This window comes from Allobosea sp. 05T439, from assembly GCF_056396005.1.
This window is the reverse complement of the sequence record NZ_JBFTKP010000037.1, coordinates 1-57,671: the sequence shown is the minus strand read 5'-3', so window position 1 is coordinate 57,671 and position 57,671 is coordinate 1. Positions and strand designations below refer to the sequence as shown.

Genomic DNA, 57,671 nt, shown 5'->3' with positions numbered 1-57,671 from the left:
ACATCGCCACGCGCTCGGGGTGTCGTCGGGGACGGCGGCTCTGACGATTGCGCTGTCGGCGCTTGGGGTCGGCCCGGGCGACGAGGTCTTCGTGCCCGGCTATCTCTGGGTGAGCTGCCTCTCGGCCGTGGTGCGGGTCGGCGCCATTCCCCGCCTGGTCGATATCGACGAGACCTTCTGCATCGATCCCGAAGATCTCCGGCGCAAGATCGGGCCCCAGAGCCGCGCGGTGCTGTGCGTGCATATGAGCGGAGCGCCAGGCCGCATCACCGAGATCGCGGAGATCTGTCGCGCCCATGGCCTGGGGCTGGTCGAGGATTGCGCCCAGGCGGCCGGCGCGCATGTCGGCGGGCTGGCGGTCGGGCGCTTCGGCGATATCGGCATCTTCAGCTTCCAACTGAACAAGAACATGACCTCTGGCGATGGCGGGATGATCGTCGCCGAAGATGATGCGCTGTTCCGGCGTATCGCGGCACTGCACGACCTCGGCTATCCCCGAAACGAGAAGGGCCGGCTCGACGCCTCCGACGAGGCCTGCCAGCTCTGGGGCATGGGCGCGCGCATGTCGGAGCTCGCGGGCGCGATGGCGCTGGCGCAGATGCGCAAATTGTCGCGCATCACCGGCGCGATGCGGGGCTCGAAATGGCGCATTCGCCAGCAGCTTGCGGATCTGCGCGGCATCAGCTTCCGCCATATCCCGGACCCGGCCGGAGATACCGGTCCGTTCCTGCTGATGCTGCTGCCCGATGCCGACCTGGCGCGACGCTTCGTCGATGCGCTGCGCGCCGAGGGAATCGCCGGGCCGCCCGGCAGCCTCGCCTGCATCACCATGCAGGAATGGGGCATGCATTGGTATTTCAACATTCCAAGTCTGGTCCAGCGTCGGTCCAACAGCCGGGACGGCTTCCCCTGGACACACCCCGCCAATGCCTTCGCCGAAGCCTATGATTACCGCGTTGGGGCGTTGCCGCGATGCGACGATTTCCATGCGCGCGGCGCCTTGCTCGCCATCGGCTCGACGCTGACCGAAGCCGACGAAAGCGACATCGTCACTGCATTCCGCAAGGTGGCGAACGGCCTGCTGCCCTGATGCGCGCCATTCCAGATCAACCAAGGCCGAGATGATGATCTATTTCATAGCCGCCATCGCAGGCATTGCCGGATTCCTGTTCGGCTTCGACGAGGGTGTCATCGCCGGCGCGCTGCATCTTCTGCGCGGCGAATTCGCGATCAGCCCGTTCGACGAGGGGCTGATGACCGCTGCCGTCCCGCTCGGCGCGCTGGGCGGGGCGCTGCTGGCCGGGCGCACCACCGAAACCTATGGCCGTCGTGCCCTGCTGCTGGTCGCCGCGGTGCTGTTTGCTGCGGGGGCGCTGTTCTCAGCCGCGGCTGGCGCGGTCTGGATGCTGACGGCGTMGCGTCTGCTGCTCGGGCTGGCCGTCGGCATCGCAGCGATGGTGGCGCCGCTCTACATTTCCGAGAGTGCGCCCGCCGAAAAGCGCGGCATGCTCGTCTCGATCTATCAGCTGGCGATCACGCTCGGCATTCTCGGTGCCTATGTCGTCGACTTCGCGTTCGCGGAGTCCTGGCGGCTGATGTTCCTGATGGGGGTCCTGCCGGCGCTCGCTCTGCTGATCGGCATGTATCGCATGGGCGACACGCCGCGCTGGCTCGCCCTTAAGGGCCGCACCGAAGAGGCGCGTCTGGCGATCGCGCGGATTCGCGACCTTGCGCCTCAGGATCCCGCGGTCGATGCCGAACTGGCGAGCATCCGGCAGGCGGTGCAGCAGCGGACGAGGCCCGGCACCTGGGCGGACTTGCTCAGCCCGTCGGTTCGCCCAGCGCTGGTGGTCGGCATGGGGTTGTTCTTCCTGCAGCAGCTCAGCGGCATCAATGCCGTGATCTATTATGCGCCGACGGTCTTCAAGGAATCGGGTTTCAACTCGACCTCGACCCAGATCTTGGCGACGGTCGGGATCGGCATCGTCAATGTCGCGATGACCTTCGTCGGAATGTATCTGATCGACCGGATCGGACGGCGTCGGCTGCTTTTCATCGGCTTTGCCGGAACGGCCCTCAGCCTCGGCATGATCGCCATCGCAGCGGCGACCGACGCGGAGGCGCTGGATATCCTCGCGACGATTGGCCTCGTGCTCTATGTCGCGGCCTTCGCAGCCAGCATCGGTCCCTTGCCCTGGGTGATGATGTCCGAGATCTTCCCGCTCAAGGTCCGAAGTCTCGGCATGAGTGTGGCTTCGCTCGCCAACTGGGCCTTCAACTTCCTGGTCGTGTTCTCCTTCCCCATGCTCGTCAGCAGCTTCGGTCTTGGCGGGGTTTTCGCGGTCTATGCGCTGGTCTGCGCGGCCGGGCTGGTCTTCACCTATCTGCTGGTCCCGGAGACCAATGGTGTCTCGCTCGAAGAGATCGAACGGCATCTGGAATCGGGGCGGCCGTTCCGGACGCTTGATGCGGGCCCGGTTCGGGTCGTGACGGCATGAGCCTCATGCCGCCGGTTCTCGACAGACAGCCGCAGGAGCACGTCGATGCAGCCGGAGGGGCTGCCTCCCAAGATGCGGAGCGGTTGATGGCCGCACTGATCGGGCTCAGTCCGTATCGCGCGGTCCTGCTTCCGCTTCTGACCGACATCACGCGGATTGCACGAGCCAACCGGCAGATCGGGGCGGCGCTCGTAGCGGTCGAGCAGCGCGCCGATTTCGCGCATACAGGGCGGTTGCGCCGCGCCGATCTCGGTCCTGACCGGACCGCGCTCTTCGGCTTCCTCGAATATATCCGCTTCGCCTCGCCGGATTTCTTGCGCTCAGTCGGGGAATGGCCCGTGGGAGGCCTGCGTGACCGAGGCTGAATTCTGCGATGTCGTGGTCGTCGGCACCGGGGCCGGCGGCGGCATTCTCGCCCACAAGCTCGCCAAATCCGGCTTGCGCACCATCTCGCTCGAGCATGGCGCAATGCTGCCGGAGGATCATTTCAAGACGACACTGCCGCCCGGCGTGACCAGGGATTTCGGCATCGATCCGAGTACGACCTGGCCCAGCGATCCGCATGACAGCCTCTTCGTCCACCCGCTCTTTGCCGATGGTACTGTTGGCTCGACGGCACGGCCGAAGGAGGGGTTCCGGCATTTCCAGGTCCTCGCCGTCAACGGACTGCAGAATCTCTGGAACGGCGTCAGCGTCCGGTTTTCGGCGGATGACTTCAAATCCTGGCCGTTCTCCTATGCCGATCTGGCCCCGCATTACGGCGCCGTCGAGCGCCTGATCGCCGTCTGCGGCACGAAGGAGGGCCTGCCGGACCTGCCGGACGGCGACTATCTGCCACCGAAGCCGTTGCGCCCGGCCGACCGGCTGGTCGTCAACGCGGTCAAGTCGCTGAACGACGCGCATTCCCATGCCATCCCGAACCGCAAGGCGATCAACACCCGGGCTGGAACCCCGACATCCTGCATCTCGACGGGGATGTGTACCTCGGGCTGCCCGGTCGGCGCGGTCTATAAATTCTCGACGCGGCTGCTGCCGCAGATCGTTGACCTGCCGAACTACGAGCTGCGGACCCAGGCAAAGGTGGTTCGCCTGCTCCGCGATGGCAGCAGCCGGCGGATCGATGGGGTCGAGTATCTCGACCTGGCGACCGGCGAGCGGCGGCTTCTGCGTGCCGGCGTCGTCGTGCTGGCCGCGGGAGCGCTCGAGACGCCGCGCATCCTGTTCAATTCGGCCGATGACGCCGATCCCGCCGGCCTCGGCAACCGGCATGGGCGCGTCGGGGCAGGGCTGCAGGACAATCCCAAGGTCGTGCTTTCCACCTCCCTGCTGAAGCTCTGGGGCAAGCGCCGCGATTACGACCTCGGCTATGGCGATCTGCTGATCCTGCTGTCGCAAGGCAAGCTTGCGAGTGGCGCGCCCTTCCCCTTCATCGGCCATGCCATCCACAGCGCGCCTGACGTGCCGCATTATCTGACCGCGATGCGCGGCTTTCCGCCCTTCCTGAAGGAACGGCTCGCGCGGATGATGTTCCACAGCTACGTCACGCTGGGCCTGTTCTGCCAGGGCGAGGCGACGCCTGGAAACCGGGTGCGTCCGGGCCGGAGCGTCGATGCCTATGGCGTCCCGCAGGTCGAGGTCGATTTCACCATTCCTGCAGCGAGCCATCAGATGATGGACGCGATGACGGTCTGGGGCAGGCGCGTGCTGCGGCGGGCCTCCGCCACGATGATCTACGCCAGCCGCGACAACAGCGGCACCGGCATCCATTATGCCGGCACCACGGCCATTGCGCAGGATCCGCGACGCGGCGTTGTCGATGCCGACCTGAAGAGCCATGACATCGACAACCTCTATATCTGCGATGGCGGGGTCATTCCTGAGCTCCCCGACAAACACTTGACGCTGACGATCATGGCGCTGGCCGACAGACTGGCTGGCCATCTGGTCAAGGTCGCGAAGCAGCAGCAGGTCACGGCGTGACGCCCGAGGTCGTGGCGAGAGAAATCGGGGACAGGAGCTGCTGCTCCTCCGATCAGAATGAGGCTGCGCGGTGAGTAGGAGGGATGCGCTTGCGCTCTGCTCATCTTGTGCGCAGCCTCAAACGGAATGTCGCCCGGGTTGATTCATGCTCCGCACGATCGCGCTATTTGTCTTGCTGGCCCTGGTGCCAGGACTTGCGTTCGCGTCCCAGTGTCCCGCTGAACGCCCGATGCCGCTCGTGCCGGCCGACGCTGCCCTTTGCGCCGCGCTCGACCGGGATATCCGAAGGCCCGGCGCCTTTCCTCTCGATGTCTACCAGGAAAAGCTCGGCCGCTATCTCGGCGCCTTCTGCCACCGCAACCTTGCCGCGGGCTGGCGCGTCGACAAGATGGTTCGCGATACCGGGCCGTTCACCGCGACGCTGCGCAACGACAAGACCAGCGGCAATTACCATGGCACCCATGCACCGGTGGTCATCTGGTACTCGCCGGAAATGTTCGGCTGGCTGAAGGCCAACCGGACGCAGGCCCATGAGGGGACAGCGGAGCCCCCCGTGCCTGACGGGGCGATGATGATMAAGGAGATGTTCCCGGCGCCTGCCGCATTGTGCCGCGATGTCGATCCGCTGCGGCTGCTGCCGACGAGCGGTGCGGCCGTGATGGTGCGCGACGCGAAGGCCTCGCATGACGGCTGGTTCTGGGGCTGGTTCGGATGGAGCGACTGGAAGCCCGATTGGCCGGCGGGGCCCGGCAACGGCTACCCGAACATGGGTTTCGGTCAGTACTGCGTGAACTGCCATGCCAGCGCCAAGGCCAATTCGACCTTCGCGGACCTGAAGAACATCAAGGGAGAGCCCGGGCGCCCGCTGGTCTTCCTGAGCCAGAACGCCTTCACCGACCGTTCCGCCCAAGCTCATGACKACCTGTCCGCGATGCTCAACCACCTGCGCATCGTGCAGGAATCCGACGACATCACGCTGCTCGGCGCTCCGGCCCGCGAAAGCCCTGCGCCCGAGTTCACCACTTTCTACGGCATCCCGTTTCCGCATCCGACCGCAGACAAGGTGATGCGGATGCCATCCCAGACCTATGACGTGGTCTGGGCCAGTGCGAACCGGCGCGAGGCCCAGCAGCAGTTCCTGACCTCGGACCAGTGCCTCGGCTGCCACGATGCCGGGTCGACCGGGTTGCATTTCGACATGACGCTGCCGGGGCCGGACGGCCGCTTCCTCAATCTTTCGCCCTATGGCACCTGGAGTTCGTCGCCCATGGGCCTGGCCGGACGCGACCCGGTCTTCTTCGCCCAGCTCGCAAGCGAGACGGAGACCTTCCATCCCGAAGCCGCCGAGCTCGTGCAGGACACCTGCCTCGGCTGCCACGGCGTGATGGGGCAGCGGCAGTTCAAGATCGACGAGAGAGCAAGGGGCAAGGGCTGCTCGCCGTTCCCGCGTGCCGCCGTCGCTGCCGTGCCCTGGCCCGCCGGCCATTCCGGCCTGGAGGCCCGGCACGGTGCGCTCGCCCGCGACGGCGTATCCTGCACAACTTGTCACGCCATGGCGCTGAGCGAGGCCGAACGGAGCCGGGTCAAGGCGCAGCCGCAGAACAGTTGCGTCGAGGAGCGCCAGGAACGGCTCAACCCGGAGAATACCGGCTTCGCCAGGACCTTCACCGGCAGCTTCCTGATGGGCGCGATGACCGAGATGAAGGGGCCATTCGAGGGCCCCAAGGCGAAGCCGATGGAGAATGCACTCGGCATGACGCCGCTGCAAAACCCCGCCATCAAGAGCTCGGAGGTTTGTGGCAGCTGCCACACGGTTCACCTGCCGGTGCTCGACAAGGGCAAGGTCATCGGACACACCTACGAGCAGACGACCTATGCGGAATGGGCGTTCAGCGATTTCCGTACCGGCCAGTCGCCCGACGGAGCGCTGCCATTCGGCGCCGGCAAGAGCCCCGAAACCTGCCAGGGCTGTCACATGCCCAGCCGCGATGCGGACGGACACCCGTATCGCAGCAAGATTGCCAGCATCCAGGAATATTCAAACTTCCCTCAGGCGGAGCACACCTTGCCGCCCGAGGAGATCGACCTGCCCGTGCGCTCCGGCTTCGCCAGCCATGTGCTGGTCGGTTTGAACTCGTTCCTGATCAAGATGGCGCAGCAGTTCCCGGAGCTGATGGGAATCCGGACGCAAGATCCGATGCTGACGAAGAAAGGGGTCGATCCGCTGCTCTTCACCGAGAAGGCGATCGACCACCAGGCTGCGGAACGCACCGCCGCGATCGCCGTCGAAAGCGTCAGGATGACTGAATCGGCGCTGGAGGCGTCGGTACGTGTCACCAACAAAACTGGGCACAAATTCCCGAGCGGCGTCGGCTTCCGGCGCGCATTCATCGCGTTCAAGGTGCTCGACACCGGCGGCAAGGCGATCTGGGCTTCGGGGCGCACTGACGCACTCGGCGTCATCACCGACGGGATGGGCGCGCCCGTCGCCGGCGAAGTCTGGTGGAATGCGGATTGCTCGGCCAGACTCGATCCGCTCGCGCATCAGCCGCATCGGGAGGTGATCACCCGGCAGGATCAGGTCCAGATCTATCAGGAGCTGGTTTCGAGCCCCCCGCTGTCCGGGCCGGCCCAGTGTGGCATCGGCTCCCAGCCCGCGGGGCAGTTGACCACGAGCTTCCTGTCGATCTGCTCGAATGTGAAGGACAATCGCCTGCTGCCGAGGGGCTATCTCGGGCGCGATGACCGGGTGAAGCTCGCGGCCTCCCTCGGCGCCGGCTCGGAACTGGCTGACGAGGCCGGACCTGTGCAGGTCGGTGACGATCCCGACTATCGGGAGGGTGGCGGCGACGCGACGCTCTATCGCATCGCCCTGTCGGAGATCGACGGTAAGCCAGCTGCCATCGAGGCGACGCTCTTCTACCAGGCGATGCCGCCGTTCTACCTTCAGGACCGTTTCTGCACCTCGAAGAGCGAGGATACCAAGCGGCTGCATTTCATGGCCGGGCGTCTCAACCTCGCGGGGTCCCGATCCGAGGGCTGGAAGCTGCGCACGGTGACGACAGGGGCCGTTACCATTGCGGGCGGTGCTCAGCGGCAAGATTGAATGAAGCGGATCGGCTGCGGCGTGCGCCAGCGGGGTCTCTCGCCGCGGAGTTGGTTACCCCACTATCGGTCAGGGCGAGAATGGCATCGCTGACCTTGCTCTCCGCAAACCCGGACGTCGGGTTCTGTGGGGCACGCGGCACGAAGCCGCGCGTCTTCGCACTTCAAGACCAAGGCTTCCGGCGCGGCGGGTTCGGCTGTCGATGGGATTGGCCGTTCGGCCTGCCCTGGAACCACGGCCCTGGTTGGGCATAGTCGCCGCCTCACGCTGGATCGGTCCAACGCGAGGCGGCGTAAGCTCAATGCCGCTCCCCGGATGATGGAGCGGTCGTCAGGTCTTACCAGCCACGCTGCTGCTTGATCATCTGCTTTTGCGCCTCCTTCTGGTGACGCCAGTAGTCCTTCTGCGCTTCCTGCTGCATTTGATAGTAATCGCGGATGCGCTCCTTCCGGGACGTCGTGTCCCGGTAACGCTGCCAGTCGTAGTGATTGTCGTGAACGTAATTGTCCTGATCGCCCAGGAAATCGATGATCCCGCGAAACATGTCGCCGGCTGGCAAGATATGCCGCTGCTCGCTCATGGTCTGAGAGGGAGCAGTGACCGGGGCCGCGTAAGCCGCAGCGGCAGCCATGCTCAGGGCAAGGACCAACGAAGTCCGGGCCAGCTTGTGGGAGAGGGTGCTCATGGGCTCGTCCTTGGAATGGCGCGGAAGGGTTCAGGCCTATTGGCCAGGCTGGCGTGTGAAGACATGCGGCAGTTCCGGAGACAGCCAGCGGAGTTCGGCGATGCTGCCGGAACCGTCGCGCTCGAACCGGATCTGGGTGAAGGGAACATCGCCGGCGATGGCCACGATCGGCTCATAGCCAGCTGTCGCCATGAGGCGCGCCGAAAACAGGTTCGGATCATCCTTGCTGGATACGAGCAGAGCGACCGCGTCGGTCTTTTCGAGAGTCATCTGCAGTTTTCCGTCGACGGCGGCGACCGTCGCCGTGCCGAGAACCGGAGAGACATAGCTCCCGACAAGTACGCCGGCAGAGGGAGCAAGCGGCCCTGGGATGAAGGCGGCCGCCTGTTTGCGCTGCAGCTCACGGTTTGTCCGCATGGCGGCGGCGGCGAGTGCGATGTTGTCGACCTCGGGATTGCCGAGAACCCGGTCGTAAAACCATTGCGCGAGCGCATCCGCCATGGCCGCATTGCCGAGATTGGTCAGGATCACGATGCCGGTCCTGCCATCTGGCAGGAAGCCGGCATGGGCGCCGAAGCCCGGGGTTCCGCCATTATGCCAGATCACGCGCCCGTTTGGCGTGGCGTTGACGACCCAGCCGACGGCATAGCTGACGCGCTCGCTCATCGCGACGCGCGGTGTCCAGGTGACATCGAGGTTCTCCTCGGAGACCAGGGCCTTCTCTCCGAAATGCCCGCGCCCGAGCTGCAGGCGCAGCCATTGGGCCATATCCTTGACATTGGAGTTGAAGGCGCCAGCGGGGCCGTACGCATAGGGGAAGGCAGCGTGGAACGGGATTGCGACCGGGCGCTCGGCAAATCTGTGGCCGGTGGCATGGTCGGCGGTTTGCGTGATGGCTTCCAGGGTGGCCGTCGTCGATGACATGCCAAGGGGATCAAGCAGCGTCCGCTTCACCGACTCGTACCAGCTTGGCGAGCCGTTCACCTTCGCCAGCACCTCGCCGGCGACCATGTGCGGGATGTTGAGATAGCCGAACTGCGAGCGGAAGATGCCCGTCTGCGGCGCGACGCGCAGAGACTGGATCAGCGTCTGCTTGTCAAAGCCGAGAAGGGTCAGGTCGTCATTGACGTAAGGGGTGAGGCCGGAGCGCTGCGCGGCGAGGTCGAGGATGCGGAAATCGCGCGAGATCCATGGATCGGCCAACTGGAAGGTGGGTATATGATCGATGACGGGATCGGCCCATTTCAGCCGGCCGGCATCCACCGCCTGGGCGAGCGACGTCGCGAGGAACGCCTTGGTCGTCGAGCCGATCTGGAAAATGGTGTCGGGCGTGACGCGGTCGGCCTTGTCGATCGTCTTGACGCCGAAGCCCTTGCTGTAGATGAGCCGGTCGTCGAAGACGATGCCGATGGCCATGCCAGGAACCGAGAACTCCTTCATCCCGGCAGCAGCCTGTTTCTCGAGGCCGGGCAGGAGCGCCTGAAGCCTTTCGCCTGTGATTTCCGCCTTGGAAGGATGAACGGCAGCGAGCGTGAAGAGCGCCGCAGCGACAAGACTACCGCAGTGTTTCATGGTTATCCACTTTCGGACAAAGTGCATTGACACGTCATTTGGTGCCAATATTTGGCATAAATGCCATGGAGGCTGGGAAGCAGGGATTTGGTGGTTTGAATCTAATGCCATGATGCTGATTTTTGTAAGAATTCAGAAGATGGTATTCGATCGATGATCCGCTCAAGTGATGTCAAATCTTTAAGTTTCGCTTCACAAAGGCCGGAGGACGAAGGCGCATTCAGGAAATCAACGATGCCGGAACCTAGTGCGACCGTTGCGGCATCGCCGCGATAGCCGAGCGCGGCCAATTCACTCTCGACCAGTGCCCCGTCCGCATCGAGATAGCCCGTGCGCGCGACCAGATCCTGGGCCTGGCCGCCATGCGCCCTCAGAAGCAGGATGCGGCAGGCGGCGGCCCGAGCGTCGGGATCATGCACTGCCGCGCCGCTGAGAATGCCGCCGATGAGATTGGCCGGCAGGGTGGGCAGGTTCAGCGCCAGAAGGAACAGCCGCTGCGTGTAGGAGCAGGCGAGGGCACTCTGTGCGGTACGGCCATCGCTCAGCAATTGCCCGCTCATGCGGACCTGACGGTTGAACAGGTTCTCGCTGTAGCTGATCTGCAGGCGCTGCATGGCATCGGCGTGGATTGCCACTGTCCCGATGATCAACCGGCCCGCCTCGACGCGAGACCAGGCCGGTGAGATCGCGAGATAGACGCCCTCCAGCCAATGCTCGCCGGGGCGCAGCCCACTTCGCCCGGCTACCGACGATTCGACTACGGTCAGGGCGGGGGGCGAGCCCGACCGTAGGCCTGCCTCGCTCCGCAGCGCCGAGAGCGCGGTTTCCGGCACGGCGAACTGGGTGCTGATCGCGTCCTGAAACTCATCGAAGGAGGACGAGGCGAGGAACGGAGCGGTCAGCATGCCGCCGAGCACCCGCGCCCAATCCTCATAAACGCTGGATGCGCGGGGCACGGCCTTGCCGCTGAGCCATTTATAGGCGTTCTGGGGCACGAACAGCGTCGTCCGATTGCTGGCCGCAAAGCGCGCGCAAAGTTCCTTGTGGGTCGAGCAGCCAAGCGCCAGTGACGTCAGCCTCAGCTTCAGGGCGAGGTGACGCGAGGCTGAGACAACCGGTGGCTGGCTATCCATGTCCGCCGGCCGTGTCGCGCTGCCATCCAGTCTGAATTGCTTCACCGCGCTCCCCAACGGTTGCTCTGGACGAGAGGCCGAAACTGGCGACCAAGCTCCAAGAAGGCGACGCCTGTGCGCTGCCCGTCAGGAGGCCGGCCGCCGCGGTCCTTGGAAACGGTGGATCTATGATTGAAGCTAAGTTGAAATCGCGGGCGAGCACCATGACCGTGCATCTCAACTTGATGACCGTCCGTCCAAGGCCGCCGACAGCCCTCGCTCCGCCCGAACTTGCCGTCTACAACGATCGGAGCGGACTGATCGGTCGGGGGCGAGCCAATCTGGCTTGGAGGATGACGGTCATCCCGCCGGCAACGGCGATGCGGTCTTCAGGAAATCCACTCCCCTTGTGGCTTCGGCCCACGCTTTCAGCGCAGTCGGAACCTAGAGAAATGGAACAGGGTGTTCGGGAGCCAGTTTGGCGGCGATGAGAGCGACCGTCGCATCGGCAAGATTGGGAGCGCGTCCACTCCAATCCTCGACAGAGGCGCGGGTGAAGGTGACCGCCACGGCAATGGTTATACGCCCGATTCTCGAGCACTCCTGCGGTAAGGTTCCGACGGCAGAGGCGTAGCCACCGAAAAGAGGGGTTTGAAACACCCAGTCGCCGCGCAGCATGGCGCCGAGCCCATAGTTGAAGCGCTTTGTCAGACTATGGCAGGTTGGGCAGCCTTCGAGCGGCACACCGAAGCCGATCAGGCGTGGCTCTATCATCTGCTTCAGCGATTGCGCGGAGAGAAAGCCAGCGCTTCCGACGATCGTGTCGAAGCTGCGGGCCATGTCGTCAATCGTCGTGACCTGGATCGCACCGGCAGGCAACGTCCATGACGGATTCCAGTAGGTCGCGTCCTCCCACACGCCGCGCTCTGCCGTGAAGGCGTGGATGGCGGGTTCTGGGATCGTCGCGTTGTCGAATCCGAAGGTGCCGCCAAGTTTGAGTGGTGTCAGGATGTACTCGTCCATCAGGCGATGCATCGGCTTGCCCGTGGCCGCCTCGAGAACCTGCCCGAGAATGACGTACCCGCTATGGGAATAGTCCCAGTTTTCTCCGGGGGCAAAGCGCCTCGCCTGGGACAGGCTTACCGCGATGAGATCCTGCGGCTTCCACGTCCTGAAGGGATCCTCGATGAATGGCTTCACGAATTTTTCGTCATTGGCGACATGATCGGGATACCCCGCCGTCATGTTCGCCAGCATACGGATGGTCGCCTTGCCTGAGGCGGGCAGATCAGGGAGCCAGCGCGAGATGGGCATGTCGAGATCGACGATGCCTTCCTCCGCGAGTCTCAAGGCAAGCGCTGCAATATATGTGAGGGCCACGGCCCCGTTGCGGAAACGCCCATCTATCTTCGCCGGCACGCCGGTCATCGCTTCGCCAAGCGCGAGGCTCGTCACGTCCTTGCCGTCGATGCGCACCTGCAAGAGAAGCGAATTCAGGTGGTGCTTTTCGAACTGCGCAGAAGCGATTGAGCGGATCTCTTCCAGGCTCCTTAGGTCGAGTTCCTGCGCCTGCGCGATTGGCCATGATGCGCCGACGCAGCCCATGAATATGACAGCGAGCCTAGCCGCAAAGAACATTTGGCGCCCCAAAAKCTGAGGGTTGCGAAGGCAATGGTCGCGAGAAGGACGTCGCCAGGATCATCGCCGAACGGATATCGCGGAGCTGACGATGGCGAGCTTTGGGGCATGCCGCAGTCGCTACGGGCGTGGGACAAGGGGAAACTTCGATTGAAACTAAGGGGATATCGTTGCCAGGCACCATGACCGTACATCCCAACTTGATGACCGCGCGTCCGGGATCGCCGCCTGTTCCTGCGCCCGAGCGGCCTTACCCCTGCAGCGATCGGAACCGGACTGATCGGGTGGAGGTGCCGAGAGTTGGGATGGGCTCTGAATGCACGAAGCCGACCTGATCTGCCTCTTGAAACGTCCTCGGTGCACCGGCCAAATCGGCCGGCCTGCGTGCATGCTGGAGTAAGGGCTCTCCAAGGTCGATTTCGACACGTTCGGCGAGGCTGCCTGGAATGCAGCCAGTGAGGCGAAGCCGAAGTTCTGCTTCGGAAGGCCCTCGTTTGCGTCGCAAGCCGTCGCTGCCTAACCTCCGTGGCCGAGCGTTTGCCGTGTGGGCTCGCTGATCCAGTCAGGGATGCCGAATGCCGCGCCGGAGAGCCCGTTCAATGTCACCTCAGTGCGTCCTCCTCCTGATGATCGGCCTTGTTGCCTCATCAGGCTCAGCGCTTGCGGAGAGCGGCGATGTCTCAGGCGTGGTCAACGTCGACGGCAGCCGCAAGATGTACCTCGGATGTCGTGGCATGGGGGCTCCTGCCGTCGTCATCGTGGCAGGCGCGAGAGCCTCCGCCGCTGATTGGACCCAGTCCGAGCCAGGCAAGGTGAACGTCTTTTCCGCAGTGGCGGGGTTCACGCGGGTCTGCGCCTACGACCGGCCGGGAACTCCGGTCGGCGAAGCGCCGAGCCGCACCGACCCGGTCTCGCAGCCGGTCACCGCGCGGGCAGCAGTCGCCGATCTGCATGCGCTGGTGACCGCTGCCGGCATCGCGACGCCTTTCGTGGTCGTCGGGCATTCCTATGGCGGCCTCGTTAGCCGGCTCTATGCGATGACCTATCCCGACGAGGTGAATGGGATGGTGCTCGTCGATGCCTTGTCAGAGGGGCTTCGGGCAGCGCAGGCCCCTCGTGAATGGGCGATCCAACGCGTGCTGCTCGATGGCGACCTGACTGAAGCCCTCAAAGTCTATCCGGCGATCGAGCGAGTCGATGCGAATCTCAGCTTCGATCAACTGCTCGCTGCCGAGCCGCTCCGACCGATGCCTTTGACCGTGCTGAGCGCGGATCACCCCTGGGGACCGCTCGTCCCGGGGCTTATCGCCGATGGCCGGCTGCCTGCCGACATTCCTTCCGATTTCGGCTACGTCACCGACAGGGCGCAGAGGGAGGCGCAGGCAAAGCTCGCTGCACTCGTGCCGGGCGCCAGGCATGTCACGAACACCGACAGCGGCCACGAGATCCACAAGGAACGGCCGCAGCTCGTGATCGACGCCATCCGCGACGTTGTCGACGCCGCGCGTGACGGCAAGGCCAGCCGGGCGCCGTAACGCCAGCATGCGCCGCCGCGTTTCATGGGAACTTCGCTGAAGGCCTACACGCGAGAGACTGCACGTCGCGAACCCGACGAGAGTGTGCCAAGGATCGGCCGGTAAGGTCGACAGAGGGGAAGCTCAATCTGGATAGCAGCACGAGAGGTCGTGATAGGGTTCGGTTCTCGTTGAAAAAATAATGCAATTCGGCTAGGGCTGCGGCGCACGGAGTCGTCTTGATGAATGAGCGTTCGCTTCCCCGCCAGACATCGCGGAAGCCCAGCAATCTCCATACCGCTCTCGCGAAGCGAATTCTGGCCTGCGCCGCCGAGAAGCAGTGGTCGGCCGGCTTCCACCTGCGGGAGGCCGAGATTGCCCGAGCTTTCGAGGTTTCACGTACTCCGGTGCGGGCCGCGCTCGGCCTGCTGGCGGAGCAGGGCGCAGTCGAAGCGCGCGCGAACCAGGGCTTTTTTCTTGCGCGGGACGGCAAGGATCTCGAGGCCGCAGAGCGCTCCCTGCCGAGCGCGCGCGACGAGGACATCATTCATGCCATCCTGCGGGATCGCGAGGCTGGCCGCCTGCCCGAGAACCTCATCGAAACCGACCTCCTGCAGACCTATCAGATCGGCCGGAGCGCGCTCGGCAAGGTTCTGCTGCGGCTTGCGGAGGATGGGCTGATCAAGCGGCGCCGCGGTCACGGCTGGAGCTTCGTACCGTCGCTCGCTTCGCCTGAGGCGCGGGAGGAAAGCTATCGCTTCCGCATGATGATCGAATGCATGGGGCTGTGCGAGCCGAGCTTTCGGGTCAACAAGCCGGCCTTTGCCCGAAGCCGGGCAGCGCATGATGCTTTCATCGCCGATCTCGACCATACGCCGTCCGCAGAGCGCTTCTTCGAGATCAATGCCGGCTTTCACGGCATGCTCGCCGCCTGCTCCGGCAATCGCTTCGTCGTCCAGGCGATGGAGGCGCAGAACTCCCTGCGGCGCCTGACCGAGTACGCCGATTACGGCGGCCTCGATCGGGAGGCGTTGCTGCGATCCTGCCGGGAACACCTGGCGATCTTGGATGCGCTCGAGCAGGGCGACACGAACTGGGCGGCGACCCTGATGCGCCAGCATCTGACGCGCGCGCCGCGCTGAGCCGGTCTTTCCTTCCCCGCGGCTGAGCCGAAGGCGTCACGCCTTTGCATTCGTGAGATTCGGTTGGCCCGAGCGCGGCCATCATGCTTGCTTGACATTGTATTATTTTTGCAAAAAGATCAAAACAACATCCAGCGTTCCCGAGGTTCAATCTTGCTCGCTTCTGCCGCCACCCGCCCGAATGACCTCGATGCCCATTGGATGCCGTTCACGGCCAATCGGCGTTTCAAGAGTGATCCGCGCCTCTTCGTCGGAGCCGAGGGCAATTATTACCTGACGGCTGACGGGCGCCGGATCCTCGACGGCATGGCGGGACTCTGGTGCGTGAATGCCGGACATGGCCATCCGCGGATCAAGGAGGCGATCAAGGCCCAGGTCGACAGGCTCGACTACGTCTCCTGTTTCCAGATGGGGCATCCCGACGCCTTCACGCTGGCGAGTCGCATCGCCAACATGATGCCGAAGGGGCTCGACCATGTCTTCTTCTCCAATTCGGGCTCGGAAGCGGTCGACACCGCGCTCAAGATCGCGCTGGCCTATCACCGCCAGCGCGGCGAGGCAGGGCGTACCCGCCTGATCGGCCGGGCGCGCGGCTATCACGGCATGGGCTTCGGCGGGCTCTCGGTCGCCGGCATCAGCCGGCATCGCCGCGATTTCGGGCCCCTCCTGCCGGGTGTCGCCCATCTCCCGCACACGCTGGACCTGGCCAGGAATGCCTTCTCGCGAGGCGAGCCCGATCACGGCGCTGATCTCGCCGAGGATCTCGAGCGGCTCGTGCAGATCCATGATGCGTCAACGATCGCGGCTGTCATCGTCGAACCGGTTGCGGGCTCGACCGGCGTGCTGCCGCCGCCCAAGGGCTATCTCAGGCGCCTGCGCGAGATCTGCGACAAGCACGGCATCCTGCTGATCTTCGACGAAGTGATCTCGGGCTTCGGGCGGCTCGGCGCCTCCTGCGCCGCCGAAGCCTTCGGCGTCATTCCCGACATGATCACCTGCGCCAAGGGGCTGACCAATGGCGCCGTGCCGATGGGGGCGACCATTGTCGGGCCGCATATTTACGAGGCCTTCATGACCGGGCCGGAAGGCAGCATCGAGCTCTTCCACGGCTATACATATTCGGGGCACCCGCTCGCCTGCGCCGCGGGCCTGGCCACCCTGCAGGTCTATGAAGAGGAAGGGCTGTTCGAACGCGCGCGGCGGATCGCGCGCCACTGGGAGGATGCGGCGCATGCCCTGAAGGGCGCGCCGCACGTCATCGATATCCGCACTATCGGTCTCGTGGCCGCGATCGAGTTTGAACCGCGGCCTGGCGGAGCGGGGCAGCGCAGTTCGGAATGCGCCGAGGCTTGTTTCCAGGACGGTGTCCTCGTCCGCGCCGGCGCCGACCTGCTGGTGCTGTCGCCGCCGCTGACGATCGAACCCGACGAGATCGACCGCCTCTTCGCCAGCATCCGCAAGGCGCTCGCAACCATCGCCTGATCCGGCCCATCCCCGTTTGAAGAGGTTGCGCGACGTGAGCGCCTATCCCGAGATTACCCTGCATATCGGCGGCGCGGCTCGCGCGGGCTCCGGCGCCCAGATCGAGATCCATGATCCTGCGTCCGGCGACATCCTGGCCACGGCGCGCCTGGCATCGGCAGCCGATCTCGACGACGCGCTGAAGGCTGCCGAGGCGGGCTTTTCTGCCTGGCGCGCGGTCTCGGTCTTCGAACGCTGCCGTATCCTGCGTCGCGTCGGCGAATTGCTGCGGGCGCGTCAGGACGCCATTGGCGAGGTGATGACGCGTGAGCAGGGCAAGCCTCTCGCCGAGGCGCGCGGCGAGGTGGCCGCATCTGCCGAGGTCTTCGACTGGTATGCGGAGGAAGGGCGACGCGCCTATGGTCGGGTCGTTCCAAGCCGCACGGCCGGCGCCCGGATGATCGTGGTGCGGGAGCCGATCGGCCCCGTTGCCGCCTTCGCGCCCTGGAATTTTCCGGCGCTGACGCCGGCGCGCAAGATCGCCGGTGCGCTGGGTGCCGGCTGTTCGATCATCATCAAGCCGTCGGAAGAAACCCCGGCGACCTGCCTTGCCCTGGTCGAGGCCTGCGTCGAGGCGGGCGTGCCGGCGGGCGCGATCAACCTCGTCCTGGGAGATCCGCCAACGGTCTCGCGGCATCTCGTCGGCTCAGCAGTGATCCGAAAGGTCTCGTTCACCGGTTCCACGGCGGGTGGGCGTGCGGTTGCAGCCCTGGCCGCCCAGGGGCCCAAGCGCGCGACACTGGAACTCGGCGGCCACGCCCCCGTCCTGGTGTTCGATGATGTCGATGTCGAGGCGGTGGCTGCGCTCGGCGCCCAGCGAAAATTCCGCAATGCCGGCCAGGTCTGCGTCGCGCCGACACGGTTCTATGTCCACGAGGCGGTGCATGATCGCTTCGTCACCGCCTTCGCCTTGGCCGCCCAGCGGATCAAGGTCGGCAATGGCCTCGACCAGGGCATCGGCATGGGGCCGCTTGCCAATGCCAGGCGGTTGGAAGCGGTGCATGGATTGATCGAGGATGCCCAGCGCCATGGCGCCAGGCTTATCTGCGGCGGTGAGCGCATCGGCAATCGTGGCTTCTTCTACGCGCCGACCGTTCTCGCCGATGTGCCGGAGGCTGCGGCGATCATGAGCGAGGAGCCCTTCGGACCGGTGGCTCCGATCGCCCGCTTCCGCGATCTGGACGAGGTCATCAGTCGTGCCAACGGCCTGCCGGTCGGGCTCGCCGCCTACGCATTCACAGGCTCCTGCTCACGGGCCCTGGCGCTCGGCGAACGGATCGAGGCCGGGATGGTCGGCATCAACCGCTTCGAGATCGCTGCGGCGGAAACCCCATTCGGCGGGGTCAAGGACAGCGGCGACGGCCGCGAGGGCGGCACCGAGGGGCTCGACGCCTATCTTGTCACCAAGACGATCAGCCAAGCCTGAGACGACCGGAGAAAGACGACCTATGACGCGCAACGGACATGGCGAGAAGCTCTCCTATTACCAGCTCGGACGGACGGCGATCTTTGCCTGCCAGGCCGACCAGCGCTTCTCCTATTGCTGCTATATTCCCGAGGGCTATGAGGAGAACGGCACGAAGCGCTATCCGCTGGCCGTTCTGATCCATGGCAGCACCCGCACGGTCGACAGCCTGCGCGACCAGTTCATCGATTTCGCCGAAGCCAACCAATGCGTCGTMCTGGTGCCGCTCTTTCCCTGCGGGATCGGGGAGCCGGGTGACACGCATAACTACAAGCGCATCCTCTATCGCGGCATCCGTTACGACCTCCTGGTCCTGGCGATGATCGAGGAGATCGGCGAACTCTATCGCCTCGACGCCGAGAAGGTGCTGATGCACGGCTTCTCCGGCGGCGGGCAGTTCGTGCACCGCTTCTTCTATCTGCACCCGGAGCGACTGCTGGGGGTTTCGATCGGCGCTCCCGGCGTCGTGACGCTGCCGAACCCGGACAAGCCGTGGTGGCTCGGGACAGGCGATCTGAAGAGCATCTTCGGACGTGAACTTGATCTGTCCGAGATGCGGAAGGTCGCGGTCCAGATGGTCATCGGCGGCGATGACATCGAGACCTGGGACGTCACCGTCGCTCCCAGTTCCTCGAACTGGATGGAGGGCATCAACGAGACCGGCGTGACGCGGGTCGATCGCCTGCGCTCGCTGGAGCGCGCCTTCCTGAGCCTCGATATCCCGGTGCGCTTCGATGTCGTGCCCGGCGTCGAGCATATCGGACATCTCGTGCACCCCCCGGTGAAGGAGTTCTTCGCCAGCGCGCTTGCCCAACGGCAAAACCTCTAGCGGGGGCAGGGCGCGGCGATCTGCCAGCCATTTGGGCGGTGACACCGGAAAACCGGGCGCCGCTCGTGAACGAAAGGGAGAGATCATGAAGGTTGCATGGCTTGCGGCCCTGGCCGCGCTCGCCTGCCCGATGCAGGCGCTCGCTCAGGTCCCGAAGCAGGGTGGCGAGCTGCGCATCGCGCTCTCCACCGATATCACGAGCAGCGAGCCGGGTGTTCGGCGCAGCGGCGACAGCGACACCATCCTCCATCATGTGCTCGAGGCTCTGGTCGCCTATCGCGAAGACCTGACCATCGCGCCGTTGCTGGCCGAGTCCTACACGGTCGGCGATGGCGGCCGCAGCTACAGCTTCACCCTGCGCGACGGCATCACCTTCCATAACGGTGCGCCGATGTCCTCGGCGGACGTGAAATGGAGCTGGGACCGAATGCTGGACCCGGCGACGAAATGGCAGTGCCGGGGTTGGTATGACGGTTCGCAGGACGCCAAGATCGAGGCGATCGAGACGCCCGATGCCCGCACGGTGGTCTTCAGGCTCGCCGCGCCGTCGGCGCTCTTCCTGCACTATGTCGCCAATGTCCAATGCCTGACCGGCATCCTGCACAAGGATTCGGTCGGGCCGAACGGCGAGTGGCGTCAGCCGGTCGGCACGGGCCCCTTCACCTTCGCCGAGTGGCGCAAGAACTCGTTCATCCTCCTCAAGAAATTTGCCGGCTACCGACCGCGTTCCGAGCCGATGAGCGGCTATGCCGGCGCGCGCCTCGCCCATGTCGATCAGGTGCGCTGGATGGTGGTGCCCGACGATGCCACGCGCAGGACGGCCTTGCGGGCAGGCCAGATCGACTGGATCGTCACCGATGTTTCGGATGTGGTCGAGCTGAGGGCGGCCAAGGGCGTCAGGGTCTCGACCGCACAGGGGCTGAGCTGGAACGTGCTGCTCGTCCAGACACGCGATCCGCTCTTCGCCGATATTCGCGTCAGACGCGCGCTAGCCCATGCTATCGATCTCAAGACGCTGGTGGAAACCAGGACGGACGGGCTCGGCAAGCCCAATCCCTCGGCCATCCCGGACTCGAGTTCGGCCCACACGGCCGTCCACGGCAAGGGTTATGCCTACGACCCCGATCTCGCCCGCAGGCTGCTGAAGGAGGCCGGATATGACGGGCGGCCGATCAAGCTGCAGACGTCGCAGAAGCTCGCCCATCTCTACGATACCGCCATCATTCTCCAGTCGATGCTCAAGCAGGCGGGCTTCAATGTCGATCTCGAGGTGCTGGAATGGGCAACCCAGCTCGACCGCTACAGCAAGGGCAATTTCCAGCTTCAGTCCTTCCGCTTCACGGCACGGCTCGAACCTTCGCTGAACTACAAGACGATCGTCGGCTCCAAGGATGTCGATCCTGACAACCAGTGGGAGGACCCGCATGCGATCGCGCTGCTGTCCTCGTCGACGGCGGAGCTCGATCCCGGCCGACGCCAGGCGATCTTCGACGAACTGCACCTGCGCATGATCGACCAGGCACCGATCGTCAGCCTCTACAACACCCCCCTCGTCGAAGCCTCGAGCGACCGCGTCGACGGCATCGGCGTCACCGGCTTCGGCAAGATGCGCGCCTGGGGCGTGTGGATCACCCGTTAGCAGGAGCAAGCCAATGACGACCTCGCCCTTTCCCTTCGTCTCCATCTCCGGTGCCCCGCGCGAGCGCGGCCGGCAATATGGCGAGGCCGCCAGGGAGCGCGTGCGCCGGAGCGTCGGGCTCTATGGCGACCAGCTCGCGGAGTTCGGCTACTCGGCCGCGGCCCAGTCCGAACTGATCACGGCGTTCGCGGGCGAGATCGAGGCCTTCGGAGCCCATTACATCGAGGAGATGCGCGGGATAGCCGAAGGGGCTGGCGTCACGCTCGAAGACATCGTGATAGTCAATGCCAGGACCGAGGTCATCGCCAAGGCCCGCATCGAACGGAGCAGGCCGCAGCGGGAACAAGACGAAGCCGATGATGGCTGCACCGGTCTCGTGGTCATGCCGGAGCGCAGCCTGTCGGGGCGGCTGATCCACGCCCAGAACTGGGACTGGCGCGCCGAATGCGCGGAGACGGCGATCGTGCTGCGGGTGCGCCCCGATAACGGCCCGGATTTCCTGACCTTCGTCGAGGCCGGGGGGCTTGCCCGTTCCGGCATGAATGCGGCTGGGCTCGCCATCACCGCCAATTATCTCGACAGCKACCGCGACTATCGCCAGCAGGGGGTGCCGCTTGCCTTGATCCGCCGCAAGGTGCTCGAGCAATCCCATCTCGCTTTCGCGATCAGGGCCGTCGCGACGACGCAGAAGACCTGCTCGAACAACATGATCCTGTCGAGCGCAGAGGGGTTTGCGGTCAATTACGAATGCGCCCCGGACGAGGCTTTCGCGATCTATCCGAGCGACGGGCTGATCGTGCACGCCAATCACTGGGTCAGTCCCATTGCGCTCGGCAAGCTCAGGGATACCGGTCTCATCAACGTGCCGGACAGCGTCTATCGCGACTGGCGTGTGCGCCGATTGCTGGATCAGAGCGGTGGCACCCTGTCCGCCGCCGAGGTTAAGGCTGCGCTCTTCGACGATTTCGCCACGCCCTACAGCGTCTGCCGGCCACCGCGGCCCGGCCTGCGCGACGCTCACCTCTCGGCGACCGTCGCGATGGTGGTGATGGAGCCGGCGAGCGGCGTGATGGAGGTGGCTGCTCTTCCCGCCCTCGATCGCCGCTTCACCCAATACAGCCTCGCCGACGAGCCGAAGATGCTCGCGGCCTGACATTTCTATCCACGGGAGGAATGAATGAGAATGCGTTTCACGGCACTCGCATTGATGATGGGTGCTGCCTGTTTTCAGGCGTCGACGGCTGAGGCCGACACTCTGCGCGTGCGTCTCAATGCCGATATCCGGAGCGTCAATCCCGGGGTGAACCGGGACGACACGACGGATGGCGTGGTGCTTCACATGGTCGAGGGCCTCGTCGGCTACTCCGCCAACGGCACCCCGAAGCCGCTGCTCGCAGACAGCATCGAGGTGTCTCCGGATGGGCTGACCTATACGCTCAGGCTGCGCAAGGGCGTGAAGTTCCACGATGGCACGACGCTGACATCCGCGGATGTCGTCTGGAACTGGCAGCGCTACATGGACCCGAAGACGGGCTGGCTCTGCACGGGAGAGTACAACGGATCGGACATACTCAAGGTCGAGATCGCCGCTCCCGATGCGGACACCGTCGTCTTCACCCTGAACCGGCCGAGTTCTGTCTTTCTCGCGGGCATCGCGCGGAACCAGTGCGGGCAGACTGCGATCGTCGCCCGCTCGTCCTTCAACCCTGACGGCTCGTTCAAGGCGCCGGTCGGGACCGGGCCATTCAAGTTCGGGGAATGGAAGCGCGGTGAATATGTCCGCCTTGACAGGTTCGACGGCTATACCGATCGCGGCGGCGAGCCGGATGGTTATGTCGGGGGCAAGCGCGCGCTCGTCGATACCGTCAATTTCATGGTGATCCCCGACAACGCCACGGCCAAGGCCGCGCTGCTGCGTGGCAATATCGACATCCTGCCTTCGCTGGCGGCAGCCGATATTCCAGAGCTGAAGGCGCGGCCGGAGATCAAGGTCTCGTCCTCGCCGACCATGATGCTCAACACGATCCTGCTGCAGACCCGCGATCCGCTGCTGGCCAACGTCAAGATGCGTCAGGCCATCGCCGCCGCGATCGACACGCGCGAACTCGTCAAGGCCGTATCGGAGGGGCTGGGGCAACCAAACGCTTCGGTCGTCCCGACGGAATCGCGCTTCTACTCGAAGGAGCAGGCCCGCCTCCATAGCTATGACCCGGCCAAGGCTGCCCGCCTGCTGAAGGAGGCGGGTTATGCCGGCCAGCCGATCGTGCTGATGGCGAACAAGAACGAGCGCGACACTTATGAGAGCGCTGTCATCGCCCAGGCGATGCTGCAATCGGCCGGAATCAACGCGACGCTCGAGGTGCTGGAATGGGCGACGCAGCTCGATCGTTACAGCAAGGGCAACTACCAGATGCAGTCCTTCTCCTATTCGGCCCGCTATGACCCCGCCCTGGCCTATGGCGCGGTGATGGGCTCGAAAGACAAGCGGCCGAACCGGATCTGGGACGATCCGCAGGCGGAGGAACTCCTGCGCGATATCCTGGCGTCGACCAAGGATGGCGAACGTCAGGCCCTGTTCGACAAGCTCCATGCTCTCTTCATCGAGCAGGCGCCGTTTCTGATGCTCTATAACGGTGTCGAAGTCGCCGCGGCGCGCTCGAGCGTCCAGGGCTATGCCGCGACCATCATGCCGAAGCCGAGACTCTGGGCCGTCAGCCTCAAGAAGTGACCGATGGGCGCGCAGGCAAACCGCCCTCCAGCGGGCCGCCTGCGCTGTCGTCCGCCAGGTGTCCCCAACAAGCGAGACATGATGAAAGTCGCGTTGATCCAGATGAATGCCGGCCAGGACAAGGCCGCCAATATCGCCATCGCACAGCGCCTGATCGAACAGGCCTGCCGAGAAGAGAAACCCGATCTCGTCATGCTGCCGGAGTGCTTCACGCTCTATGGCGGCGATGCCGACGCCCAGCGCGCCGCGGCCGAGCCGTGCCCGGGCGGCGAAGCCTATGCCATGCTGCGAGAGGCTGCCGCCCGCCACGCGTCTACATCCATGGCGGCTCGTTGAACGAGCGTGACGGAGACCGCATCTTCAACACCAGTCTCGTCTTCGACCGCATGGGGCGCGAGGTCGCCCGCTATCGCAAGATCCACCTCTTCGCGATCACCGCGCCGGATGGCACGGTCTATGACGAAGGCAAGATCTACGGCGCGGGATCCGAGCTGGTGACCTTCGATCTCGACGGCGTCACTGTCGGCTGCACGATCTGCTATGATCTGCGTTTCCCCGAATTGTTTCGCGCGCTTGTCGACGCTGGCGCCCGCATGATCGCGGTGCCGGCAGCCTTTACCCTGCACACCGGCAAGGAGCATTGGGAGCCGCTGCTGCGGGCCCGTGCCATCGAGAGCCAGTGCTTCATTCTCGCGCCCGGGCAGGAGGGGCCCTTCGAGGAAGATGGGCAGATACTCTACAATTACGGGCACTCGCTCATCGCCGAACCATGGGGCGCGGTCATCGCCAAGCGCGCCCTGGGCGAAGGCATCGTTGCAGCTCGGCTGGATCTTGCCGCGATCGATCTCGCCCGCACGCGCATCCCGCTGGCGCGCCACCGCCGTCTGCCCTTTGCCTCTGTCAGGTGAGCATCCGATGACGCGGAAACAGCCCAAGATCGGCTGCTGGCTTGCAGCGCCCGACGTGGTCTTCGTCGAAATCGCGGCGGACCTGGCATTCGATACGCTCGTTCTCGATGTCGAGCACGGGACGCTGTCGCTTGGGGATCTCGACAAGCTCATTCCACTTGCTCGCGCCCTGAAGCTCGAAGTTCTGGTCAAGGTTGCCGGGCCGCAGGCCGAGCCGATCCAGCAGGCGCTCGATTTCGGCGCGAATGGCGTCGTGATCCCGCATGTCGGTTCGGTGGCGCATGCAACGGCAATCTGCCGTTCGGCGAAATACCCGATGCTGGGAACCCGGAGTTATGCCGGAGCCCGCAGCGTCCGCTATGGCGCGCCGTCCGCCAGCTATTTCGAGGACGATAACCGCGAAACCGCCTGTTACCCGATGGTCGAGACGGCCGAGGCGCTTGCCGATGTCGAAGCCATTCTCGCCCTGCCGACCGTGGATGGCGTTTTCGTTGGCCCCTCGGACCTTTCGCTGACGCGGGGGAGAGGTCGCTATCGCTTCAGTGATGCCGACAGGGGCGATATCGGCCGGATCGCTTCAGCCTGCGCTGCAGCGGAAAAGCCCTGGATCATGCCGGCATGGTCCGCAGCAGAACGAGCCTTCGCCGGGGAACACGGCGCGTCACTCCTGGTGGTCGCGGAGCAGCAGGCAGCGATGGCCAGCGGGCTCCAGATGGCGCGCACTGCCGTGTAACGATGCGCGGCCTCGTGCGCCTGACCACTGGGCGGTTCCGGGCTTGCAGAGATGTCGGCCTCCCCCGCGCTGACGGGGCAATGACCTCCTCCGCCAGACGGACCTCTCGGCTTCTCATGTGAAGAAAGCGGGCAACGCCGCGTCGTTGCGGCGCTGCATGAGGTCGCCGCCATCGGCCTACCTGTCCGATGAGCCGACGCACGGTTTGGCTCCAATTTTTGATGGAAGCTCCGCGAATGGGKGGCGGACGGCGCAGACAATTCGTCCGAATTTGTAGCAATATCAATTGATTGCGAGATGGCACAGCGCTTGCGCTACCGGCATTCACCGAGAGCTACAAATGAGCGCCGAGCATGCTGTGGCAGGCCATCGTCGATTTCGACGGAACGATAACGTGTGAAGACACGACCGACCAGATCCTGGCCCGTTTCGCGGAACCGGGCTGGGAGGCTATCGAGGACGACTGGGTTTCCGGCCGGATCGGCTCCCGCGAATGCATGGCCAGGCAGGTCGAATTGCTGCGCGTGCTGCCGGCCGTGCTCGACGGCTTCACCGAGACGATTGCGATCGATAGCGGCTTCAGCGCCTTCGTCGCACTCTGCCGGCGGCACGATATCCCGGTTACGGTCGTCTCCGACGGCCTTGACCGCACGATCCGCGCGGTGCTGGGCCGGATCGGGCTCGGCGCACTGCCCGTCATCGCCAATCACCTCGCTGCGGTCGGCGGCGAGCGCTGGCAGTTGACGTCGCCGCATGCCGCACTATCCGGCGATTGCGCGAGCGGCACCTGCAAATGCCGAGTGGCCGACGGCTTCGGACGACCGCTGACCCTGCTCGTCGGTGACGGCCGCTCGGATTTCTGTCTCGCCGGCCAGGCGGATCTCGTCTTCGCCAAGAAAAGCCTCATCGGGCATTGCCACGACAACGCTCTGCCTCATCACCCCTTCTCCGATTTTTCCGAGGCCGTCGGCCTGCTGGAAGAACTGCTGGCCAGCCCGGTGACGAGCGGAGCCCAGAACCAACTCAAGGATATGATCGATGGATGACGGATACGCCTTGCTTGAGCCGGCTTCCCCGGTACTGGCTGGTCTGCAATCCCGGCCGACGAGCCTCCATGCCGAGGAGGAGGCGCGCCTGCTCGCCCTCGAAGCGGAATACTGCTCCCATGGCGACACGGTCCATTACACGCAGTTCCCGAAGATCTTCTCGGGCTGCGACGGCTCCTACATGTTCGATGCCGAGGGCAATCGCTTCCTCGATCTGCAGATGTGGTATTCGGCGGTCAATTTCGGCTACGCCAATCCGCGCCTGAACGCGGCGCTGAAGCGCCAGATCGACACTCTGCCGCAAGTTGCGAGCCAGTATCTCCACCGCGAGAAGATCGAACTCGCCGCGATGATCGCCCGTGATGCGCAGGCGAAATTCGGCAGCAAGGGCCGGGTGCATTTCAATGTCGGCGGCGCACAGGCGGTCGAGGATTCACTGAAGCTCGTGCGCAATGCGAGCAACGGCAAGAGCCTGATGTTCGCCTTCGAGGGCGGCTATCACGGCCGCACGCTCGGTGCCTCCGCCATCACCTCGTCCTACCGTTACCGCCGGCGCTTCGGCCATTTCGGCGAGCGGGCCCAGTTCGTGCCGTTTCCCTACCATTTCCGCGCGCCCAAGGGCATGAGCAAGGAAGAATACGGCGTGCATTGCGTGAAGCAGTTCGCGCGCCTGTTCGAGAGCGAGTATAACGGCGTCTGGGATCCCAAGGCCGGCCAGTCGGAATATGCGGCCTTCTATGTCGAGCCGCTTCAGGGCACCGGCGGCTACGTCATTCCGCCTCCGAATTTCTTCATCGAGCTGAAGAAGGTCCTCGATCAGCACGGCATCCTGCTCGTCGTCGACGAGATCCAGATGGGCTTCTACCGGACCGGAAAGCTGTGGTCGATCGAGCATTTCGGCGTGCAGCCGGATGTGATCGTCTTCGGCAAGGCGGTCACCAACGGGCTGAACCCGCTCTCCGGCATCTGGGCCAAGGAAGAGCTGATCAACCCCACCATCTTCCCGCCAGGTTCGACCCACTCGACCTTCAACGCGAACCCGCTCGGCACCGCCGTCGCGCTCGAGGCGATGAAGATGATGGAGGAGGACGACTACGAGACCATGGTGATGGAGAAGGGGGCCTATTTCCTCGAAGGCCTCCAGGAACTGAAGCGCCGGCACCGGATCGTTGGCGACGTCGATGGTCTCGGCATGGCGCTGCGCATCGAGATCTGCGAGCCGCATGACAGCTACACCCCGTCGAAGCGGTTGGTCGACCTGATGTGCGACGAAGGCATGAAGGCCGATCTGGTGGTCGACGGCCAGCGCTACGGGCTCGTCCTCGACATTGGCGGCTACCACAAGAACGTCATTACACTGGCTCCGGCGCTGACAATGACCCACGCGGAGATCGATCTGGCGCTCGCGCTGCTCGATCAGTTGTTCACGCGCGTCGCCAGGGTTTGAAAACGGCGAGGTCGGACGTGCAGTTGCGTGTGATCGACCTCGACGGCAGTGCGGCGGTTCAGGAGCCGCTGCACCGGCGCATCGATGCGGGAGCCGCCACCCGCATCGATGCGACCGATCTTGGAAGCGCATTGCGTATCGTCGCAAGCAGGCGGGCGCTGAGCCTGCTGCACGAGCGACTGCGCGCGAAACCCATGCGCGAAGGCGAGGCTTCCGTGACATTCTACGGATCAGGCGACTTCCATCATCTGACGGCCGGCCTGCTTGCGCAGACCGGTCGGCCGCTGACGGTCGTGCATTTCGACAATCACCCCGACTGGGTGCGGTTTCCGGCGACCGTGAATTGCGGCGCCTGGGTCAACCGCGCCCTCGAACTCGAACACGTCAAACGGGTCGTGACGATCGGCCCGTGCAGCAGCGACCTGGTCAGGCCGGAATGGCAATTCGCCAATCTGGACGCGGTCTCCGACGGGCGGATTGAACTCTACCCATGGCGGCATGCGCCCTCTCGCGTCTGGCGCCGCTATCGTGATGGACGCGGGCACACGCAGAAGGCCGGGGCACTGCACTGGCGCAATCTCGCGAATGAGAACTGGGGCGACTTCCTCGATGAGCTGATCCGCAACCTGCCGACCCGTCGGATCTGGTTGACGATTGACAAGGATGTTCTTGGCCCGGGCGATGCCGCGACCAACTGGGATCAGGGCGAGCTGCCGCTCGAGAATCTGCTGCTTGCGATCGAACGGCTGGCGGAGCAGTGCGAGATCGTCGGCGTCGATATCTGCGGCGACTATTCCGAGCCACGCTTCGCCGATCCGTTCCGGGCGACGCTCGCCTATTTCGATCATCCGCCGCGACGCCCGGTCACGGACGCCGAGCTGGCGGTCAATGCGCGCGTGAACGGTGTCTTGCTGGATTGCTTCGACCGGGTGCTGCCATGACGCTCGTGCTCTGGTTCGCCTTGTCGGTGATCTGCGATGTCGCAGGCCAGCTCTGCTTCAAGCTTGGGGCTGATCGTTTGCCCGACGTACACGGACGGGCGCTCGTCCTGGCCGCGCTGCGGGACAGCTGGATCTGTTGGGGAATCCTGATCTACCTCGTCGAGGTCGTGGTTTGGTTGCGGATTCTTGCCGAAGTGCCGCTTTCGATCGCGTTCCCGATCGCCAGCCTGAATTTCCTTGGCGTCACGCTTGCCAGCGCCGTGTTCCTCAAGGAGCGCGTCGTGCGTCGGCAATGGCTCGGCGCCTGTCTCATCACTCTTGGCGTCGTCATCGTCGCCCGCACCGCCTGAGGGATTCGTTTCCGTGGCAGCAAAAGACAACAGCCTTCGCTTCGCCGGTGGCCGGACCGGGTTCCTCCTGATCCATGGCCTGGGGGGCACGCCAGTCGAGCTGCGGCTCGTCGCGCGCGCGCTGGCGCGGGTCGGTCACACCGTTCATTGCCCCCAGTTGGCGGGGCATTGCGGCAGCGAGGGCGATCTCCTGGCGACGGGCTGGCGCGACTGGACAGCCAGCGTAGAAGCCGAGCTCGCACGGATGAAGCTGATTTGCGACACGGTCATCGTCGGGGGACTGTCGATGGGGGCGGTAATGGCGATGCATATCGCGGCACGCCACCGCGACGACGTACAGGGGCTTGCCCTCTACGCCCCGACGCTCTGGTATGATGGTTGGTCGATCCCCTGGTACAGCTTTCTGCTGAAGCTGCTGATCAACACGCCCATGGGCCGCCGCTATCGCTTTGTCGAGCGCGAGCCCTATGGCGTCAAGGATGAGCGCACCCGCGCGATGATCGTGGGGGCGATGGGCGGCGGGGACAGCTCGCAGGCCGGCCTCCTGGGCACGCCCGCGGGCTCGCTTCAGCAGATGTGGGCGCTGATCAAGGACACGCGCCGCCGGATGGGCGAGATCACCTGTCCCGCGCTCGTCGTGCAGGCGCGCGAGGACGACATCTCCGGTCTCTCCAATGCGGCCTATATCCAGCGGCGCCTTGGCGGAATCGTCGATACCGTCGTGCTGAATGACAGCTATCATCTCGTGACCATCGACCAGCAGCGCGATGTCGTGATCGACCGCTCGCTTGCCCTGGCGGCGCGGCTGTCCGTTCCAGACAAGGTCCGACGGGAGCCGGCGAGCCTCTGCGCCGTTGCGGCGGAATGAACGCGCCGCGCGCCCGCATCGTCGAACGGATCGCCGAGATTGCGCCCGAGGCGTGGGATCGCTGCTGCCCCGGCGAAGCCGAAAACCATGCCTATTACAGCGCCTGTGAGCAGGCGCTGGCCGGAAGCGGCAGCGGGATCGCCATGGGCGCGGCCTGTGTCGAGGATGCCCTTGGCGTCAGTGCCATCGCGCCGTTCTTCCTGTTCACCTATCGGCTTGATACGCCATTTCAGGGTGGGCTCCGGCGCTTCGGAGATGCGGTGTTCAGGCTGGCGCCGCGTCTCGTCTGCCTCAAGGTGCTCTGTGTCGGCTCGCCCTATGCCGAACGCTGTCATGCCTGCGTGCGCAATGGGCTTGAATCGGATCAATCCGCGTCCGCATTCGCCGCGCTGGGCGAAATTCTCGACCAGCACGCCCGAAGCGTGGGGGCCGATGTCGTGGCCTGGAAGGATGTTGCCGCGCAGGGTGCGTCGGATCTGCGTGATGCGCTGCTGTCGCGGGGATTTGCTGGTGTCGGCAGCCTGCCGTTCGCGGTCCTCGATCTGCCCTTCGCTGGCGAGGCGGACTATCTCGCCTCGCTCTCGGCTGCCACGCGCAAGGATATCCGGCGCAAGCTGGCGAAGGCCGGCGAGATCCGGGTCGAGATGCGGCATGGGCTCGAGGGTATCGAGAGCGAGATCGCCGAGCTCTACGAGTCGACGCGGGCCGAGAGCGACCTCGACTACGGTGATCTGGAGGTGCTCCCCCCGGGTTACTTCAAGGCTGTCTCGGCGGCGCTCGGCGAGCGCGCCGTCTTTGCTCTCTATTGGGTGGGCCAGACGCTCGCCGCCTTCAATCTGCTGCTGATCGAGAATGACAGGGTGATCGATAAGTTCCTCGGCATGCGCTACCCGCTCGCCCGTCAGCACAACCTCTATGTGGTGAGCTGGATGACGAATGTTCGTTTCTGTCTCGAACGCGGCATCGCCCGGCTGCAGACCGGCCAGACAGCCTATGCGTCGAAACTGCGCTTCGGCAGCCGGCTGGTGCCTTCAACGGTCTTCTTCAGGCACCGGAATGCCGCGCTGCAATGGGCCCTGAAATCGGCCAGTCCCTGGTTCGCCTTCGACAGGTTCGATCCGGACCTGCGGGCGCTGCCCCGGACACCGGCAAGGGAGCAGGCGGCAAGGGAGCAGGCGGCATGAGCACGATCGAGACCTCGCGGCAGCCCGTGCCATGGCGCCAGCTTTGGATCTGGACGGTCTTCATTGCGCTCGATACCGCGACCCAGCTTGCCTTCAAATGGGGGGCGGACGGGCTCGCCGACATGGATTTCGGGCTGCAGATGATGATCAGGGCATCGACGCTGCCGGGCGTCTGGCTGGCGGCGCTCGGCTATGCCGCAACGTTCATCGTGTGGATGCTGATCCTGCGTGACATGCCGCTCAGCCGCGCCTTTCCGATGACCGGGCTCGCCTATGTCACGGTGCCTCTGCTCGCCTGGCTTGCGCTCGGCGAACGGATCGATGCCGTTCAAGCCGGTGGCATCGCCCTGATCGTCGCCGGCGTCATTGCTTTGGGTTGGGAGGATGAGGAGGATGGCGATGGCCAGACTTAGCGCTAGAATGCTTGTTCTCGCCGCATTGGTGGCGATGCCGTCGCTGCATGCCGCCGCTGCGGACCCGATGAGCGAGGTCGTCGGGCGCTGGCGCGATTCCGATGGCGAGTCCGAGATTGCGATCGCGCGCTGCGGGCAGGCGCTCTGCGGCAAGATCGTCTGGCTCAAGCAGGAGCGGGTCGATCGATCAAACCCCGACAGCAATTTGCGCGGGCGCTCGCTGCTCGGTGTCCAGGTCCTGACTGGCTTCAGGCCTGAGGGTACGGCGGGGCTGCTTGCAGGGGAGGGGTATAATCCGGAGGATGGTCGCACTTACAAGACCACGATCCGCTTGCAGTCACAGAGGACACTCGTCGTAAAGGGGTGCGTGCTGGGTGGTTTTATCTGCGATGACGACACCTGGACGAGGCGACCCTGAGCGGACGTCCTGCTTGGGCAGAACGCAGCCTTCCATTGTCCTGGAGACGGCTTGATGCCAATTCGCAAGACGTCGCTGCGGTTGAGGCTTGTGATCGGCTTCCTGCTCGTCAGCGTCCCGGCGATGCTGACCTCTGCCTATGTCGCGGCACGGCTGATCTCCTCCGCCTTTGAGGCGAATGTCGAGCAATGGCTCGGCGAGACCTCGCGCTTCTTCATGCTCGAGGTGACCGAAGCGACTCAGGAGGCGCAGCGCGTCTCCAGCGTCATCGGCCACCGCCTGGAGACTTCGGTCCATGGCGATCTTCGCCGCCCCAAGGCCATCGAGCGGGAGTTCGCGCTGCTCAGTTCGGTCGGCTATGACCTGATCGCGATCTATGACGATCGGCGCGAAATGCTGTTCAACTCGCGCGACTTCACGTCCTCGGCTGTCCTGCCCACCGAAACGAGCCAGGGCATCTTCAAGATCACGACCGGGGATGAAAAGCACCTCATGGCCGGCGCCGTGCAGAGCGTCCAGGTCAATGACAAGCCGGCTTACGTTCTTGTCGGCACCTGGCTCGATGATTCTTATCTCGGCAGCATCAAGGTGGTGACCTCGCTGGATGTCCGGCTCTTCGCCGAGACCAGCGCGGGCCTCGAATCCGTCATGCTGACCCATCCGGACGATACGCGCACGGTACCCGATGCGATCCGTGAGCGCCTGGCGAAGGGCGAGGATACGATCTTCGACCGCGAGGCCGATGGCGGCGCCTATCGTGCGGTCTACACCGCCTTCCGCGGTATCGATGGCAAGCTGGCGGCTGTCGCATTCATCGGGCTGCCGAGCGGTGCCGACTTCTTCGAGCAGCTTGGACCATCCCAGCTCTTCATCGGCATCTTCCTGCTAGGTAGCCTCATCTCGATCATCGTCGGCGCTGCGATGTCGGGTATCCTGGTCAAGCCGCTGCGTGCGTTGACGCGCGGCGTCCGGGCGATTGCAGCCGGCGATTTCAAGCAACGGGTTCCTGAAACCGGCGGGCGCGAGATTGCGCAGCTCGCCGCAGGCTTCAACGGTATGGCGGAGCAGCTCGGCAAGCTGCATGCTCTGGAGACCGAGCTCCGGCGTCGCGACAGGCTCTCGGCCCTTGGGCAAGCGGCGATGGTGATTGCCCATGAAGTCCGCAACCCGCTCGGTATCATCAAGACCTCGACCGAGGTGGTGCGCAATCGCGCCAAGCTCGGGGCCGCCGAGGACCGCATGCTTGGTTATGTGATCGAGGAGGTACGCCGCATCGAGACGCTGGTGCGGGACTTTCTCGACTTCGCTCAGCCCAAGGCGCCGAGCAAGACGGTCTTTCCATTCCGCGCGGTGATCGATCGGGTGGCCTCGATCGCCATGCCGGAGCTTGACCGTCATGACGTCGTCCTCGACATCAGGGATCATAGCGGGGGTGGGCTGATCTCGGGCGACCCGGACCAGCTCCATCAGGCGGGCCTGAATCTCGTCCTGAACGCGATCGATGCGATGCCCGCCGGCGGAATGATCACGGCGGAGCTCACATCGGCCGATGGAGAGATTTCGCTGACAATCAGCGATCAGGGGGATGGCGTGGCGGACGAGATCAGGGGCGAGATCTTCAATCCCTTCTTCACCACCAAGACGAAGGGCACGGGGCTTGGCCTCGCGAAGGTGCAATCCGTCGCTGCTGCGCATGGTGGCCGCGCCCATTATGCGAGCCCGCCGGGGCAGGGCGCCTCGTTCACAATTACATTGCCTTTGCTGGAGCGTGGAGCACCCGGATGACCCACAGCATCCTGGTCGTCGATGACGAAACCCGACTGGCCGATGTTCTGGCGGCTGCGCTGGATGATCTCGGCTATCGCGCGACCGCCGTCGAAAACGCCCGCGAGGCGCTTTCCAGTCTGGAGCAGGAACGGTTCGACCTCGTGTTGACTGATCTGCGCCTGCCCGGGATGGATGGGCGCGCCCTGCTACAGGAGGTGCGCAAGCGCTGGCCGGATGTTCCGGTCGTGGTCATCACCGCCTTTGCCACGGTTCGCGATGCTGTCGAACTCGTGAAGGAGGGCGCCTTCGACTACATCGCCAAGCCGTTCGAGATGGAGGATGTCGCGGCCGTCATTCGCCGCGCCTTGCGGCTGGCCGAGGTGGTGCGCGACAATGAGCGGCTGCGGGGCGAACTCGAGGGCCGTTACAGCTTCGAAAATCTGATCGGAACAAGCCCGCCCTTCAGAAGGGTGATCGAGCAGGTCACCGAGGTCTGTGAGACGCGCGCCACGGTTATGCTCAACGGAGAAAGCGGCACCGGCAAGGAGGTCGTCGCACGCGCGATCCATTTCAACAGTCCGCGCCGGAACAAGCCCTTTGTCGCGATCAATTGCGCTGCCATCCCCGAGACATTGCTCGAAAGCGAGCTCTTCGGTCATGTGAAAGGTGCCTTTACCGGAGCGCTGGCCAACCGCGTCGGCCGCTTCGCCGCCGCCGATGGCGGAACGCTCTTCCTCGACGAGATCGGCGATATGCCGATCGCCGTTCAGGCGAAGCTGTTGCGTGCGGTTCAGGAGCGCAGCTTCGAACCTGTCGGCGGCACCCGCAGCCAGACGGTGGATGTCCGGCTGATCGCGGCAACCCATAGGGACATGCGCCAGGCGGTTGCGTCCGGCGAGTTCCGGGAGGACCTGTTCTATCGGCTCAACGTCTTCCCGATCCAGTTGCCTGCCCTGCGTGAGCGGCGCGAGGACATCCCGATCCTCGCCGCCCATTTCCTCGCGACGCTGGCCGAGGCGATGGGCAAGCGCGTGACCGGCTTTACCCCGGCCGCTCTCTCGGCGATGGACGGCCATGACTGGCCCGGTAATATCCGTGAGCTGCATAATTGCGTCGAGCGCGCCGTGATCGTCGCGAAGTCCCCGACCATCGACGTCCCGGATCTGCCTCGCGACTTGTTTGAAGGTGGCGCGCGGCGCGCCGAGCGCGATCGCCTCCCGAACGATCTCGATGCCGAACTCGAGCGGCTCGAGCGCGGCTTCATCATCGAGGCGCTGCGGCGTACGGACGGCGTCCAGGTCCAGGCCGCGCGGCTCCTCGGCATTGCCGAGCGCAGCCTGTGGCACCGCATTAAGAAACTGGACGTGAAACTCGGCAGAAAAATCGTCGAGTGACGCTGGGTTCGATCTTTACCGGTTTGCGACAGAGTTCAGATATGGCAAGCGATTGGGTGTCCTGCAGGAGCGACGATTGTGCCCGCCTACCCTAAGCTTGCCGTCGCCGGTCTGTGCCTGGTCGCTGGATCCCAGGTTGCTGTCGCGGCCGATCCGGCTCCGGCGCTGCTGAACCCCACTCCGGCCTCCGGCTGGATCGTGACGCTCGGCGGCTCGGGTCAGATCGGTCCCAAATATGACGGCGCAAAGGCCTACGGACCGTCGGGCACGCCGTCGCTGAGCTGGCGGCGGGTTGGCGAGCCGGAAGGGTTCAGCGCACCCGACGAGGGGCTGGACTTCGCCCTGTATGAGACGAGCCGCTTCAGCATGGGCGTCGTCGGCGACCTGAAGTCGGGTCGCTATTCCGGCTCGGATCGAAAACTGTTCGGCATGCGAGACGTGCCCTGGACGATCGAGGCTGGCGCCTTCGCCGAGTTCTGGCCGATCGAGKACCGGCTACGGACTCGTATCGAGGTACGGCAGGGCTTCCACGGCCATCATGGCATCGTCGCCGATATCTTCGTCGACTGGGTTCAACCGATCGGCCGCTTCACGCTCTCGGGTGGTCCGCGCCTGTCCTTCGGCAACCAGGCGTACATGCGCAGGAATTTCGGTGTGACGCCGGAGGAATCGCAGGCTAACGGCATCCTCGCCGCCTACAGCCCGTCGGGAGGCGTCAAATCGGCGGGCCTCGCGGCGGCACTCGAATATGCATGGTCGGACGTCTGGAAGACCACGGCCTATGCCCGCTATGACCGCCTGCTCCAGGATGCCGCGCGCTCGCCGATCGTCCGCACCATTGGCGCGCGCGACCAGTTCTCGTTCGGATTGAGCACGACCTATTCCTTCAAGATTGGCGGTTAGCGCCAACCCTCAGGCACAGAGCCAAGTGAAGGGGCTGTTCGAGCCGGGCCGGAAGCAGCCTGAACGGCACCCCGATCCGGCTCGCCCGCAGCAGCGGATTTATCAGCGATACGGGTCCTCGCACTCGTCATCGGGCGGGCTTCGTCTCCGGCTGGAGATGAGGCCCGCGGTCCAGCGCGCGGCCGCCATGATGAGCTGACGCCGCGAAGACAGTCTCAGCGTCACATGGCATAGGCCGGGCTCGCCGGGATCGGGAAGACCCGATCATAGGCCAGGTTGAAGCTGAAGGCGTAGACGACGTAGAAGACGACGATCGCGATATCCATCACAAAGGCCTGCATCAGGGTAATGCCGAGATACCAGGCGATCGGGGGCAGCAGGATCATCAGAAGTCCGCCCTCGAACAACGCGACATGGAGGATGCGCGTGCCGATACCCTTATGGGTATGGCCGACCATACGCTGCATCGCATGGTCAAAGCCCAGGTTGAAGAGGAAGTTCCAGATCGTAGCGACGGTTGCGCTGCCGACGCCGATGACGCCGATATGGCCCGCCGGCAGGCCGAACAGATAGGCTCCCGCTGGAATKACAATGGCTAATCCGATCGCCTCGAACATGAGTGCGTGGCGGATTCGGTCTCGAACGGAGCGCATGTGCTAAGGGGCCTTCACTAGGATTGATGGCCGCGTTCTCTATCTGTCATTTCGATTGCATCAAGTTGGATCGTATCTGATAATCAGATAGATGACGGTTTCGCTGGACCAACTTCGGGCCTTCGTCGCGGCAGCGGAGCATGGCTCGTTCTCCGGGGCAGCGCGCGCGCTTCGCAAAGCGCAATCAGCCGTGAGCACGCAGGTCTCGAATCTCGAGGAGGATCTCGGCGTCGCTCTGTTCAGCAGGGCTGGGCGCAATCCCGTGCTCACTCCGGCGGGCGAAAGATTGCTGCGCGAGGCCAAGGTCGTGCTCGATCGCAGCGAACACCTCATCGGCGTCGCGCGCAGCTTCGAGGCTCATGTCGAGAAGCGGCTTGTCATCGCGATCGACGAACTTTACCCGGAGCACGCTCTGGGGGCGCTCTTTGCCGATTTCGCGCGGCACTTCCCCCATGTTGAGCTCGAAATCCTGTTTCCGCTGATGGAGGATGTGAGCCGGCTGGTCCTCGCGGGGAAAGCCGATATCGGGGTGATGTGGCGTCAGGAGGTCTTGCCGACGGAGCTTGGCTTCCAGACGATCGGATGGGTCCCGCTCAAGCTGGTTTGCGGCAAGGACCATCCGCTTGCCAAGGCCCGCGTCGATTGGGAAGAGCTGAAGCGCTACAGGCAGATCCTCGTCGCCGCCAGAAGCGACGGGCCGGAGAAGCGGCGCCTGCGCGTTGCCGCCGAGGTCTGGTGGGTGGAAAGCCACTGGGTCATTCTGGAAATGGTGAAGCACGGCATCGGCTGGGCCTTCGTGTCCGACCATGTCATCGCGAATTCGCCGGCCGCCCCCGGTCTGATCACGCCGGATCTTCAATTCGACGACGCGGATTGGCCGATCGCGCTCGAGATGATCTGGCACAAGCAGCGGCCATGCGGTCCGGCAGCCAAGTGGCTCCGCGAGCGCTTCGCCACGACCCGGATCGACACCAGCTCGTCCTGGAGGTCGCCACTGCCGGAAGGAAACCGGACATAGCGGCCCTGGCGAGCCGGCGCGGGCCTAGCCGGTGATCGAGGCCTTCATGTAGCTGCGCGGCGAGGTCCCAAGCAGGCGGCGGAACATCGTGGTGAAGGCGGCGACGTTCTCGTAGCCCGCCAGCATGGCGATCTGCGTCACCGGCGCGCCTTCCGCGAGTTTCGGCAGACAGGCGAACAGGCTGGCCTGTTGCCGCCAGGTCGCGAAGCTGACGCCCGTCTCCMTGAGGAAGAAGCGTGTGAAAGTTCGGCGGCTCATCGCAAGCGCTTCCGCCCAGGTGTCGAGCCGGGCATTCGCCGACGGCGCTGCCATATAGGCCCGGCATAGCGCCGCGAGTCTCCTGTCGGCCGGGAAGGGAAGGCCGAGAGGACGGGATTCGAGGGAGGCGATCTCTTCCATCAGGAGCTGAAGGCTCAATGTGAGCTTGCGGCTTCCGGCGGGCGCCTCGCGCAGGCGGATCGCTTCGATGATGAGGCTGCGCGCAAGATCCGTTACCTCGAGCACCACCGGCTCGGGATCGGCCAGGACGCCCTCCCGGGGCAGAAGATAGACCGATCGCATGCTGACATCGCTCAGCATTTCCACGGAATGCTCGAGATGGTGAGGGATCAGCAGCGCGTGGCCTTGCGGAATCATCCAGCGGCCGCGCTCGGTCGCGACTGCCACCACGCCGGAGAAGACGCAGAGCAACTGGATGCGCTGGTGGCTATGGAGAGGGATGGTGTAGCCCGCCGGATCCTCGTTGCTGTGCACCAGGATGTCGGCCTCGGCATAGGCAATCCATCCGAGGTTACGGCGGTGAGCCTCGTCGCGCGCCTCGAGCAGATGCTGCGGCAGTTTTCTCATCTTTGGCCCAAACGCAAAAGAATTCGACCGAAACACGAATGCAGGTCAAGGAGGCGCTCTGTAAAGAGGCATGGCGGCGATAAGCCGGTGTTTGCGGCCCGCGCTGGAGACGAATTGAGATGGTTGCAGCGTTCCCCGGGACCAGGTCCCGTTTCGAGAAGACGACGACATCGATCCTGCTGGCGGTGAGCTTCTGCCACCTGCTCAACGATGTGATGCAATCGCTTCTTGCCTCGCTCTACCCGCTGTTCAAGGCAAACTACGCTCTCGATTTCGTCCAGATCGGACTGCTGACCATGACCTTCCAGGTCACGGCCTCGCTGCTGCAGCCGGTCGTCGGGATGGTGACCGATCGTTGGCCGATGCCCTATTCGCTGCCGGCCGGGATGGCCTGCACCTGCGCCGGACTGATCCTGCTGGGCAATGCGCATAGCTTTGCGATGCTGCTCATGGCGGCGAGCCTGATCGGCTTCGGTTCCGCAATCTTCCACCCGGAGGCGTCACGGGTGGCTCGCCTTGCCTCCGGCGGCCGCCACGGCCTGGCGCAATCGCTTTTCCAGGTTGGCGGCAATATGGGCTCGGCCATCGGACCGCTGCTCGCGGCCTTCGTGGTGTTGCCATTCGGCCAGGGCAGTGTGGCGTGGTTCTCGGCCATAGCGATGCTGGGCATGATCGTGCTCGGCTGGGTCGGGGCCTGGTATGCCGGTCATCGCCGCCAGAATGCCAGCCGTCCTGCCGTCAGTCGCACGCTGCCGTTGCCGCAGGGGCGCGTCGCACTGGCGTTCCTCATCCTCGTGCTGCTGACCGCGACCAAGAATGTCTACATGGCCAGCATCTCGAGCTATTTCACCTTTTACGTGATCGACCAGTTCCAGCTCGGCATGCGCGATGCGCAGCTGATGCTGTTTCTCTTCCTCGGTGCAGCCGCAGTCGGGACCTTTCTGGGTGGGCCGATCGGGGACCGGTTCGGAGCGCGTTTCGTGATCTGGTTCTCGATCCTGGGTGTGATCCCGTTCGCGCTGCTGCTGCCTTATGCGAGCCTGTTCTGGACCGGCGTGCTGAGCGTCGTGATCGGCTTGATCTTCGCCTCGGCATTCTCTGCGATTGTCGTCTTCGCACAGGAACTCGTGCCCGGCCGTGTCGGCCTGATCGCCGGCGTGTTTTTCGGCTTTGCCTTTGGCGCGGGTGGACTTGGAGCGGCCCTGCTTGGCAACTTCGCCGATACGCACGGTATCGCCTTCGTCTACCGCGTCTGCTCCTACCTGCCGCTGCTGGGGCTGCTTACGATCCTGCTGCCTCGCCTGCCGCAAAGAGGCGAGAGCTAGGCCCGGAATCGCTCAGGCTGGATAAGTACGCTGCGTCACGGCCTGCCGCTGGCGGGCCGTGACGCAGGTCTTTGTATGGATTGGCCCGTCTCGGGCCTAGTTTACCGCGATCTGGGCCTGCTTGATGATGCCGGCCCAGCGCTTCGACTCCGCTTCCATCATCGCAGCGAACTCGGCCGGCGTATTGCCGATCGGCTCGGCGCCTTCGTTCTTCAGCCGTTCGCGGATGGTCGCGTCGTTGATGGCCTCCACCGTGGCGGTGCGGAGCTTTGCAGCGACATCCTTCGGCGTCCCCTTCGGCACGACGAAACCATACCAGGCTGTCGCCTCGTAACCGGCCCAGCCGCTTTCTGCGACCGAGGGCACCTCCGGGAAGAGCTTGGCCCGCTCCTTGCCGGTCACCGCCAGCGCGCGCACCTTGCTGCCTTCGATCAGCCCGAGAACCGACGGCACGGTGGTGATCATGAAATCGGACTGGCCGGCGAGGAGGTCGGTCAGGGCCGGGCCTGCGCCACGATAGGGCACGTGCACGGCTGTGAACTGCGCCATCTGCGCCAGCAGAACGGTGGCCAGGTGGCTGGCCGAACCGTTGCCGGCAGAGCCGTAGGTCAGTTTGCCCGGATTCTTCTCGCCGAAGCTGATCAGGTCCTTGATCGTCTTGTGGGGCGAATTCTGCGCCACGACGACGACCAGCGGAGCTGCGGAAATCAGGGTGATCGGGTCGAAGGCCGTCAGCGGATCGACCTTGACGTTCTTGAACAGGTGCGGGTTGACCACCATCGGGCCCTGATTGGCCATCAGCACCGTGTAGCCATCCGCGGGAGAGGTGGCGGCCTGTGCGGTGATCAGGTTGCCGCCGGCCGATCCGTTATTCTCCACGACCAGTGACTGGCCGAGCTTTTCTCCAACGCCCTGGGCGACCAGACGCGCGATCGCGTCCGTTCCGCCGCCGGCCGCGTAAGGCACCAGCAGGCGCATCGGCCGCTCGGGAAATGCTGCCTGAGCGAATGCCAGCTCAGGCAGACAGGCGCTGGCGGCTGCAGTCGTCAGCAGGCTGCAGAAGTGGCGACGCGTCGGTGTCATGATGGGAATTTCCTCCGATTGCAGTCCCTTCTGGCAGCGCGCCAATCGCGCTGGCGGGGACGATGACATGGCCTTCAAAGATACGGCGCGCGGTGCGCACCAGGCTGGCTCTGGCAACCTGGCCAGATGCGTCGAGAGCGAGGTCGACCTGGATACGGCCGCTCGGATGTTCGATCGTCACCAGCGAGGCGGCGTCCGCGAGACCTACCTCTTGCGCAACGCTGCCGGCGACCTGACTGGCGACGGCGATGCAGAGTGCGCCGGTGACGGCATGGCTGCGATGGCAGCGGTCCGGCGTGAAATAGCGTGAGGTCAGGCTGCCGCCCTGGCGGGCCGTCGAAAGCAGTCCGATCTTGGGAATGACCCGGCCGGCGACGTCGCCAAGACCCATGCGCCTGCCCGCCTCGCGCCGTATCTCCTCCAGCCGCGCCAGCAGGGCCGTATTCGCGTCGAGCTCCGCCGGCATCTCGTCACCGGCAAGGCCGAAATCGGTAGCGCGGACGAGCAGCATCGGCGTGGCATAGTCGATCAACGTGACCGGCACACCATCGATCAACTCGCGCGGCTTGCCGGTCGGCAGCAGGGAGCCGGTCTTGGAACCGACGGCTTCGAGGAAGGTCAGCTTGATCGGGGCTGCAGTGCCTGAAACGCCGTCGATCGCGGTTGTGCCGTCATACTCGACACGTTTGCCGGGGGTCTGCACCACCGCCTCGATCAGCGAGGCGGTATTGCGGTTGTAGATCCGAACCATCGTCTCACCATCGCATGCCGGCACGAGGCCGGCCTCGATGGCGAAGGGGCCGATGGCGGAGAGCATGTTGCCGCAGTTCGGACCGAGATCGACATGAGCCCGGTCGACTGCGACCTGGGCGAAGAGGTAATCGATATCGGCATCCGGGCGTGACGCGTTGCCGACGATGGCGACCTTGCTGGTCAGCGAATTGCCGCCCCCGATCCCGTCGAGTTGCAGCGTGTGAGGCGACCCCATTGCTGCGAGCAGCACGCGGTCGCGCGCCTCCGGGTCAGCCGGCAGATCGGTTTCCAGGAAGAACGGGCCGCGGGATGTGCCGCCGCGCATCAGCACGCAGGGAATGCGCAGGGCACGTGCATGAGTGGGCTTGAGCGGATCGGGCAAGGGCGGCGTCCAGCGGTGAGTGACGGGCTCTCATCCCAGATCGTGAAACCTCTGTGAAATGCAGAGATCGGTGTTATTGATGCGCCATGAGCATCAATTTCGAAGCGCTTGATCTGCGCGCGTTCATCGCGGTGGTTGAACTGGAGGGGTTCCACCGCGCCGCAGAGGCCCTCAACATGTCGCAGCCGGCGCTGAGCCGGCGCATCCAGCGGCTCGAGGCAGCGGTCGGCGCGGCCCTGCTCGAACGCACGACGCGGCGCGTGGCGCTGACCATGGTCGGGCGCGAGATGCTGCCGCTGGTGCGGCGCATGCTGGACGAGTTCGATTCATCGATCTTCGCGATGCGCGATCTTGGCACGAGGCGAGCAGGGCAGATCGCGCTCGCCTGTGTGCCGACGGCCGCGTTTTACTTCCTGCCCTCGGTGATCGCGCGCTTCTCGGAGCAGTATCCCAATATTCGGTTCCGGATCCTCGACCTCTCGGCCAATGATGGCCTGGAGAGCGTGGCGCGCGGCGAGGTCGAATTCGGCATCAATCTGCTCGGCGGCTCCGATCCCGATCTGAGCTTCGAGCCGCTGCTCGAAGACCCGTTCGTCCTCGCCTGCCGGCGCGACCATATCCTGGCGAGCAAGCCATCGCTCGGCTGGGCCGATCTCGAAGGGCATCCACTGGTCACCGTCAGCCGGGCGAGCGGCAATCGCGCCATCCTCGACGCGGCCCTGGTACGGGTCGGCGTGCGGCTGGACTGGTCCTTCGAAGTCACGCATCTGTCGACCTCGCTGGGGCTGGTCGAAGCCGGGCTTGGCATCTCGGTTTTGCCGCGCCTTGCAACGCCGACCGGAGAGCATCCCATCATCGTGACGCGCCCGATCCGCGATCCGGAGGTCTCGCGGACCATTGGCGTGGTGCGTCGCCGCGGCGTTCGCCTTGCTCCGGCTGCGGAGCGCTTTCTCGATATGCTGCTGGGGACATGGCGAGGGCCTTTGCCTCAGCGGAAATAAGAGCCTGCCCGCGCGGCTGGCCGCGGCGCCCAAGGCAACAGGAGGTCGGGGACGGGTATGCTGCAAAACTATTCCACAGGCGCATAACATCGAACCCAAATTGCATTAGCCAGCATCGGGCCGAGCGTGGCATCGTTAGGTCATCGAGATGGTTGAGCGCTGGCTTCAGCGCGTTTTTCGTTGGAGCAAGGCGTGTCGGCCTACGATGACGTTCTTTACCCCGCGCTTGAGCCTTACCGCGCTTTTCGGCTTGCGGTGGGGGGCGCGCATGAACTCCATGTTGAGACCAGCGGCAATCCGGACGGCATTCCGGTCGTTTTTCTGCATGGCGGTCCGGGCGGCGGCACCAAGCCGGCCCAGCGCCGGACCTTCGACCCTGCCGTCTTCAATATCGTGACCTTCGACCAGCGCGGTGCCGGGAAATCGACCCCGCATGCGGAACTCGACGGCAACACGACGCAGGACCTGATCGCCGATCTGKAGCGTATCCGCAGGCATCTTGGCATCGAGCGCTGGCTCGTCACCGGCGGGTCCTGGGGCAGCTGTCTTGGGCTCGCCTACGGCCAGAGCCATCCCGAGCGCTGTCTCGGCTTCCGTCTGCATGGCATCTTCATGGCGCAGCGCTCGGAGATCGACTGGTGGTTCCAGGGCTCGCGTATGATCTTCCCGGATCATTGGGAGGCTTTTGCCGAATTCGTGCCGGCGGCGGAGCGTCATGATCTGCTCTTGGCCTATTACAAGCGCCTGACCAGCGACGATGCCGGGTTGCGTGCTGCAGCGGCGGTCAGCCTCAGGACCTTTTCGGCGCAGACCCAGACGTTCCTGCCCGACCCGGACCATGTCGCGACGCTGACCGACACCGACGCCGCGCTCGCGATCTCCCGGATCTTCACGCATTACTGCATGAACGGGGCCTTCCTTCCCTCCGGCCAATTGCTGAGCGACATCGGTCGCATCCGCCATTTGCCGGCCGAGATCGTGCAGGGGCGCTACGATACGGTGACGCCGATGAGCACGGCCTGGCAGCTGAAAAAGGCCTGGCCCGAAGCCCGGTTCACGATCGTGACCGAAGCGAACCACGCAGCGACGCCGAGTGCGCCGGCGTTGTCGCAAGCCCTGCGCGAGGCAACGGACCGGTTGCGCGATGTGATGCTGGCCCAGGCGGCCTGAGGGAGAGCCCATGTACGAGGCCGCAAACCAGATTCGCATCGGCATCGAGCCCTATCTCGAGGTCCGGAGCGCAAAGAGCCCCGCCATCGCGCCCGACGGCGAATTGCTGGCCTATCTCAGCGACGAGAGTGGCACGCACCAGATCTGGCTGCGGCCGCTCGCGGGCGGAGCGCCCTGGCGCCTGACCGATATGCCGGAGCCGATCGGCGCGATCTCCTTCAACCCCAAGGGCCGCGACCTCCTCTTCACGATGGATTGCGGTGGCGACGAGCGGCACCAACTCTGGTTGGTGCCGGGCGCCTCCGGAGTGCCTGAGCCGCTTACCGACGATCCGACGGTCGTGCATGCCTGGGGCGCCTGGGCGCCGGACGGACAACGCATCGCATTCACCTCCAATGCCCGCGATTGCGAGCATATGGACGTCTACGTCATGGAACTCGCTACGCGCACCGCCAAGCGCGTCCATCAAGGCTCCGGCTATCGTGAGGCGGTCGCCTTCTTCCCCGATGGCAAGTCGCTGCTCGTCGCCAACGCCACGCGTTCGATGAGCKATCAGGACCTGCATCGCCTCGATCTCGAGACTGGCAGCCTCACGCCATTGCTGCCGCATGAGGGCCGCGCGCGCTATGTCGTCAGCCGCATGAAGAAGGATGGCAGCGGCTTCTTCTTCGTGTCCGATCAGGGGCGCGAGCATCTCGGTGTCGCCTTCTGTGCACTGGCCGAGGGGCGCGTCACCTGGATCGTCGAGCGGGAGAAGCAGGATATCGAGGCGATCGCGCTCGCGCCTGACCAGGGCCGCCTCGCCTATGTGGCGAACGAGGAAGGCTGGAACCGCGTTTTCATTCGTGATCTCGCGACGGCCGAGGAGTTCGAGGTCGCCGGCTTGCCGCGCGGGACCATCGGCTCGGTGGCCTGGGTTCCCGACGGCAGCGGCCTCGTGTTCCCGCTCGATGGTGCGACCTCGTCTCCGGATATCTGGCGCTTCGATGTGGCTACCCGCACGGCAACGCGGCTGACGGATGCATCCAAGGCAGGTCTCGATTCAAGCAGCTTTGTCGAGCCGAGCGTCGAGCGCGCCGCGAGCTTCGACGGTCTCGAAGTGCCCTTCTTCGTCTACCGGCCGCGGAGCAAGGCTCCGGCGGGCGGCTATCCGGCCGTGGTCGTGGTGCATGGCGGACCGGAAGCGCAGTGGACGCCGATCTTCCGGGCCGACCTGCAGTTCTTCCTGAGCCAAGGCATCATGGTCGTCGCCCCCAATGTGCGTGGCTCGACCGGCTATGGCCGCGCCTACCAGCATCTCGACGACAAGCATCTGCGCATGGACAGTGTCGCGGACCTCAAGGCGGTGCGGTTGTGGCTGCGCGAACAACCGGAGGTCGATGACGAGCGCGTCGCGGTCTATGGGCGTTCCTATGGCGGCTTCATGGTGCTCGCCGCGCTGACCGAACAACCCGAATTGTGGAAGGTCGGCGTCGAGTTCTACGGCATCGCCAATTTCCTGACGATGCTCGAAACCACGGGGCCGTGGCGCAAGTATCTGCGCGCGGTCGAATATGGCGATCTCGTTGCCGATCGGGACGACCTGATCCGCTTCTCGCCGATCCACAAGGCAGGCCATATTCGCGCGCCGCTGTTTATCGCGCAGGGGCTCGACGATCCGCGTGTGCCTCCCGGCGAGAGCGAGATGATTTATTCGGTGCTGCGCGGCCGCGGCCATCCGGTCGAGTATGTCCGCATCCCGCATGAGGGCCATGGCTTCGCCCGGATCGAGAACCGGCGCACGGTCTTCGGGGCCGTCGCACGCTTTCTGCGTAAGCATCTGTGACAGCATCTGGAATACGAGAGGACGCCATGCGTAATTCAGAGACGATCTGGCAATTGGTCGATGCCAAGCGGCAGCCCTTCGAGGCGCTGAGCGACCGGGTCTGGGGCATGCCCGAGATCGCCTATACCGAGTACCGCTCGGTCGCCGAGCATACGGCGATGCTGAAGGAACAGGGCTTCCGCGTGACCGAGAATGTCGCCGGCATTCCGACTGCGGTGATGGGCGAAGCGGGCGAGGGCGGCCCGGTGATCGCCTTCCTCGGCGAATATGATGCGTTGCCCGGCCTGAGCCAGGAGGCGAATATCGCCGAGCCGCGCCCGGTCGAGGGTGGCGGACATGGCCATGGCTGCGGCCACAACATGCTCGGCTCGGCCGCGCTGCTGGCCGCGACCGCGCTCAAGGACTGGCTTGCCGAGACGGGGCGCCCCGGGCGGGTGCGCTATTTCGGCTGCCCGGCGGAAGAGGGTGGCGCAGCGAAGGCCTTCATGGTGCGTGCCGGCGCCTTCGACGATGTCGATGTCGCCATCACCTGGCACCCGGCGTCGATGACGCGGGTCGACGAGGCGCTGTCGCTCGCCAATACGCGCATGGACTTCCACTTCACCGGCCGCGCCTCGCACGCGGCGGCGGCGCCGCATCTGGGACGCAGCGCACTCGATGCCGTCGAGCTGATGAATGTCGGCGTCAACTACATGCGCGAACACATGCCGTCGGATGCCCGCATCCACTATGCCATGCTCGATTCCGGGGGTATCGCGCCGAACGTCGTGCAGGCTTCGGCAAAGGTACGTTATGCGATCCGCGCCCGCGATCTCGCGGGCATGCTGGAGCTCAATGAACGGGTCAAGAAAGTCGCCGAGGGGGCGGCGCTGATGACCGAGACCAAGGTCTCGATCTCGATCATGAGCGCGGTTTCCAACATGCTCGGCAATACGCCGCTCGAAGAGGCGATGTTCCAGAACATCCAGCGCCTCGGGCCCGTGCCGTTCGACGATGCCGACCGCGCCTACGCCGCCCAGATCCAGGCGACGCTGAGCGAGGCCGACATCCTGAACGACTATCGCCGMACCGGCGTCGCGCCGCGCGAGAACACCCCGCTCTGCGATTTCGTGATCCCCAGGGATGCCAGAGGCGTGCCGATGGTCGGCTCGACCGACGTCGCGGATGTCAGCTGGAAGGTGCCGACCATCCAGGCACGCGTCGCGACGCATGCCATCGGCACGCCCGGCCATTCCTGGCAGATCACGGCGCAAGGCAAGGCCCCGGCCGCGCATAAGGGCATGGTTCATGCCGCCAAGATCATGGCCGGTACGGCCGTCGACGTGATGAGCGACGAGACGCTGCTGGCGCGCGCCAAGAAGGATCACCAGGAGCGGACGACCAGGACGCCCTATATCTGCCCGATCCCGGCCGAGGTGAAGCCGCCGATCCAGCCGCGGCCCGAAGCCGCCTGAGCCTTTCAGCCGGGCCTGCGCGGGAGACACAGCGCAGGCCTAGCGACCACAGCAAGTCTTGACCAAGAACAATCACGAGAGCGGGAACTGACCATGGCCAAGCAAGACCAGTCGACGGAGACGCGCGCGCCTCGCGCCGCGCGGTATCTTCTCTCCAGCGTCGCCGCTGCGGCGGCCGTTTGCGCTGCTGCCACGACGGCCGGCGCCGCCACGCCGAAGAACGCCCTGGTGATGGCGTGGAATATCGACGCGATCAGCACTTTCGATCCGGCCCAGGTCGGCGAGGTCGTGACCAACGAGATCCTGCAGAACACCTGCGACACGCTGGTCGATTTCGACCCGGCCGACGAGCGCAAGGTTGTCCCGCTCTTCGCCGAGCGCTGGGACGTCTCGCCGGATCGCAAGGAGATCACCTTCCACCTGCGCAAGGGCGCCAAGTTCCCGTCCGGCAATCCGGTGACCGCTGAGGATGTCCTCTGGTCGCTGCGCCGCGTGGTCAAACTCAATTTCGGCAATGCCGCGACCCTGACCGAATACGGCTTCACCAAGGACACGGTCGATCAGCGCATCGTGGCGCCGGATGCCAATACGGTCGTGTTCAAGCTCGACAAGGCCTATCCGACGACGCTGATCCTGCAGGCGATCGCCGCCAACCGCGTCGCTGCCGTGATGGACATGAAGACCATCATGGCCAATGAGCAGAATGGTGATCTCGGCAATAAGTATCTCGGCACCCGCACGGCCTGCGTCGGCCCCTACAAGCTGACGCGCTGGAACGCGGGCGAGTCCATCGTGCTCGAGGCGAACGAGGGCTATTGGGGCAAGGCTCCGGCGCTGAAGCGCGTGCTGATCCGGCATGTCGCGGAAGCCGGCACCCAGCGCCTGCTGCTGGGGCAGGGCGACGTCGACGTCGCGCGTGACCTGACGCCCGAGGACGTCAAGGACCTCGAAGCCTCGAAGGATGTCTCGATCCTCAAGGTTCTGCGGCCGCAGCTGTTCTTCTGGAACTTCAACGTTGCGGACGGCCCCTTCTCCAAGGAGAAGGTGCGCCTCGCGATGCGCTACCTGATCGACTATGACGGTCTCGGCAAGACGATCATGACCTATCTCGGGGTGCCGCGGGCGAGCTTCGCGCAGCTTGGAGCGGTCGGCGCATTGGACGAGAAGGAGGGCCAGCCCTTCAAGCTCGACCTCGACAAGGCCAAGCAGCTCCTGACCGAGGCGGGCTATCCGAACGGTTTCGAAGCCAGCCTGATCTTCGGCACCTTGCCGCATTCGGCGCCGATCGCCCAAAGCGTGCAGCAGAACGCCTCCAAGATCGGCGTGAAGCTGTCGCTCGAGCGGATGGCCAATGCCCAGCTGTTCAGCAAGGTTCGCGGCCGCGAATTCCAGTCGGCGATGCTGGCCTGGCAGACCGGCGTGCCGGATGCGCATGGGAATGCCTCGCGCCTCGTCTTCAATCCCGACAACCGGGCCGAGGCGAAGCAGACGCAATATCCGAGCTGGCGTTCGTCGTATCAGGACCTGGCGCTCAACGCCAAGATCGACGAAGCCTTGCTGGAAGCCGACACGGCCAAGCGCGACGCGCTCTACGCCGAGATTCAGAAGGACGTCATGGCCAAGGGGCCGATGGCCTTCATGTTCCAGATGTACAACATCGCGGGTGTCCGCAAGGACCTGAAGGACTGGAGCTGGACCGGCTTCAAGACCTACTACGCCCGAACCAGCAAGTAAGGCTGGCTGGTGTCCGAAGTCGCCGAGGTCGGCTCCCGTCGGTTTGCGAGTCCAGGGCGGAAGGGTCTTCCGTCCTGGGTCTGGGCAACCGGAAGGACCATCATTTCCGTTGCCGTGACCCTGTTCGGGCTCGCGGCGCTCACCTTCTTCATCGGTCGCCTGCTGCCGCTTGATCCCGTTGCCGCGGTGCTCGGCGACAACGCGACCCAGGAAGCCTATGACGCGATGTACCGGCAGCTCGGTCTCGACCAGCCGCTCTGGGTGCAGTTCGCGCGCTATGTCTGGGGCATCCTGCATCTCGATTTCGGGACGGCGCTGACCACCGGGAAACCGGTGATGGAAGACATCGCCCGCGTCTTCCCGGCGACGATCGAGCTCGCCAGCGTGGCGATCATCATCGGTACGGGGCTCGGCATTCCGATGGGCGTGCTCGCCGCCATGTACCGCGATACGTGGATCGACCAGCTGTCACGCGTCGTCGGGCTGATCGGTTATTCCGCCCCCAATTTCTGGCTCGGCCTGATGGGGCTCGTCCTGTTCTACGCCACGCTCGGCTGGGTGGCGGGGCCGGGGCGCATCGACTTCACCTATGAGTTCGACCTCGAGCATGTGACCGGCTTCCTGCTCATCGACAGTGCCATGGCGGGCAACTGGGAGATGTTCGGCAACGCCTTCTCGCACATCATCCTGCCGGCCTCGATCCTGGCCTTCGGCGCGTTCGCCTATATCAGCCGCATGACGCGCAGCTTCATGATCGAGCAGCTGAGCCAGGAATATGTGGTGACGGCGCGGGTCAAGGGGCTGTCCTGGTCGCGCACCGTTTGGGGCCATGCCTTTCGCAATATCGCCGTGCAGGTCGTGACCGTCGTGGCGCTCTCCTACGCCTTCCTGCTGGAAGGGGCGGTGCTCACGGAGACGGTCTTCGCCTGGCCCGGTTTCGGCCGCTACCTGACCAATGCCCTGCTCGCGGGCGACATGAATGCCGTGGTCGGCTGCACGCTGCTCGTCGGCGTCATCTTCGTCACGCTCAATCTGCTCTGCGACCTGCTCTACCGGGTCTTCGACCCGCGCACCCGGTGAAGGCACGCCATGTCCGCTCCCCCTCTTGAAACGTCCGGCACAGGCCTCAAGGCCTGGCTTACGGCCCCCGTTCCGGCCTCGCCATTCCAGGCGCGTATGCAGCAGCTGTCCCTGAAATGGTGGCGGCTCAAGGCCAACCCGTCGGCGCTGTTCGGGCTGGCCGTCATCGTACTCATCGTGCTGGCGGCCTTGTTTGCGCCGCTGATCGCGACGCATGACATCTATGCCCAGGATCTCGGCAAGCGGCTGATGCGGCCGTCGGCGGCGCATTGGCTCGGCACGGACGAACTCGGCCGCGATATCTTCAGCCGGCTCGTCTTCGGCGCCCGCATCACGCTCTACATTGCCTTGCTGACGGCGATCATCGTCGCGCCGCTCGGTTTGATCATCGGCACCACCTCCGGTTATCTCGGCGGCTGGGTCGATATCGTGCTGATGCGCGTGGTCGATGTCTTCCTGGCCTTCCCGAGCCTGGTGCTGGCGCTCGCCTTCGTCGCCGCGCTCGGCCCGGGCATCGAGAACGCCATCATCGCGATTGCGCTCGCCGCCTGGCCACCGATCGCCCGGCTTGCCCGCGCGGAAACCCTGTCGATCCGCAAGTCGGACTATATTGCCGCCGTGCGGCTGCAGGGAGCCTCGCCGTTGCGCATCATCCTTGGCCATGTCGTGCCGATGTGCATTCCCTCTGTCGTGGTGCGCCTCACGCTCAACATGGCAGCGATCATCCTCACCGCTGCGGGGCTCGGTTTCCTCGGCCTCGGTGCGCAGCCGCCGAGCCCGGAATGGGGCGCCATGCTGGCTTCCGGCCGGGAGTTCATTTTGACCAATGGCTGGATTGCGGCCATTCCCGGTACCGCCATCCTGATCACCAGCCTCGCCTTCAACCTCTTCGGGGATGGCCTGCGCGATATCCTGGATCCGCGTCATGGCTAAGCCGCTGCTCGAGGTCGAGGACCTCTTCGTGTCCTTCAAGGGGGCTCATCGCACCACCCAGGCGGTCCGGGGCATCTCGTTCAACGTCGGCCGGGAGAAGGTCGGTATCGTCGGCGAGTCCGGTTCGGGCAAGTCGCTCACCGGGCGCACGGTGCTGAAGCTGACGCCGAAGRCCGCACATATCGACGCCAGGCGGCTCTCCTTCGACGGCATCGACCTGCTCGCCGCCAGCGAGCGGCAGATGCGGAGCATTCGAGGCAACCGCATCTCGATGATCCTGCAGGACCCGAAATTCTCGCTCAACCCGCTGATGCGGGTCGGCCAGCAGATCACCGAAGCCTACCGCCTGCATCACAAGGTCGGCCGGCGCGAGGCCGAAGCGCGGGCGCTGGCCATGCTCGAGGCGGTGAAGATCCGCGATCCCGACCGCGTCTACCAGCTCTTCCCGCACGAGGTTTCGGGCGGCATGGGGCAGCGCATCATGATTGCCATGATGCTCATTCCCGAGCCGGACCTGATCATTGCCGACGAGCCGACTTCGGCCCTCGACGTGACGGTGCGAAGGCAGGTCCTGACCATTCTCGACGAGCTCGTCACGCGGCGTGGCGCGGGCCTGATGTTCATCAGCCATGACCTCAACCTCGTCGCCGATTTCTGCGACCGCGTGTTGGTCATGTATGCCGGCCGGATCATGGAGGACATCGCCGCGCGCGACCTGCGCAATGCGCGCCACCCCTATACGCGCGCGCTGCTCGACAGCCTGCCGCGGCTCGACCGCGCCACCGACATGCTCCAGGTCCCGAGCCGCGACCCGGCCTGGCTCGACGGTCCGACGATCCGCAGCGGAGTGGCGACATGAGTGCTCCGGCCACGAACGCTTCTGGGGCTGCGCAGCAGACCGCCCTCGCAGTCAGCCATCTCAACATCATCTTCGGCAGCGGCGCAGCCGCGATGACCGCGGTCGACGATGTCTCCTTCACGCTCGGGCACGGCGAAGCCTTCGGGCTGATCGGCGAGTCCGGCTGCGGCAAGTCGACGATCCTGCGTGCGCTCGTCGGGCTCAACCGCGATTACGAGGGCACGATCAGGTTCCGCGACACGGTGGTGCCGCGCCAGCGCGACAAGAGCTTTTTTCGTCGGGTGCAGATGGTCTTCCAGGACCCCTATGCCTCGCTTCATCCGCGCAAGATAGTGCAATACGTCCTGGCCGAGCCTCTCCGGATTCACGGGTTCGACCGGCATCAGGAGCGCATCGACGAAATCCTATCGGCCGTCGGGCTCGGGCCGTCGTTCCGCTATCGCTTCCCGCATGAGCTTTCGGGCGGCCAGCGCCAGCGCGTCGCGATCGCGCGCGCACTCATCATCGAGCCCGAACTGCTGCTCCTCGACGAGCCGACCTCGGCGCTCGATGTTTCGGTCCAGGCCGAAATCCTCAACCTGCTGAAGCAGCTCCGGCGTGCCCGCGACCTGACCTATCTGATGGTCAGTCACGACCTCGCGGTGGTGACGCATCTGTGCGAGCGCGTCGGCATGATGAGCGAAGGACGCATCATCGAGGAGATGAGCGCCGAGGACGTGCGCGCCGGCCGCGCCGCCGAGCCTTACACGCGGGAATTCCTGGAGGCGAGCACGGGGTACCGGCCGGCCTCGTGACTGCAATCCTCAGGGGAGGCGATTTTTCCATGCGCAAAGACGTTTCGGGGGACGGACAGGTTGCGGATGCGGCCTGGCCGAATGAGGACTGGAGTGCGGTAAACCCCGCTGATGCGGGCTGGTCCGCGGATGGCCTCGACCGCGTCTGGAGCTATGCCGACACGATCGCGACTGCGACGCTGATGATCGTGCAGGGCGGCCGGGTTGTCGCGAGCCGCGGCGATCTCGCCCATCGTTACCAGTGCCATTCGATCCGCAAGAGCTTCCTCAGCGCTCTCATCGGTATCCATGAGGACGAAGGCACGATCGACCTGTCGCGCAGCCTGGCGCAGCTCGGAGTCGACGACAAGGACGGCCTGAGCGAACGCGAGAAGGCGGCCACGATCTACGACCTGCTAACTGCGCGCTCGGGCATCTTTCACCCGGCCGGGTATGAATCGGCCTGGATGAAGTCGATCAAGGAGCCGCGCCATTCGCACGCGCCGGGCGCCTTCTGGTCCTATAACAACTGGGACTTCAACGCTCTCGGCACGATCTTCGGCGCGCTCACCGGTGCCGGCATCCATGATGACTTCCAGGGGCGCATCGCCGGGCCGCTCGGCATGCAGGATTTCCGCTTCGACGAGGAACGTCGCGACGGCTGGATCGAGCCGGACGACTGCTCCGTGCACCCGGCCTATCCGTTCCGGATGTCGACGCGCGATCTCGCCCGCTTCGGCCTGATGTTCCTGCGGCGAGGCCGCTGGCGCAGCCGGCAGGTGGTGCCGGCCAACTGGGTGGCGACCAGTGTCCTGCCGCTCTCGGATGCAGGCCCGCGTGGCGGCTATGGCTATATGTGGTGGGTGTCGCGGTCCGGTGCTGGTTTTCCGGGCGTCGTGCTGCCGGATGGCAGCTACAGCGCCCAGGGCGTCGGCGGGCAGTACTGCCTCGTCATTCCCTCGCTCGACCTGGTGATCGTGCACCGCGTCAACACCGACAAGAAGGGCKAGGAGGTCAACCGCTTCGCCTTCGGGCGCCTGCTGCGCCTCATCCTCAACGCGCGCGTGGGCTGACGGACGCGCTGGCCCTTCTCGTCGTACTCGTCGCAGATCTGGAGAGCCTATGTCGAGTGCCATCGAACGCATTGCGGCCTGGAGCCGGTCCGGACCTGGGTTCGCTCCTCTGGCGCGGACGCGTGCGCGTCATGCGATCGCCGATACGATCGGCTGCATGATTGCCGGCGCCGACGATCAGGCGACGCAGTCGGTGCGTGCGGCTTTCGCCGCCAGCATCGGGCCGTCCGGTGCAGCCGCCGTCATTGGTGGCGGCAGGGCATCGGAAGCCGTCGCCGCCCTGGTGAACGGCACGGCGGCGCATGCTCTCGATTACGACGACAATTTCCGGCCGGGCATCACCCATGCTTCGGCCGTGCTCGTGCCGGCCCTGCTTGCCGTCGCGCATGGTCGAGCCGCGAACGGGCGCAGCTTCGTGGACGCCTATCTCGTCGGGCTCGAGGCGCAGGCGATAGTCGGGCGAGGCATCAATCCGGCGCATTACACGCTCGGGTGGCACGCGACCTCGACGGTGGGGGCTATCGGAACTGCAGCAGGCACGGCCTGGCTGATGGGACTCGATGCGGCGGGCATCGCGCGCGCCATGAGCGTAGCGGCAAGCATGGCGGCCGGGCCCAAGGGGCAGTTCGGGACCCCGGCAAAGCCGCTGCATGCGGGGCTTGCCGCCCGCAATGCCGTTGACGCGGCTGCGCTTGCGGCGGCTGGCATGACAGGTCGTCTCGACATTCTGGAATGCCCGATGGGGGTGGCCGAACTGTTCGGCGACGCGAGCGCGGCGGGATGGGCCGGGATAGCCATTGCCGAGCCGCATGTCATCGAGAGCGAGGGCCTCATCCCCAAGCGCCATCCCTGCTGCGGCTCCACGCATTACACGGTGGACGCGATCCTCGGGCTGAAGGCCGAACATGGCTTCACGAGCGGGGACGTGCTTGCGGTGGAGACGCTGGTCGGTATCGCGAATGCGCGTAACCTCGCCTATCCCGACCCGGAAGACGAGATGCAGGCCCGTTTCTCGATGCATTACTGCGTCGCGCTCGCGCTCCTGCAGGACCGCTTGTCGCTGGCCGATTTCACGCCCGAGGCGGTGCAGCGCCAGGCCGTGCGCGAACTTCTGCCGCGCACGGTCATGAGGGCCTATGACAAGAGCGAGGAGGCCGCTGCCGGGCGCCTGCCGCATCGTGTGACCGTGCGGCTTGCGGACGGGCGAACGCTGACCGTCGAACGCTCGGAGGCAAAGGGCTCGATTGCGGACCCCTTCGACGACATGGATCGCGAGTCAAAATTCCTCGATTGCTGTGCGGCCACGATGAACGAGGCCGAGATCGCGACGCTCTATGATCAGCTCGCCGGCATCGACGCAGCAGCCAATCTCAACTTCCTGTCCCCCGCATTGGTCGCGACGGGCCGCGCATAGGAGAGCCTGCCCGGCATCGGGCGCACAGGTGCGTCCGGCGCACTCAGGGGCATGTTCTCATCGACGGCGGCCCAGAAAAGCTCGGCACCGTGCCGGCTTGGCGATGCGGCACGGTAGAGGCGGATTTCGGCGGTCAGCTCCCAGGAGGGATCGGCCGCCGGCACGAGCACGCCGCTGCGCAGCTCCTCGGTAATAAGGCTTTCCGGGATCCAGGCCATGCCGCGCCCAGCCAAAACCATCGCCTTGAGGCCGACCGACATCGGGTTCTCGTAGACGGTGACGTGAGGGGCGGGCCGATCGGCGAAGAGCTTGGCCAGACGACGGGCAAAGAACGAGCAGCTGCCGTAGCTGAGCATTCGGACGGGCTCTCCTGTGGGGCGGAGAGCATGCACCGGCCTGCCATCGGCGCCGGCGATCGAGACCGGGATCGCGCGCTCGGAGCCAAGGCGGCGATAGATGAAACGAGCGGGATCGAGCAGCAGCGGCACGGTCTCATGCGCATAGGTCAGCAGGAAATCGCATTCGCCCTGGTTCAGGACCGCGACATTGCCGTCATAGGACGAATACTGGTCGCAGAAACGGGTCTTCACCGACCCAAGCCGCTCCTCGATGCGCCTGATGAAGCCGGGGAAATAGGTCAGGGACAAGGTGTTGAGCGTGGCGAAGACCAGCACTTCGGCCGTGTCTTCATGCTGCTGGCGCGCCTCCTGTCGCGAGGTCTGGACCAGCTTCAGGATCTCACGCGCCCGCGGCAGGAAGATTTTGCCCTCCTCCGTGATGCCGATCGGGTAGCTGCTGCGGTCGAACAAGGACAGGCCGAGCCAGCTCTCGAGCTGCCGGATGCGGCGGCTCAGGGCAGATTGCGTGACGTTGCGCTCACGGGCCGAGCGCGAGAAACTCAAGGTTGTCGAGAGGCTCACAAAGTCCTCCAGCCACTTCAGCTCCATCGCGTCGCATCTCCCTGTCCGGCGGATGGCAACCTGCCATGCCGGACGCGACAAGCAAACAGCTTGCCGCGAACGGGACCGKGGGCGATGCGGTGAAGGCGCAATGGCCGGATGCGGCCGGCCGTGGCCGCACCAGCGTCTCCGCTAGCGACGGAAACCACCATGGAATCCGCCGCCACGGAAACCTCCTCCGCCATGGAACCCACCGCCGCCGGTGAAGCCGCCGCCGTGGAAGCCGCCACCGCCACGGAAACCGCCAGCCTCCGCGAATCCACCGCCTCCTCGGAAGTTTTCCATCCGCTCGCCATGGAACCGGCCGATCTGCTCACGGTCGAGATTACGGATCTCTCCGCCACCGGCATTGGCCCAGCGACCGTTCTGATGCTGCTCCCAGCCATTGCTCCCGCGGCGGAAGACCTCACCGTTGCGACCCGCGTAGTGGTCATTCGCGCGTGGGTGGTTGCGGGCGAGCCGGCGTTCTGACGGATGTTCCCGTCATTCAGGCGCAGATTGCCAGCTCGCTCGCCCAGGCCGCCCTGCGCATTCAGATTGGCGCGTGCGTTGCCGAGATTGGCGCGCTGGCCGGGCGTGAGCCCGCCCCGGTTGGCGATGCGGGTGTCGATGCGGCTATGCACCGAGTTGTTCGTCCAGCGGTTGTAGATGTTGGCGTGGTTGAAGTTGAACTGGTTGAACGTATTGAAGTTGTTGATCACCACATTGTTGTGGCCCCAACCCCAGCCGCCGCCCCAGCCCCAGGCGCCACCGGCCCAGGCCGCGCCGGCAATGGCCCCCAGGGTGAACCCGGACACCGCGCCCCAGGCGAAAGCCGTGCCATATCCATAGGTCAGAGGTGCCGGATACCAGGCCGATCCGATCCAGGCCGGATAGACATAGCCGGTGCCGTAGACGACGACGCCGCCCGGTGCGGTGACCGTGCCGTAATAGCCCGGGGTATATCCGACATAGACGGTCTCGGGGGTGGAACTGTAGACCCTGACATAGGTCACGAAATGCAGGGGCGAACTCGGCGGAATAGCGTAGATCGCTGCCGGGACTTCGGTCGCGACAGTCCAGGGGCCGGCCGCGCTGTTCGCGACGAACCAGACACCGTTCTGGACTGCATAATAGGAACTGCCGGCCTTGATCACCGGTATCGCGGCATTGGCGACATATTCGAGGCTGGTGCCTTCGATCGGTTTCAGGTCTGGCTTCCCGTCATAGCGAACGCTCACCTTCGCCTTCTTGCGGTCGACCGTCGCGGTCTGCGGGATCTGATTGTCGATCAGGGAGATGCTGTAACGGGGCCTGCGTCGCGCGCTGCCCATTGCCACTTGCGTCTAGAAGGGCAAGCTGTCGCCGTTCCCGTACCGACCCTGAAGGTGGAGGATTACGGGATGWGGCTGTTCATCGGATTGGATGTGTCATTGGCGAAGACTGCGGTCTGCGCCATCACCGAGCACGGCAAGATCGTGAAGGAAGCGCAGGTCGCCAGTGACCCAGAGGCCGTGGCGGGATATGTGCTGGCGTTGGGCGGAACGGTTGCAACG

Annotated in this window: 47 protein-coding genes and 2 pseudogenes (1 of these 49 running past the window's edge); 39 read left to right on the top strand and 10 right to left on the bottom strand. The window is 64.9% G+C overall.

Translation table 11 applies throughout. The features are described from left to right. From AC1DIO_RS28445 to AC1DIO_RS28425, 5 genes are all read left to right on the top strand, one after another. Positions 1 to 1,090, top strand: the 3' portion of a protein-coding gene (locus tag AC1DIO_RS28445) for a DegT/DnrJ/EryC1/StrS family aminotransferase (RefSeq protein WP_441504466.1). The gene continues 248 nt to the left of window position 1, outside the view; only the last 1,090 of its 1,338 coding nucleotides appear in the window; its start codon lies off the left edge, out of view; its stop codon occupies positions 1,088 to 1,090. 34 nt (positions 1,091 to 1,124) lie between these two features. Then, positions 1,125 to 2,498: a sugar porter family MFS transporter gene (locus AC1DIO_RS28440; protein WP_476854427.1), complete on the top strand. Its 1,374-nt coding sequence runs from the start codon at positions 1,125 to 1,127 to the stop codon at positions 2,496 to 2,498. Positions 2,499 to 2,584: 86 nt separating this feature from the next. Continuing rightward, positions 2,585 to 2,863 carry a hypothetical protein gene (locus tag AC1DIO_RS28435; RefSeq protein ID WP_441504468.1) on the top strand — a complete coding sequence of 93 codons (279 nt, stop codon included), beginning with the start codon at positions 2,585 to 2,587 and terminating at the stop codon, positions 2,861 to 2,863. Continuing rightward, positions 2,850 to 4,478, top strand: coding sequence for a GMC oxidoreductase (locus AC1DIO_RS28430; protein WP_441504469.1), 1,629 nt, complete (start codon positions 2,850 to 2,852; stop codon positions 4,476 to 4,478). The genes AC1DIO_RS28435 and AC1DIO_RS28430 overlap by 14 nt, the downstream gene beginning before the upstream one ends. A 229-nt stretch (positions 4,479 to 4,707) precedes the next feature. Then, positions 4,708 to 7,584 (top strand): hypothetical protein, encoded by a 2,877-nt coding sequence (locus tag AC1DIO_RS28425; RefSeq protein ID WP_476854426.1) that lies wholly within the window; start codon positions 4,708 to 4,710, stop codon positions 7,582 to 7,584. A 337-nt stretch (positions 7,585 to 7,921) separates the two neighbouring features. Here the strand turns inward: AC1DIO_RS28425 and AC1DIO_RS28420 are convergent, their stop codons facing one another. The 4 genes from AC1DIO_RS28420 to AC1DIO_RS28405 all read right to left on the bottom strand — a co-directional run bounded on the left by AC1DIO_RS28420 (position 7,922) and on the right by AC1DIO_RS28405 (position 12,591). Continuing rightward, on the bottom strand, positions 7,922 to 8,269 hold the full coding sequence (locus AC1DIO_RS28420; protein WP_476854425.1) for a hypothetical protein: 348 nt from the start codon (positions 8,267 to 8,269) through the stop codon (positions 7,922 to 7,924). A 36-nt stretch (positions 8,270 to 8,305) separates the two neighbouring features. After that, positions 8,306 to 9,841: a serine hydrolase gene (locus AC1DIO_RS28415; protein ID WP_441504472.1), complete on the bottom strand. Its 1,536-nt coding sequence runs from the start codon at positions 9,839 to 9,841 to the stop codon at positions 8,306 to 8,308. 101 nt (positions 9,842 to 9,942) lie between these two features. Next, the gene (locus tag AC1DIO_RS28410; protein WP_476854424.1) at positions 9,943 to 10,758 is read right to left on the bottom strand and encodes a hypothetical protein; all 816 of its coding nucleotides are present in this window, start codon (positions 10,756 to 10,758) and stop codon (positions 9,943 to 9,945) included. Positions 10,759 to 11,397: 639 nt separating this feature from the next. Beyond that, positions 11,398 to 12,591 carry a serine hydrolase domain-containing protein gene (locus tag AC1DIO_RS28405; protein ID WP_441504474.1) on the bottom strand — a complete coding sequence of 398 codons (1,194 nt, stop codon included), beginning with the start codon at positions 12,589 to 12,591 and terminating at the stop codon, positions 11,398 to 11,400. A gap of 599 nt (positions 12,592 to 13,190) precedes the next feature. Here AC1DIO_RS28405 and AC1DIO_RS28400 point away from each other — a divergent pair. The 21 genes and pseudogenes from AC1DIO_RS28400 to AC1DIO_RS28300 all read left to right on the top strand — a co-directional run bounded on the left by AC1DIO_RS28400 (position 13,191) and on the right by AC1DIO_RS28300 (position 35,801). Beyond that, positions 13,191 to 14,126 carry an alpha/beta fold hydrolase gene (locus tag AC1DIO_RS28400; protein ID WP_441504475.1) on the top strand — a complete coding sequence of 312 codons (936 nt, stop codon included), beginning with the start codon at positions 13,191 to 13,193 and terminating at the stop codon, positions 14,124 to 14,126. Positions 14,127 to 14,347: 221 nt separating this feature from the next. After that, positions 14,348 to 15,247: a GntR family transcriptional regulator gene (locus AC1DIO_RS28395; RefSeq protein WP_441504476.1), complete on the top strand. Its 900-nt coding sequence runs from the start codon at positions 14,348 to 14,350 to the stop codon at positions 15,245 to 15,247. Between the two features lie 150 nt (positions 15,248 to 15,397). Next, entirely contained in the window at positions 15,398 to 16,729 is a 1,332-nt protein-coding gene (aptA, locus tag AC1DIO_RS28390; RefSeq protein WP_476832144.1) for an omega-aminotransferase AptA, read from the top strand. A gap of 34 nt (positions 16,730 to 16,763) precedes the next feature. Next, positions 16,764 to 18,194 (top strand): NAD-dependent succinate-semialdehyde dehydrogenase, encoded by a 1,431-nt coding sequence (locus AC1DIO_RS28385; protein ID WP_476832062.1) that lies wholly within the window; start codon positions 16,764 to 16,766, stop codon positions 18,192 to 18,194. A 22-nt stretch (positions 18,195 to 18,216) separates the two neighbouring features. Next, positions 18,217 to 19,062: an alpha/beta hydrolase family protein gene (locus tag AC1DIO_RS28380; protein WP_441504478.1), complete on the top strand. Its 846-nt coding sequence runs from the start codon at positions 18,217 to 18,219 to the stop codon at positions 19,060 to 19,062. Between the two features lie 85 nt (positions 19,063 to 19,147). Next, positions 19,148 to 20,701, top strand: coding sequence for an ABC transporter substrate-binding protein (locus AC1DIO_RS28375; RefSeq protein WP_476768474.1), 1,554 nt, complete (start codon positions 19,148 to 19,150; stop codon positions 20,699 to 20,701). A 13-nt stretch (positions 20,702 to 20,714) separates the two neighbouring features. Further along, positions 20,715 to 21,854: a C45 family autoproteolytic acyltransferase/hydolase gene (locus AC1DIO_RS28370; protein ID WP_476854423.1), complete on the top strand. Its 1,140-nt coding sequence runs from the start codon at positions 20,715 to 20,717 to the stop codon at positions 21,852 to 21,854. A gap of 24 nt (positions 21,855 to 21,878) precedes the next feature. Beyond that, positions 21,879 to 23,429: an ABC transporter substrate-binding protein gene (locus tag AC1DIO_RS28365; RefSeq protein ID WP_476775634.1), complete on the top strand. Its 1,551-nt coding sequence runs from the start codon at positions 21,879 to 21,881 to the stop codon at positions 23,427 to 23,429. Between the two features lie 3 nt (positions 23,430 to 23,432). Next, positions 23,433 to 24,337, top strand: a pseudogene (locus AC1DIO_RS28360) (carbon-nitrogen hydrolase family protein). A gap of 7 nt (positions 24,338 to 24,344) precedes the next feature. Continuing rightward, on the top strand, positions 24,345 to 25,070 hold the full coding sequence (locus AC1DIO_RS28355; RefSeq protein WP_441504482.1) for an HpcH/HpaI aldolase family protein: 726 nt from the start codon (positions 24,345 to 24,347) through the stop codon (positions 25,068 to 25,070). A gap of 353 nt (positions 25,071 to 25,423) precedes the next feature. Next, positions 25,424 to 26,116, top strand: a complete 693-nt coding sequence (locus AC1DIO_RS28350) for an MtnX-like HAD-IB family phosphatase (RefSeq protein WP_441488097.1) — start codon at positions 25,424 to 25,426, stop codon at positions 26,114 to 26,116. After that, a complete protein-coding gene (locus AC1DIO_RS28345) occupies positions 26,109 to 27,563 on the top strand; it encodes an aspartate aminotransferase family protein (RefSeq protein ID WP_441488098.1) in 1,455 nt (484 codons plus the stop codon). The genes AC1DIO_RS28350 and AC1DIO_RS28345 overlap by 8 nt, the downstream gene beginning before the upstream one ends. A 17-nt stretch (positions 27,564 to 27,580) precedes the next feature. Next, positions 27,581 to 28,504, top strand: a complete 924-nt coding sequence (locus AC1DIO_RS28340; protein WP_476768470.1) for an arginase family protein — start codon at positions 27,581 to 27,583, stop codon at positions 28,502 to 28,504. Next, positions 28,501 to 28,854, top strand: coding sequence for an EamA family transporter (locus AC1DIO_RS28335; protein WP_441488100.1), 354 nt, complete (start codon positions 28,501 to 28,503; stop codon positions 28,852 to 28,854). Before AC1DIO_RS28340 ends, AC1DIO_RS28335 begins: the two co-directional genes overlap by 4 nt. Before the next feature lie 13 nt (positions 28,855 to 28,867). Further along, positions 28,868 to 29,722, top strand: coding sequence for an alpha/beta hydrolase (locus AC1DIO_RS28330; protein WP_476854422.1), 855 nt, complete (start codon positions 28,868 to 28,870; stop codon positions 29,720 to 29,722). Further along, entirely contained in the window at positions 29,719 to 30,906 is a 1,188-nt protein-coding gene (locus AC1DIO_RS28325; RefSeq protein ID WP_441504483.1) for a GNAT family N-acetyltransferase, read from the top strand. The genes AC1DIO_RS28330 and AC1DIO_RS28325 overlap by 4 nt, the downstream gene beginning before the upstream one ends. Then, positions 30,903 to 31,319, top strand: coding sequence for an EamA family transporter (locus tag AC1DIO_RS28320; RefSeq protein ID WP_441504484.1), 417 nt, complete (start codon positions 30,903 to 30,905; stop codon positions 31,317 to 31,319). The genes AC1DIO_RS28325 and AC1DIO_RS28320 overlap by 4 nt, the downstream gene beginning before the upstream one ends. After that, positions 31,306 to 31,737 carry a DUF2147 domain-containing protein gene (locus AC1DIO_RS28315; RefSeq protein ID WP_441504485.1) on the top strand — a complete coding sequence of 144 codons (432 nt, stop codon included), beginning with the start codon at positions 31,306 to 31,308 and terminating at the stop codon, positions 31,735 to 31,737. Before AC1DIO_RS28320 ends, AC1DIO_RS28315 begins: the two co-directional genes overlap by 14 nt. 54 nt (positions 31,738 to 31,791) lie before the next feature. Beyond that, entirely contained in the window at positions 31,792 to 33,522 is a 1,731-nt protein-coding gene (locus AC1DIO_RS28310) for an ATP-binding protein (RefSeq protein WP_441504486.1), read from the top strand. Next, positions 33,519 to 34,898 (top strand): sigma-54-dependent transcriptional regulator, encoded by a 1,380-nt coding sequence (locus AC1DIO_RS28305; RefSeq protein WP_441488106.1) that lies wholly within the window; start codon positions 33,519 to 33,521, stop codon positions 34,896 to 34,898. Before AC1DIO_RS28310 ends, AC1DIO_RS28305 begins: the two co-directional genes overlap by 4 nt. Before the next feature lie 78 nt (positions 34,899 to 34,976). Further along, positions 34,977 to 35,801, top strand: a complete 825-nt coding sequence (locus tag AC1DIO_RS28300) for a MipA/OmpV family protein (protein WP_476854421.1) — start codon at positions 34,977 to 34,979, stop codon at positions 35,799 to 35,801. 221 nt (positions 35,802 to 36,022) lie between these two features. Here the strand turns inward: AC1DIO_RS28300 and AC1DIO_RS28295 are convergent, their stop codons facing one another. Next, positions 36,023 to 36,454, bottom strand: coding sequence for a PACE efflux transporter (locus tag AC1DIO_RS28295; protein WP_476854420.1), 432 nt, complete (start codon positions 36,452 to 36,454; stop codon positions 36,023 to 36,025). Between the two features lie 91 nt (positions 36,455 to 36,545). Here AC1DIO_RS28295 and AC1DIO_RS28290 point away from each other — a divergent pair, with 91 nt between their 5' ends. Then, on the top strand, positions 36,546 to 37,472 hold the full coding sequence (locus AC1DIO_RS28290; protein WP_441488109.1) for a LysR family transcriptional regulator: 927 nt from the start codon (positions 36,546 to 36,548) through the stop codon (positions 37,470 to 37,472). A 24-nt stretch (positions 37,473 to 37,496) separates the two neighbouring features. Here AC1DIO_RS28290 and AC1DIO_RS28285 read toward each other — a convergent pair whose 3' ends face one another. Then, positions 37,497 to 38,318, bottom strand: a complete 822-nt coding sequence (locus AC1DIO_RS28285) for an AraC family transcriptional regulator (RefSeq protein ID WP_476854419.1) — start codon at positions 38,316 to 38,318, stop codon at positions 37,497 to 37,499. Positions 38,319 to 38,437: 119 nt separating this feature from the next. On the opposite strand from AC1DIO_RS28285, the gene AC1DIO_RS28280 reads away from it, so the two are divergent. After that, positions 38,438 to 39,643: an MFS transporter gene (locus AC1DIO_RS28280; protein WP_441488111.1), complete on the top strand. Its 1,206-nt coding sequence runs from the start codon at positions 38,438 to 38,440 to the stop codon at positions 39,641 to 39,643. 96 nt (positions 39,644 to 39,739) lie between these two features. On the opposite strand, the gene AC1DIO_RS28275 is transcribed toward AC1DIO_RS28280, so the two are convergent. Then, entirely contained in the window at positions 39,740 to 40,726 is a 987-nt protein-coding gene (locus AC1DIO_RS28275) for a Bug family tripartite tricarboxylate transporter substrate binding protein (protein ID WP_441504489.1), read from the bottom strand. Beyond that, entirely contained in the window at positions 40,659 to 41,861 is a 1,203-nt protein-coding gene (locus AC1DIO_RS28270) for a 4-oxalomesaconate tautomerase (RefSeq protein ID WP_476770900.1), read from the bottom strand. The genes AC1DIO_RS28275 and AC1DIO_RS28270 overlap by 68 nt, the downstream gene beginning before the upstream one ends. Positions 41,862 to 41,947: 86 nt before the next feature. On the opposite strand from AC1DIO_RS28270, the gene AC1DIO_RS28265 reads away from it, so the two are divergent. The 11 genes and pseudogenes from AC1DIO_RS28265 to AC1DIO_RS28215 all read left to right on the top strand — a co-directional run bounded on the left by AC1DIO_RS28265 (position 41,948) and on the right by AC1DIO_RS28215 (position 55,177). Further along, entirely contained in the window at positions 41,948 to 42,862 is a 915-nt protein-coding gene (locus AC1DIO_RS28265; protein ID WP_476775636.1) for a LysR family transcriptional regulator, read from the top strand. Between the two features lie 192 nt (positions 42,863 to 43,054). Further along, positions 43,055 to 44,032, top strand: coding sequence for a prolyl aminopeptidase (pip, locus tag AC1DIO_RS28260; RefSeq protein ID WP_476854418.1), 978 nt, complete (start codon positions 43,055 to 43,057; stop codon positions 44,030 to 44,032). Between the two features lie 10 nt (positions 44,033 to 44,042). Then, entirely contained in the window at positions 44,043 to 45,857 is a 1,815-nt protein-coding gene (locus AC1DIO_RS28255) for a S9 family peptidase (RefSeq protein ID WP_476854417.1), read from the top strand. A 26-nt stretch (positions 45,858 to 45,883) separates the two neighbouring features. Further along, entirely contained in the window at positions 45,884 to 47,311 is a 1,428-nt protein-coding gene (locus AC1DIO_RS28250) for a M20 family metallopeptidase (protein WP_441504494.1), read from the top strand. A 93-nt stretch (positions 47,312 to 47,404) separates the two neighbouring features. After that, positions 47,405 to 49,045, top strand: coding sequence for an ABC transporter substrate-binding protein (locus AC1DIO_RS28245; RefSeq protein ID WP_441488118.1), 1,641 nt, complete (start codon positions 47,405 to 47,407; stop codon positions 49,043 to 49,045). 6 nt (positions 49,046 to 49,051) lie between these two features. Then, entirely contained in the window at positions 49,052 to 50,125 is a 1,074-nt protein-coding gene (locus AC1DIO_RS28240) for an ABC transporter permease (protein ID WP_441504516.1), read from the top strand. A 9-nt stretch (positions 50,126 to 50,134) separates the two neighbouring features. Further along, positions 50,135 to 51,058 carry an ABC transporter permease gene (locus AC1DIO_RS28235; protein ID WP_441504495.1) on the top strand — a complete coding sequence of 308 codons (924 nt, stop codon included), beginning with the start codon at positions 50,135 to 50,137 and terminating at the stop codon, positions 51,056 to 51,058. Between the two features lie 70 nt (positions 51,059 to 51,128). Continuing rightward, positions 51,129 to 51,917, top strand: a pseudogene (locus AC1DIO_RS28230) (ABC transporter ATP-binding protein); the annotation flags it as partial. Beyond that, positions 51,914 to 52,711, top strand: coding sequence for an ABC transporter ATP-binding protein (locus AC1DIO_RS28225; protein ID WP_476854416.1), 798 nt, complete (start codon positions 51,914 to 51,916; stop codon positions 52,709 to 52,711). The pseudogene AC1DIO_RS28230 and the gene AC1DIO_RS28225, both read left to right, overlap by 4 nt. Before the next feature lie 29 nt (positions 52,712 to 52,740). After that, positions 52,741 to 53,763 (top strand): serine hydrolase domain-containing protein, encoded by a 1,023-nt coding sequence (locus tag AC1DIO_RS28220; protein WP_476854415.1) that lies wholly within the window; start codon positions 52,741 to 52,743, stop codon positions 53,761 to 53,763. Between the two features lie 49 nt (positions 53,764 to 53,812). Further along, complete coding sequence (locus AC1DIO_RS28215) at positions 53,813 to 55,177, top strand: MmgE/PrpD family protein (RefSeq protein WP_441504496.1); 1,365 nt, start codon at positions 53,813 to 53,815, stop codon at positions 55,175 to 55,177. Here the strand turns inward: AC1DIO_RS28215 and AC1DIO_RS28210 are convergent. Continuing rightward, positions 55,102 to 56,097: a LysR family transcriptional regulator gene (locus tag AC1DIO_RS28210; protein WP_441504497.1), complete on the bottom strand. Its 996-nt coding sequence runs from the start codon at positions 56,095 to 56,097 to the stop codon at positions 55,102 to 55,104. The genes AC1DIO_RS28215 and AC1DIO_RS28210 overlap by 76 nt on opposite strands. Positions 56,098 to 56,114: 17 nt before the next feature. Then, positions 56,115 to 57,449, bottom strand: coding sequence for a hypothetical protein (locus tag AC1DIO_RS28205; RefSeq protein WP_476854414.1), 1,335 nt, complete (start codon positions 57,447 to 57,449; stop codon positions 56,115 to 56,117). Positions 57,450 to 57,671 lie beyond the last annotated feature (222 nt).

What these genes read in the sequence shown, in the direction of transcription:
- AC1DIO_RS28435 (WP_441504468.1), top strand. Translation starts at nt 2,585, where the DNA reads ATGGCCGCACTGATCGGGCTCAGTCCGTATCGCGCGGTCCTGCTTCCG.
- AC1DIO_RS28420 (WP_476854425.1), bottom strand. Translation starts at nt 8,269, where the DNA reads ATGAGCACCCTCTCCCACAAGCTGGCCCGGACTTCGTTGGTCCTTGCC.
- AC1DIO_RS28415 (WP_441504472.1), bottom strand. Translation starts at nt 9,841, where the DNA reads ATGAAACACTGCGGTAGTCTTGTCGCTGCGGCGCTCTTCACGCTCGCT.
- AC1DIO_RS28405 (WP_441504474.1), bottom strand. Translation starts at nt 12,591, where the DNA reads ATGTTCTTTGCGGCTAGGCTCGCTGTCATATTCATGGGCTGCGTCGGC.
- AC1DIO_RS28400 (WP_441504475.1), top strand. Translation starts at nt 13,191, where the DNA reads ATGTCACCTCAGTGCGTCCTCCTCCTGATGATCGGCCTTGTTGCCTCA.
- AC1DIO_RS28395 (WP_441504476.1), top strand. Translation starts at nt 14,348, where the DNA reads ATGAATGAGCGTTCGCTTCCCCGCCAGACATCGCGGAAGCCCAGCAAT.
- AC1DIO_RS28375 (WP_476768474.1), top strand. Translation starts at nt 19,148, where the DNA reads ATGAAGGTTGCATGGCTTGCGGCCCTGGCCGCGCTCGCCTGCCCGATG.
- AC1DIO_RS28365 (WP_476775634.1), top strand. Translation starts at nt 21,879, where the DNA reads ATGAGAATGCGTTTCACGGCACTCGCATTGATGATGGGTGCTGCCTGT.
- AC1DIO_RS28355 (WP_441504482.1), top strand. Translation starts at nt 24,345, where the DNA reads ATGACGCGGAAACAGCCCAAGATCGGCTGCTGGCTTGCAGCGCCCGAC.
- AC1DIO_RS28350 (WP_441488097.1), top strand. Translation starts at nt 25,424, where the DNA reads ATGCTGTGGCAGGCCATCGTCGATTTCGACGGAACGATAACGTGTGAA.
- AC1DIO_RS28345 (WP_441488098.1), top strand. Translation starts at nt 26,109, where the DNA reads ATGGATGACGGATACGCCTTGCTTGAGCCGGCTTCCCCGGTACTGGCT.
- AC1DIO_RS28335 (WP_441488100.1), top strand. Translation starts at nt 28,501, where the DNA reads ATGACGCTCGTGCTCTGGTTCGCCTTGTCGGTGATCTGCGATGTCGCA.
- AC1DIO_RS28325 (WP_441504483.1), top strand. Translation starts at nt 29,719, where the DNA reads ATGAACGCGCCGCGCGCCCGCATCGTCGAACGGATCGCCGAGATTGCG.
- AC1DIO_RS28320 (WP_441504484.1), top strand. Translation starts at nt 30,903, where the DNA reads ATGAGCACGATCGAGACCTCGCGGCAGCCCGTGCCATGGCGCCAGCTT.
- AC1DIO_RS28315 (WP_441504485.1), top strand. Translation starts at nt 31,306, where the DNA reads ATGGCCAGACTTAGCGCTAGAATGCTTGTTCTCGCCGCATTGGTGGCG.
- AC1DIO_RS28310 (WP_441504486.1), top strand. Translation starts at nt 31,792, where the DNA reads ATGCCAATTCGCAAGACGTCGCTGCGGTTGAGGCTTGTGATCGGCTTC.
- AC1DIO_RS28305 (WP_441488106.1), top strand. Translation starts at nt 33,519, where the DNA reads ATGACCCACAGCATCCTGGTCGTCGATGACGAAACCCGACTGGCCGAT.
- AC1DIO_RS28290 (WP_441488109.1), top strand. Translation starts at nt 36,546, where the DNA reads ATGACGGTTTCGCTGGACCAACTTCGGGCCTTCGTCGCGGCAGCGGAG.
- AC1DIO_RS28280 (WP_441488111.1), top strand. Translation starts at nt 38,438, where the DNA reads ATGGTTGCAGCGTTCCCCGGGACCAGGTCCCGTTTCGAGAAGACGACG.
- AC1DIO_RS28275 (WP_441504489.1), bottom strand. Translation starts at nt 40,726, where the DNA reads ATGACACCGACGCGTCGCCACTTCTGCAGCCTGCTGACGACTGCAGCC.
- AC1DIO_RS28265 (WP_476775636.1), top strand. Translation starts at nt 41,948, where the DNA reads ATGAGCATCAATTTCGAAGCGCTTGATCTGCGCGCGTTCATCGCGGTG.
- AC1DIO_RS28245 (WP_441488118.1), top strand. Translation starts at nt 47,405, where the DNA reads ATGGCCAAGCAAGACCAGTCGACGGAGACGCGCGCGCCTCGCGCCGCG.
- AC1DIO_RS28235 (WP_441504495.1), top strand. Translation starts at nt 50,135, where the DNA reads ATGTCCGCTCCCCCTCTTGAAACGTCCGGCACAGGCCTCAAGGCCTGG.
- AC1DIO_RS28225 (WP_476854416.1), top strand. Translation starts at nt 51,914, where the DNA reads ATGAGTGCTCCGGCCACGAACGCTTCTGGGGCTGCGCAGCAGACCGCC.
- AC1DIO_RS28215 (WP_441504496.1), top strand. Translation starts at nt 53,813, where the DNA reads ATGTCGAGTGCCATCGAACGCATTGCGGCCTGGAGCCGGTCCGGACCT.